50 protein-coding genes and 7 pseudogenes (1 of these 57 cut by a window edge) are annotated in these 57671 nt (G+C 60.2%); 22 read left to right on the top strand and 35 right to left on the bottom strand.

Annotated elements, in window-relative coordinates:
* From rhaS to G7066_RS10050, 4 genes and pseudogenes are all read right to left on the bottom strand, one after another.
* On the bottom strand, positions 1–909 hold the 5' portion of the coding sequence (rhaS, locus tag G7066_RS10035; RefSeq protein WP_205881422.1) for a rhamnose ABC transporter substrate-binding protein. 153 nt of this gene lie to the left of the window's left edge; 909 of the gene's 1062 nt are visible here — the first part of the coding sequence; its start codon is at positions 907–909; the stop codon falls past the left edge of the window.
* Positions 910–932: 23 nt separating this feature from the next.
* A complete protein-coding gene (locus G7066_RS10040; RefSeq protein ID WP_166330826.1) occupies positions 933–2024 on the bottom strand; it encodes an ABC transporter permease in 1092 nt (363 codons plus the stop codon).
* Positions 2021–3076 carry an ABC transporter permease gene (locus G7066_RS10045; RefSeq protein WP_166330828.1) on the bottom strand — a complete coding sequence of 352 codons (1056 nt, stop codon included), beginning with the start codon at positions 3074–3076 and terminating at the stop codon, positions 2021–2023. Before G7066_RS10045 ends, G7066_RS10040 begins: the two co-directional genes overlap by 4 nt.
* Positions 3073–4619 (bottom strand): annotated as a pseudogene (locus tag G7066_RS10050) (sugar ABC transporter ATP-binding protein). The gene G7066_RS10045 and the pseudogene G7066_RS10050 overlap by 4 nt, the downstream one beginning before the upstream one ends.
* Positions 4620–4803: 184 nt before the next feature.
* Between G7066_RS10050 and G7066_RS10055 the strand changes: the two are divergent.
* Entirely contained in the window at positions 4804–5811 is a 1008-nt protein-coding gene (locus tag G7066_RS10055) for a LacI family DNA-binding transcriptional regulator (RefSeq protein WP_166330830.1), read from the top strand.
* A gap of 178 nt (positions 5812–5989) precedes the next feature.
* On the opposite strand, the gene smpB is transcribed toward G7066_RS10055, so the two are convergent.
* From smpB to yczR, 5 genes are all read right to left on the bottom strand, one after another.
* Positions 5990–6469, bottom strand: a complete 480-nt coding sequence (gene smpB, locus G7066_RS10060) for an SsrA-binding protein SmpB (protein ID WP_166330832.1) — start codon at positions 6467–6469, stop codon at positions 5990–5992.
* Between the two features lie 159 nt (positions 6470–6628).
* Positions 6629–7543 carry a permease-like cell division protein FtsX gene (gene ftsX / locus G7066_RS10065; protein WP_166289287.1) on the bottom strand — a complete coding sequence of 305 codons (915 nt, stop codon included), beginning with the start codon at positions 7541–7543 and terminating at the stop codon, positions 6629–6631.
* Positions 7540–8613, bottom strand: coding sequence for a cell division ATP-binding protein FtsE (gene ftsE, locus G7066_RS10070; RefSeq protein ID WP_166330834.1), 1074 nt, complete (start codon positions 8611–8613; stop codon positions 7540–7542). Before ftsE ends, ftsX begins: the two co-directional genes overlap by 4 nt.
* A 69-nt stretch (positions 8614–8682) precedes the next feature.
* Complete coding sequence (gene prfB / locus G7066_RS10075; RefSeq protein ID WP_166330836.1) at positions 8683–9795, bottom strand: peptide chain release factor 2; 1113 nt, start codon at positions 9793–9795, stop codon at positions 8683–8685.
* Between the two features lie 58 nt (positions 9796–9853).
* Complete coding sequence (gene yczR, locus G7066_RS10080) at positions 9854–11290, bottom strand: MocR-like transcription factor YczR (RefSeq protein ID WP_166330838.1); 1437 nt, start codon at positions 11288–11290, stop codon at positions 9854–9856.
* Between the two features lie 125 nt (positions 11291–11415).
* On the opposite strand from yczR, the pseudogene yczE reads away from it, so the two are divergent.
* Positions 11416–12023, top strand: a pseudogene (gene yczE / locus G7066_RS18110) (membrane protein YczE).
* Here yczE and G7066_RS10090 read toward each other — a convergent pair.
* The 5 genes and pseudogenes from G7066_RS10090 to G7066_RS10110 all read right to left on the bottom strand — a co-directional run bounded on the left by G7066_RS10090 (position 11972) and on the right by G7066_RS10110 (position 17644).
* A complete protein-coding gene (locus tag G7066_RS10090) occupies positions 11972–13402 on the bottom strand; it encodes an APC family permease (RefSeq protein ID WP_166330840.1) in 1431 nt (476 codons plus the stop codon). The pseudogene yczE and the gene G7066_RS10090 sit on opposite strands and share 52 nt — an antisense overlap.
* A 182-nt stretch (positions 13403–13584) precedes the next feature.
* Positions 13585–14387: pseudogene (locus G7066_RS17915) on the bottom strand (ABC transporter permease).
* Positions 14384–15243: pseudogene (locus G7066_RS17920) on the bottom strand (ABC transporter permease). Before G7066_RS17920 ends, G7066_RS17915 begins: the two co-directional pseudogenes overlap by 4 nt.
* 9 nt (positions 15244–15252) lie before the next feature.
* The gene (locus G7066_RS10105) at positions 15253–16434 is read right to left on the bottom strand and encodes an ABC transporter ATP-binding protein (protein WP_166330842.1); all 1182 of its coding nucleotides are present in this window, start codon (positions 16432–16434) and stop codon (positions 15253–15255) included.
* A 4-nt stretch (positions 16435–16438) separates the two neighbouring features.
* Positions 16439–17644 (bottom strand): ABC transporter substrate-binding protein, encoded by a 1206-nt coding sequence (locus G7066_RS10110; protein ID WP_166330844.1) that lies wholly within the window; start codon positions 17642–17644, stop codon positions 16439–16441.
* 252 nt (positions 17645–17896) lie between these two features.
* Here G7066_RS10110 and G7066_RS10115 point away from each other — a divergent pair, with 252 nt between their 5' ends.
* The 3 genes and pseudogenes from G7066_RS10115 (at position 17897) to G7066_RS10125 (ending at position 20258) form a co-directional block, all read left to right on the top strand.
* Complete coding sequence (locus tag G7066_RS10115; RefSeq protein ID WP_244302908.1) at positions 17897–18364, top strand: Lrp/AsnC family transcriptional regulator; 468 nt, start codon at positions 17897–17899, stop codon at positions 18362–18364.
* Between the two features lie 2 nt (positions 18365–18366).
* A pseudogene (locus tag G7066_RS10120) lies at positions 18367–19760 on the top strand (aspartate aminotransferase family protein).
* A gap of 195 nt (positions 19761–19955) precedes the next feature.
* Positions 19956–20258: a hypothetical protein gene (locus G7066_RS10125; protein ID WP_166330848.1), complete on the top strand. Its 303-nt coding sequence runs from the start codon at positions 19956–19958 to the stop codon at positions 20256–20258.
* 116 nt (positions 20259–20374) lie between these two features.
* Here the strand turns inward: G7066_RS10125 and G7066_RS10130 are convergent, their stop codons facing one another.
* Positions 20375–20956 carry an endonuclease domain-containing protein gene (locus G7066_RS10130; RefSeq protein WP_166330850.1) on the bottom strand — a complete coding sequence of 194 codons (582 nt, stop codon included), beginning with the start codon at positions 20954–20956 and terminating at the stop codon, positions 20375–20377.
* Positions 20957–21504: 548 nt separating this feature from the next.
* On the bottom strand, positions 21505–21774 hold the full coding sequence (gene rpsO / locus G7066_RS10135) for a 30S ribosomal protein S15 (RefSeq protein ID WP_166289323.1): 270 nt from the start codon (positions 21772–21774) through the stop codon (positions 21505–21507).
* 233 nt (positions 21775–22007) lie between these two features.
* On the opposite strand from rpsO, the gene G7066_RS10140 reads away from it, so the two are divergent.
* On the top strand, positions 22008–23249 hold the full coding sequence (locus G7066_RS10140; RefSeq protein ID WP_166330852.1) for an ammonium transporter: 1242 nt from the start codon (positions 22008–22010) through the stop codon (positions 23247–23249).
* Positions 23250–23258: 9 nt separating this feature from the next.
* Positions 23259–24089, top strand: a complete 831-nt coding sequence (locus tag G7066_RS10145; RefSeq protein WP_166330854.1) for an inositol monophosphatase family protein — start codon at positions 23259–23261, stop codon at positions 24087–24089.
* Between the two features lie 36 nt (positions 24090–24125).
* Here the strand turns inward: G7066_RS10145 and G7066_RS10150 are convergent, their stop codons facing one another.
* From G7066_RS10150 to G7066_RS10160, 3 genes are read right to left on the bottom strand one after another with little or no spacing between them, the layout of a single operon-like run.
* On the bottom strand, positions 24126–24392 hold the full coding sequence (locus G7066_RS10150; protein ID WP_166330856.1) for a DUF6457 domain-containing protein: 267 nt from the start codon (positions 24390–24392) through the stop codon (positions 24126–24128).
* Complete coding sequence (gene mobA, locus G7066_RS10155; protein ID WP_166330858.1) at positions 24389–24976, bottom strand: molybdenum cofactor guanylyltransferase; 588 nt, start codon at positions 24974–24976, stop codon at positions 24389–24391. The genes G7066_RS10150 and mobA overlap by 4 nt, the downstream gene beginning before the upstream one ends.
* A 5-nt stretch (positions 24977–24981) precedes the next feature.
* Positions 24982–26253: a molybdopterin molybdotransferase MoeA gene (locus tag G7066_RS10160; RefSeq protein ID WP_166330860.1), complete on the bottom strand. Its 1272-nt coding sequence runs from the start codon at positions 26251–26253 to the stop codon at positions 24982–24984.
* 85 nt (positions 26254–26338) lie between these two features.
* Between G7066_RS10160 and fdhD the strand changes: the two genes are divergently transcribed.
* The 3 genes from fdhD (at position 26339) to G7066_RS10175 (ending at position 30919) form a co-directional block, all read left to right on the top strand.
* On the top strand, positions 26339–27226 hold the full coding sequence (fdhD, locus tag G7066_RS10165; protein ID WP_166330862.1) for a formate dehydrogenase accessory sulfurtransferase FdhD: 888 nt from the start codon (positions 26339–26341) through the stop codon (positions 27224–27226).
* A complete protein-coding gene (locus tag G7066_RS10170; protein WP_166330864.1) occupies positions 27223–29547 on the top strand; it encodes an FdhF/YdeP family oxidoreductase in 2325 nt (774 codons plus the stop codon). Before fdhD ends, G7066_RS10170 begins: the two co-directional genes overlap by 4 nt.
* Before the next feature lie 163 nt (positions 29548–29710).
* Positions 29711–30919: a globin domain-containing protein gene (locus tag G7066_RS10175; RefSeq protein WP_166330866.1), complete on the top strand. Its 1209-nt coding sequence runs from the start codon at positions 29711–29713 to the stop codon at positions 30917–30919.
* Between the two features lie 67 nt (positions 30920–30986).
* Here the strand turns inward: G7066_RS10175 and fmdA are convergent, their stop codons facing one another.
* Together fmdA and G7066_RS10185 are read right to left on the bottom strand one after the other, a co-directional pair.
* Positions 30987–32243, bottom strand: coding sequence for a formamidase (fmdA, locus tag G7066_RS10180; RefSeq protein WP_166330869.1), 1257 nt, complete (start codon positions 32241–32243; stop codon positions 30987–30989).
* A 35-nt stretch (positions 32244–32278) separates the two neighbouring features.
* Positions 32279–32566 carry an FmdB family zinc ribbon protein gene (locus G7066_RS10185; RefSeq protein WP_166330871.1) on the bottom strand — a complete coding sequence of 96 codons (288 nt, stop codon included), beginning with the start codon at positions 32564–32566 and terminating at the stop codon, positions 32279–32281.
* Positions 32567–32780: 214 nt separating this feature from the next.
* Here G7066_RS10185 and modA point away from each other — a divergent pair, with 214 nt between their 5' ends.
* The 5 genes from modA (at position 32781) to moaA (ending at position 36657) form a co-directional block, all read left to right on the top strand.
* Positions 32781–33584 (top strand): molybdate ABC transporter substrate-binding protein, encoded by an 804-nt coding sequence (gene modA, locus G7066_RS10190; RefSeq protein WP_166330874.1) that lies wholly within the window; start codon positions 32781–32783, stop codon positions 33582–33584.
* Positions 33581–34387 (top strand): ABC transporter permease, encoded by an 807-nt coding sequence (locus G7066_RS10195; RefSeq protein ID WP_166330876.1) that lies wholly within the window; start codon positions 33581–33583, stop codon positions 34385–34387. Before modA ends, G7066_RS10195 begins: the two co-directional genes overlap by 4 nt.
* The gene (locus tag G7066_RS10200) at positions 34384–34926 is read left to right on the top strand and encodes an ATP-binding cassette domain-containing protein (RefSeq protein WP_166330878.1); all 543 of its coding nucleotides are present in this window, start codon (positions 34384–34386) and stop codon (positions 34924–34926) included. Before G7066_RS10195 ends, G7066_RS10200 begins: the two co-directional genes overlap by 4 nt.
* Positions 34927–34958: 32 nt before the next feature.
* Complete coding sequence (locus G7066_RS10205) at positions 34959–35504, top strand: ATP-binding cassette domain-containing protein (protein WP_166330880.1); 546 nt, start codon at positions 34959–34961, stop codon at positions 35502–35504.
* A gap of 73 nt (positions 35505–35577) precedes the next feature.
* The gene (gene moaA, locus G7066_RS10210) at positions 35578–36657 is read left to right on the top strand and encodes a GTP 3',8-cyclase MoaA (RefSeq protein WP_280116155.1); all 1080 of its coding nucleotides are present in this window, start codon (positions 35578–35580) and stop codon (positions 36655–36657) included.
* Here moaA and G7066_RS10215 read toward each other — a convergent pair.
* The 3 genes and pseudogenes from G7066_RS10215 to G7066_RS10225 form a co-directional block, all read right to left on the bottom strand.
* Complete coding sequence (locus G7066_RS10215; RefSeq protein WP_166330884.1) at positions 36642–37334, bottom strand: helix-turn-helix transcriptional regulator; 693 nt, start codon at positions 37332–37334, stop codon at positions 36642–36644. The two genes, moaA and G7066_RS10215, sit on opposite strands and share 16 nt — an antisense overlap.
* A gap of 4 nt (positions 37335–37338) precedes the next feature.
* A pseudogene (locus G7066_RS10220) lies at positions 37339–37781 on the bottom strand (molybdenum cofactor biosynthesis protein MoaE).
* Positions 37778–38908, bottom strand: a complete 1131-nt coding sequence (locus G7066_RS10225) for a ThiF family adenylyltransferase (protein WP_166330886.1) — start codon at positions 38906–38908, stop codon at positions 37778–37780. Before G7066_RS10225 ends, G7066_RS10220 begins: the two are co-directional and overlap by 4 nt.
* 97 nt (positions 38909–39005) lie before the next feature.
* Between G7066_RS10225 and G7066_RS10230 the strand changes: the two genes are divergently transcribed.
* The 4 genes and pseudogenes from G7066_RS10230 to G7066_RS10245 all read left to right on the top strand — a co-directional run bounded on the left by G7066_RS10230 (position 39006) and on the right by G7066_RS10245 (position 41508).
* Positions 39006–39248 (top strand): MoaD/ThiS family protein, encoded by a 243-nt coding sequence (locus G7066_RS10230; protein WP_166330888.1) that lies wholly within the window; start codon positions 39006–39008, stop codon positions 39246–39248.
* Positions 39245–40543, top strand: coding sequence for a molybdopterin molybdotransferase MoeA (locus tag G7066_RS10235; RefSeq protein ID WP_166330890.1), 1299 nt, complete (start codon positions 39245–39247; stop codon positions 40541–40543). Before G7066_RS10230 ends, G7066_RS10235 begins: the two co-directional genes overlap by 4 nt.
* Positions 40536–41030, top strand: a complete 495-nt coding sequence (gene moaC, locus G7066_RS10240) for a cyclic pyranopterin monophosphate synthase MoaC (RefSeq protein WP_166330892.1) — start codon at positions 40536–40538, stop codon at positions 41028–41030. Before G7066_RS10235 ends, moaC begins: the two co-directional genes overlap by 8 nt.
* Positions 41027–41508: pseudogene (locus G7066_RS10245) on the top strand (MogA/MoaB family molybdenum cofactor biosynthesis protein). The gene moaC and the pseudogene G7066_RS10245 overlap by 4 nt, the downstream one beginning before the upstream one ends.
* A 12-nt stretch (positions 41509–41520) precedes the next feature.
* Here G7066_RS10245 and G7066_RS10250 read toward each other — a convergent pair.
* From G7066_RS10250 to G7066_RS10260, 3 genes are all read right to left on the bottom strand, one after another.
* Entirely contained in the window at positions 41521–41865 is a 345-nt protein-coding gene (locus tag G7066_RS10250; protein WP_166330894.1) for a hypothetical protein, read from the bottom strand.
* A 131-nt stretch (positions 41866–41996) separates the two neighbouring features.
* Positions 41997–43433 carry an NCS2 family permease gene (locus tag G7066_RS10255; RefSeq protein ID WP_166330896.1) on the bottom strand — a complete coding sequence of 479 codons (1437 nt, stop codon included), beginning with the start codon at positions 43431–43433 and terminating at the stop codon, positions 41997–41999.
* A gap of 137 nt (positions 43434–43570) precedes the next feature.
* The gene (locus tag G7066_RS10260) at positions 43571–43942 is read right to left on the bottom strand and encodes an FKBP-type peptidyl-prolyl cis-trans isomerase (RefSeq protein WP_166330898.1); all 372 of its coding nucleotides are present in this window, start codon (positions 43940–43942) and stop codon (positions 43571–43573) included.
* Positions 43943–44377: 435 nt separating this feature from the next.
* Between G7066_RS10260 and G7066_RS10265 the strand changes: the two genes are divergently transcribed.
* Together G7066_RS10265 and G7066_RS10270 are read left to right on the top strand one after the other, a co-directional pair.
* A complete protein-coding gene (locus G7066_RS10265) occupies positions 44378–45034 on the top strand; it encodes a fumarylacetoacetate hydrolase family protein (RefSeq protein WP_425280726.1) in 657 nt (218 codons plus the stop codon).
* A gap of 77 nt (positions 45035–45111) precedes the next feature.
* Positions 45112–47667: a helix-turn-helix transcriptional regulator gene (locus G7066_RS10270; RefSeq protein ID WP_166330900.1), complete on the top strand. Its 2556-nt coding sequence runs from the start codon at positions 45112–45114 to the stop codon at positions 47665–47667.
* Between the two features lie 160 nt (positions 47668–47827).
* Here the strand turns inward: G7066_RS10270 and G7066_RS10275 are convergent, their stop codons facing one another.
* The 8 genes from G7066_RS10275 to G7066_RS10310 form a co-directional block, all read right to left on the bottom strand.
* Positions 47828–49321, bottom strand: coding sequence for an aspartate ammonia-lyase (locus G7066_RS10275; protein WP_205881423.1), 1494 nt, complete (start codon positions 49319–49321; stop codon positions 47828–47830).
* Between the two features lie 90 nt (positions 49322–49411).
* The gene (locus G7066_RS10280) at positions 49412–50872 is read right to left on the bottom strand and encodes an MFS transporter (protein WP_166332023.1); all 1461 of its coding nucleotides are present in this window, start codon (positions 50870–50872) and stop codon (positions 49412–49414) included.
* 55 nt (positions 50873–50927) lie between these two features.
* Complete coding sequence (locus tag G7066_RS10285) at positions 50928–51797, bottom strand: M48 family metallopeptidase (RefSeq protein ID WP_166330902.1); 870 nt, start codon at positions 51795–51797, stop codon at positions 50928–50930.
* 11 nt (positions 51798–51808) lie between these two features.
* Positions 51809–52378 (bottom strand): LemA family protein, encoded by a 570-nt coding sequence (locus tag G7066_RS10290; RefSeq protein ID WP_166330904.1) that lies wholly within the window; start codon positions 52376–52378, stop codon positions 51809–51811.
* 49 nt (positions 52379–52427) lie between these two features.
* Positions 52428–53732, bottom strand: coding sequence for a D-arabinono-1,4-lactone oxidase (locus G7066_RS10295; RefSeq protein ID WP_166330906.1), 1305 nt, complete (start codon positions 53730–53732; stop codon positions 52428–52430).
* Complete coding sequence (locus G7066_RS10300) at positions 53729–54979, bottom strand: alanine racemase (RefSeq protein WP_166332024.1); 1251 nt, start codon at positions 54977–54979, stop codon at positions 53729–53731. The genes G7066_RS10295 and G7066_RS10300 overlap by 4 nt, the downstream gene beginning before the upstream one ends.
* 89 nt (positions 54980–55068) lie before the next feature.
* Positions 55069–55803, bottom strand: a complete 735-nt coding sequence (locus tag G7066_RS10305) for an ABC transporter permease (protein ID WP_166330908.1) — start codon at positions 55801–55803, stop codon at positions 55069–55071.
* On the bottom strand, positions 55800–56750 hold the full coding sequence (locus tag G7066_RS10310; RefSeq protein ID WP_166330910.1) for an ABC transporter ATP-binding protein: 951 nt from the start codon (positions 56748–56750) through the stop codon (positions 55800–55802). Before G7066_RS10310 ends, G7066_RS10305 begins: the two co-directional genes overlap by 4 nt.
* A 97-nt stretch (positions 56751–56847) precedes the next feature.
* Between G7066_RS10310 and G7066_RS10315 the strand changes: the two genes are divergently transcribed.
* On the top strand, positions 56848–57558 hold the full coding sequence (locus G7066_RS10315; protein WP_205881424.1) for a TetR/AcrR family transcriptional regulator: 711 nt from the start codon (positions 56848–56850) through the stop codon (positions 57556–57558).
* Positions 57559–57671: the final 113 nt, after the last annotated feature.

Genomic DNA, 57671 nt, shown 5'->3' on the forward strand with positions numbered 1-57671 from the left:
GCCCGCAAACGCTGCAACGTAGCCGAGCTGAGCCGGATCCCACAGAGCGAACTCAGTGACGGTGCCATCCTTGACGAACGGACGCATCTCGTTTGGCAGACCAAGACCAGTCAGCGCAACCTTGCCCTTGTACTCGGAGGTCGAGAGGTACCGAGCCGTGGCCGCGATACCAACCGTGGTCGGTGAGATAATCCCCTTCAGATTCGGGTACGCCTGCATCAGGCCCTGGGCCTCCTGGAACGACTTGGTGTCATCGTCATCGCCGTACACCTTGGTCACGAGCTTGATCTTGGAGTAGTCGGGATTCGACTTCAGCTCCTCCTCCATGTACGTGATCCACTCGTTCTGGTTCGTCGCGTTCGCGGTGGCCGAGAGGATCGCGATTTCGCCCTCACCACCAATCTGCTCCGAGATCAGCTTAAGCTGAATCAGCGCAACATCCTTGGCAACAACCTGGCTCACAAACACGTCGCGGCAGTCTTTATTGGTGTCGGAGTCGAACGCAACAATCTTCGCGCCACCGTCACGGGCTTCCTTCAGCGCGGGGCACACGGCATCGGGATCGTTCGCGGCGATCACAATCACGTTTGTTCCAGCCTGTGTTTCAGCGTTGATAAACGAAACCTGGCTTGATGCGCTCGCATCAAGCGGACCAACGACTTGGCTCGACTTGAAGCCGGCCGCTTGAGCGCCATCCTTACCGCCTCCCAACACCACATCGGTGTAGGGGTTATTCAGCTGTTTCGGAATGAAGGTGATGGTCTGATCCCCCTTACTGTCGTTATCTGAACCGCCCTTGTCTCCAGAGTCTGTCGAAGCACACCCGGTCAGGGCGATCGCTGTGACGGCAATCATTGATGCTGTGAGCGCGAGTCCACTTCGACCCCGCCGCGTCATTGAGAGTTTCATCCTGCGTTCCTTTCAAGTTGGCGTCAGACGCCGAGTGTTCCTGAACCGGAGGGCTCCGGAAGTTCTTTGTGTATTCGTCGATCATGCGACCTGCGTGTGAACGCCGCGCCAATGCTGGGCGTGACGACCGAGACAATCAGCAGCGTGCCGGTCACGATGATCAGGACCACATCTGAGACACGACCGAGTCGCAGCGCATAGTTGATCGTGCCGATCAGCATCACACCGGCAAAAACACCGGGGATCGACCCTTTACCGCCGAAGATTGAAACGCCGCCGAGCAACACCGCGGCGACCACGGTCAATTCAAGCCCCGAAGCATTGTCCGAGCGGGCACTCGAATAGCGCAGTGTCCAGTAGATGCCTGCGAGCGCCGACACACCACCGCTCGCGACGTAGAGCCAGAACTTCGACTTGACGATATCGATTCCGACAAAGCGGGCTGCCTCTTTCGAGTAACCCATCGCGTACAGGCCGCGCCCGAAGGGGGCGAAATGCAGCAGCAGACCGAAGATCACCACGATAATGAGCACCCCGATCATCACGGTCGGGATCCCGGTCGAACCGATCTTCGAGGTGAAGAACGCGGTGAACTCCGGCGGAAAGTTCGCCACGGCGTTGTCGCCGATCACGACGAGCGCGAGCCCTCGGAACAGCGCCAGCGTGCCGATGGTGACCGCCAGCGACGGCAACCCGACCACACTCACAAGGAAGCCGTTGAAAGCACCCGCCACGATCCCGATCCCAATCGAGATCGCAATTGCCGTGCCCATATCGAACCCCGCGGCCCACATGACACCGAGTGAGGCACTCGTGAGACCCGCGATTGAGGCCACCGACAGGTCGATCTCGCCGGTAATGATGATCAGCGTCATCGGCATCGCGATCAGCAGGACCGGGATCACATCGAGCAGCAGAAAGCCGACCGTCACGGGCGAGGCAAAGCGCGGGATTGTGAGCGAAAACAGCAAGATCGTTGCAAGCAGAATGCCGATCATGATCGCGTCGCGGCTCAGCAGCCAGCGAGCGATGCCGGTGCGTCCCTTTGGTTCACCGCTCAGCGTTTTTGAGGTGCTCGCGATCGTCAATGATGCCGAGGTCTCGGTGCTCGTCATTTTGTTTCCTCCTGCTTGGCACCCTCAGCTGAGTTGCTGACTTTCAGTTTTTGAGCGGTGCGGATCGAGGCAATCCGATCGATCAGGATCGCGGCGAGAATCAGCATGCCGACGATCGCCTGCTGCCAGAATTTGTCTACCCTCAAGGCCGTGAGGGCACCCGTGATTGTCGTGAGTAGAAGCGCACCGAGGCCCGCACCGATCACGGATCCGCTGCCACCAAAGATCGCGACACCACCGACCACGGCCGCGGCAACTACGTTGAGTTCCATGCCGGTTCCGGTGGTTGCTCCCACCGAGTTGAAGCGTGCCGCGTACAACACCCCCGCAAGACCCGCAAGCGCTCCATTGGCAAGAAAGGCCATCAGCACACGCTTCTGCACCTTGATGCCAAATAGAATCGCGGCTTCGGGATCCGACCCGATCGCGTAGAGGTCGCGCCCGGGCCGTGTGCCAATGAGGATCACGGCAATCACCGCGACCACAAGGATCGCGATCAGTGTGATGATCGGAAAGCCCAGGAAGCTGTCTACGGCAAGGTTGCCGAATGCATCGGGACGATCATCGGCAAAGTACTGTGTGCCGCCCGCCCACCAGTTGTTGATGCCACGGAACACGTAGAGTGTGCCCAGCGTAATAACAAGCGCGGGGACCTTGGCGACCGTAACCAGTAGACCGTTGACGAGCCCCAGCAGCGACCCGAACAGGATCCCAACCACAAATACGATCCAGATCGGAATGCCCTCTGCCATCACGAAGAGTGTGCCAGTGCCGTAGGCTACAAGCCCGAGCATTGATCCGACCGACAGGTCAATGTTTCGGGTGATGATCAGCAGGGTTTGGCCCGCGGCCAGAATGATCATGATGGTCGCATTGAGCAGCAGATCCTTTGCGCCCTGCGGTGACAGGAACAGCGGATTCGCCGCGTACGTCAGACCGATCAACGCGATCAACGCGATGGTAACGGGAAGCTCTCTGGCGCGCAGGATCGATCCCGCGCGGGAGCTGGCTTTTGCCGGCGTCTTCCCCGGCGTAATTTGTGCGGTACTCATTCGGGGGCTCCCTGCGTTGCATGGGCAAGGTTGTGGGTGGCGGCGTACATGACGTTTTCGGGAGTGGCATCAGCACGATCGATGGTGGCGGTGACTTGGCCCTCACACATCACAACGACACGATCGGCCATGCCGAGCACCTCGGGCAGTTCGCTCGAGATCATGATGATGGCGATGCCCTCGTTCGCGAGGTCGGAGAGCAGGCGGTGCACCTCAGACTTCGTGCCGACGTCGATGCCGCGTGTTGGTTCGTCGACGATCAGCAGGCGCGGGTGCATGGAGAGCCACTTGGCAAGCACCACCTTTTGCTGGTTACCTCCCGAGAGCGTCGAGGCCGTGTAGTCGATAGACCCCGTCTTCACTTGCAAGCGCTGGGTCCACTCCTCGGCAACCGCACGCTCGCGCGATCCGCTAATCAGCCCAAACCGAGCCAGGCGCTTGCGAAGCGCGAGCGTTGCATTGCGCCCCACGGAGAGATCCATGACCAGCCCCTGCTTGCGGCGATCCTCGGGCACAAAGCCAATGCCTGCGGTGATCGCGTGCTGCACCTTGCGCTTGGGCAGTTTCTCCCCAGCATCTGGACAGAACCGGAATCGTAACCGTCGACACCAAAGACCGCCCTGGCGACCTCGGAACGACCGGCGCCAACGAGCCCGGAAAGGCCGAGGATCTCGCCCGCGCGCACCTCAAAACTCACGTTGCTGAAGACCCCCGCGCTGGTGAGGTTCTCAACCTTGAGCACAACGTCGCCGATGGGCGCGTCTTCCTTCGGGAACAGCTGGTCGATGTCGCGGCCGACCATCTCTTTCACGATGCCCTCAATGGTCGCGTCGCGTGTCATGACGGTCGAGATGTACCGACCGTCGCGCATGACGGTGATACGGTCGGTGAGCGCAAACACCTCTTCGAAGCGGTGGGAGATAAACATGATCGCGGCACCGCGGTCGCGCAGCGCGCGAGCCACCGTAAAGAGCCGCTCGACCTCAACACCGCTCAGTGCGGCGGTTGGTTCGTCCATGATGAGCACACGCGCGTCGATGGAGATGGCCTTGGCGATCTCGATGATCTGCTGATCCGCGATCGAAAGGCCTTCTGCAACGCGGTCAGGATCGATGGGCACCCCTAACTGCGCGAATAGCTCCTCAGCCTTTGCGCGCATCGTGGCGCGGCTAATGAGACCGAGCGCCCCCTTGGGCTGGCGGCCGATAAAGATGTTTTCTGCGACGGTGAGATCGGGGAAGAGCGTTGGCTCTTGGTAGATAACCGAGATCCCCGCGTTTTTGCTATCGCCGACCGTTCGGAAGCTCTGCGGTTCACCTGCGATGCGAAATTCACCAGCATCGGGTGTGTAGAGCCCCGCCATGACCTTCACAAGCGTGGACTTGCCCGCGCCGTTCTCGCCAACGAGGGCGTGAATCTCACCCGCGTGCAGCTCGATCGTGCCGTCAGCGAGCGCAACCACCGGCCCAAATGTCTTGACGGCCCCTCGTAGCGAAAGTAGCGCCTCGCCCGGGTGTTCCGTCTGACTGGGTGCCAGATTCATGTGCGTCCTCTCCGTTGAGGAAAATGAAACGATTCATTTTCGACTGGGGCAAGACTATTATTTGACCGGTTTACTTGTCAAGTGGTTGCCTTCGACATACGCCAACCGTTATTGAAGCGTTTCAATGAGTGCCGGTAAGATACATAACTGTAAGCGATCCCACGACTGCAAGGAGGCAACCGCCATGAGCGTGAGTGTGCGAGATGTTGCCCGCGAGGCAGGCGTATCGGTCGGAACCGTCTCCAATGTATTGAATCGCCCCGACATTGTCTCCCCCGCCACCGTCGAGCGGGTCACCCTCGCCATCGAGCACCTCGGGTTTGTGCGCAACGACGCCGCCCGCCAGCTTCGCGCTGGGCGCAGCCACACGATCGGGCTCGTTGTGCTCGACACCCGCAACCCGTTTTTCACCGATCTCGCGCACGGGGCCCAAAACCGCGCGCTGACCGAGGGCTACACAGTGCTGCTCGGCGGCAGCGACGAGTCGAGCGACCGCGAATCAACGCTGCTCGATCTCTTCGAGGAGCAGCGCGTAGCGGGTGTGCTCATTTCTCCCGTGCGCACCGACCTCAGCCGCCTGTGGCGACTGCGCGAGTCAGGCACACAGGTGGTGCTGGTCGACCGCGGCAGCTCAGACCACTCGTTCTCTTCTGTGTCGGTCGACGACGTCAGAGGCGGCAGCGCAGCGGCTCAGCACCTCATCGACATCGGTCGTCGACGCATCGCCTTTATCGGCGGGCCGGTCGATATCGAGCAGGTCGGCCAGCGCCTAGAGGGTGCCCAGTCGGTTGTTGCGCGATACGCCGATGCAGCCCTCACCATCTACCCGACCGAGGCACTCACCGTGCTCGAGGGGCGGCGTATCGCCGAGCAGATCTCGGCACTGCCAGCCGCGAAACGACCCGACGCGATCTTCGCCGCCAACGACCTACTCGCGATGGGCGTCATTCAGGCACTGGTCATGTCAGGATCGCTCCGAGTGCCAGAAGACATCGCACTTGTCGGCTACGACGACATCGACTTTGCCAGCGCCGCGGTCGTGCCGATTACGTCGGTGCGGCAGCCATCATCCGAGATCGGGGCAACCGCCGTTGAGCTGCTGCTGCGCGAGACCGCGGGAGCCTCCGAGCGTGAACAGATCGTGTTCCAGCCCGAGCTTGTGGCTAGGGCTTCCACCCTCGGCTACCAGTGAGCTCCGTACCCATACCTCCCCAATTGCGTCGCCTCGCGACTGCGATCGCCCGTCACATGACACTTGGCGAGAGTGCAGTTTTACATGACTTCACAAAGCAAAAACATGCATCTTTGCACTCTCGACGGGTTTGAGACCAACAACTCGACGGCAAGGAGACCAACAACATGGAAGCAAGTTAGCTACTCCCCAGGTGCTTGCGCGCCGAGATGGCGCGCTCTGCCTCACGACGATCCTGGCGCTCGCGCAGCGTCTGGCGCTTGTCGTATTCCTTTTTACCGCGGGCGAGGGCGATCTCGACCTTTGCGCGGCCGTCTAGGAAGTACAACCGCAGTGGCACAATCGTCATGCCACCCTCGCGGGTCTTCTGGTACAGTTTGTCGATCTCTTGCCGGTGCAGCAGCAGTTTGCGTTTGCGGCGCGGTGCATGATTGGTCCACGATCCGTTGAGGTACTCGGGAATGTAGACAGCGTCAAGCCACGCTTCACCGCGCTCGATGAACACATACCCGTCAACGAGCGAGGCCCGCCCCATGCGCAGCGACTTCACCTCGCTGCCGGTGAGCACCATTCCCGCCTCGTAGGTATCGATGATGAGGTACTCGTGCCGAGCCTTCTTGTTCGAAGCAATCAGCTTCTCGCCGGTTTCCTTGGCCATACCTACATCCTTCCGTTCTCGCGCGGGCGCAATTCCTCAGACTATCGGATTTCAATCGCCGCCAACATGTCAGCCGACGCAGACGCGTCAGCCGGACAGAAACAACGGTTTCTATCCGGCTGATCCACCAGCACCGGATGGCGTGTAGAACCTCGGCAGTTACACCCGCAGGTATCGCGTGATCGCGATCTTCGCCGCAATCGACGACAATATCGCTCCAACCAGGATCAGGATCGGCGGCACTATCAGCGACTGATCCACCGTGATGTAGCTCGTAAACGGCACTTCCTTTGCCAGGAAATCCTGCACAAAGAACTTCACGATCGCCACCGAGGCACCACCCGCAAGCACCGCCCCGATAAGCGCGGCGATCACACCCTCCAAGATAAACGGCGTCTGAATGAAGCGGTTTGAGGCACCAACGAGGCGCATGATCCCGATCTCACGCCGCCGCGAGAACGCCGAGAGTCGAATCGTCGTTGAGATCAGCAGCATGGCCGCGACGAGCATCAGACCCGCAATCGCGATGGCCGTGTAGCTTGCGACCCCCAAGAACAGGAAGATGCGGTCGAGCAAACTTCGCTGATCCACGACGCTCTGCACACCCGGAATGCCGGAGAAGGCCTCCTGAATAATCTCGGACTTCGAAGGATCCTTGAGCTTGATCCAGAACGTCTGGTTCAGCTGCTCGGGCTTCGTGATGTCCACGATCGGGTTGCCCTTGAACTGCTTCGTGAACTCCTTGTACGCCTGATCGTGCGTCATGAAGAAAAAGTCATCGATAAAAGGTTTGAGCTCGTCAGACTTCAGCGCAGCTTCGACAGCGGCAATCTGTTCCTTGTCAGCATCCTTGCCAGAGCAAGTCTGGCTCTGCTCAGAGTTGGTGCAGAGATACACCGCCACCTGCGCGCGGTCGTACCAGAACGTCTTCATCTGCTGCACCTGCAGCTGCATGATGATCGCCGCGCCCACAAACGTGAGCGACACAAACGTCACCAGGATCACCGAGATGACCACCGACATGTTGCGACGCAGGCCACTCCAGACCTCGCCAAGTACCAGCCCAACCCTCATCGTACGGGCCCCACATCCGTCTGCTCGTCATCGTCTTTTCGGTCCAGTCCAAGGTGCTGTGCAAGATTGCCGGTCTCCGACATCTGCACGGGATCCATCGGCTGCCCCTGCTGCAAGAAGCTCGGGATCGCGGGCTCTTCGCCAGCGCGCCGCGTCACGTCGAGATCCTCGTCATCATCGCCCTCACCCTCAAACGGGCGAGGCTCTTCAAATGCCGATGCCTCGGGCGCAGCGGGTGGTTCCGGAGTTACCTCAGGCAATACAACGGGCGCAGGATCCGCCACAACTGGCGTTCCATCCGGTTGCAGCGCGGCCCGCACCACCGCCTCGCTGGTGCGCAGCACCTGAGCGCCGGCCTCCGAGAGATCAGCGATCGGTATCGACGCGGTCTCGCCGTAGCCGCCACCAACTTCGTCGCGTACGACGACGCCCTGCGACAGCTCCACCACACGCTGCTGCATGATGTCAACGAAGGTCGCCTCGTGCGTTGCCATGACCACGGTTGTGCCCGCCGCGTTAATCGCGCGCAGCAGTTGCATAATGCCGAGGCTGGTCGCTGGGTCGAGGTTACCCGTCGGCTCGTCGGCCAACAGGATCGCGGGCTTGTTCACAATCGCGCGCGCAATGGCGACACGTTGCTGCTCACCGCCCGAAAGCTCGTGGGGAAAACGCTTTGCCTTGTTAGCAAGCCCAACCATCTCCAGTGTGTCGGGCACGGCCTCCTGAATGAAGCCGCGCGACTTGCCAATCACCTGCAGAGTGAACGCAACGTTGTCGTACACCGTCTTATTGGTGAGCAGACGGAAGTCCTGGAACACCGTGCCGAGGCTGCGGCGAAAGTAGGGAACCTTGCGAGAGGAGATTTTGCTGAGGTCTTGCCCAAGCACGTGGATCTTGCCAAGGCTTGGCTGATCCTCACGCAAAATGAGGCGCAGGCAACTCGACTTACCGGACCCGGAAGCGCCGACAATAAACACGAACTCACCACGGTCGATCTTCAGATCGATGCCGTCGAGTGCGGGTTTGGCGGTGCCCCGGTACTTCTTGGTGACGTTTTCAAACAGAATCATGACGCCTCGACAATACGCCCGAACGCTGAATCACCTACTCAGGCGCGCGGGCGTTTTTTCCTAGCTCAGCTAATCCTGATGTTGTGAGAGCGAGCGCCAGCGAATGCCCGCGGCAATAAACCCGTCGAGATCGCCGTCAAAGACGTTCTGCGGATTGTTGACCTCAAACTCCGTGCGTAGATCCTTCACCATTTGGTAGGGCGCGAGCACGTAGCTGCGCATCTGGTCACCCCAGCTCGCGGTGATGTTTCCGGCGAGTTCCTTCTTTTTCGCGGCCTCTGCTTCGCGCTGCAGGATGAGCAGGCGCGACTGCAGCACACGCATGGCGGCTGCGCGGTTCTGGATCTGGCTCTTTTCGTTCTGCATCGAAACAACCGTGCCCGTCGGAAGGTGGGTGATCCTCACCGCCGAGTCGGTGGTGTTGACCGACTGACCGCCGGGACCGCTCGAGCGGTAGACATCGACGCGAATGTCACTCTCGGGAATGTCAACCGACTCCGCCTCGGGCATCAGCGGGATCACCTCAACCGCCGCGAAGCTGGTCTGGCGTTTGCCCGCAGAGTTGAACGGGCTCATGCGCACGAGGCGATGGGTACCGGCCTCGACCGAGAGCGAACCAAACGCGTACGGTGCGTCAAACTCGATCGTGGTCGATTTGATGCCGGCCTCTTCGGCGTAGCTCGTCTCCATGACTGTGACTCTGTGGTCGTGTTGTTCGCCCCAGCGTAGGTACATACGCTGCAGCATCTCGGCGAAGTCGGCGGCGTCGACGCCCCCCGCGCCCGCGCGGATCGTCATAACAGCGGGGTACTCGTCGTACTCCCCAGAGAGCATCGTCTGCACCTCGAGCTCCTGCACAAGCGCCTCAATCGCGGCGATCTCCTCGGTCGCCTCTGCGGCCGAGTCCTCGTCTTCTGCTTCGAGTGCCAACTCGACCAACACCTCAAGGTCATCGAGGCGCGCGGCGAGGCTACGCAGCCGCTTAACCCGAGCCTGGCGGTGGCTCAAGCCGCTCGTGACCTGCTGTGCCGCTGCAGGATCGTCCCAGAGATCGGGTGCTGCGGCTTGTTCTTCCAGCTCAGCGATCTCACGATCAAGCTTCGGCAGATCCATCACCGCAGCAATGTCGGCGTAGGTGGCGCGAAGCGCGCGGATGCGTGAGTTGAAGTCAAGTTCGAGCATGATGCTGTTTACTTTACCGCTCAATGCTTCGCGACAGGCCCCGCAACAGATCTGTGAACTAAATCACCGAGCCTTCAAGCACGAACGATCCGGCGGGTTCTCCACTGCGCTGCCACGCCTCGTGCAACAGGCTAACCCCTTCAAGCAGCCTGTCCTCCGGCTCCGTAAAGGGCAATCGCACGAAGCGCTCGAACGTACCCGGACTTCCAAAGCGGGGGCCCGGCACAAGCCGCAGCCCGAGGCGAGCACTGTGCCGACACAACCGCGAGCTCACCGGCTCACCGAGATCAACCCACACGCACGCCCCTCCCTCTGCCGCGGAGAGCGACCAGCTCGGTAGCAGAGCACCAATCTTCTCGGTGAGCATACGATGTCGGCTCGTCAGTTGGCGAGTGCGTTCCGCAAGAATCTCGTCATACCGCTCCATCGCCAGCAGAGCGACAACCTGCTCCCAGGTTCCGGTGCCAAGATCCCCCACTCGTCGCGCTGTCTCCAACTGGCCGATCAGGTCGGGGGCCGCACGGATCCACCCCACTCGCAGCCCGCCCCAGACAGTCTTGCCGAGCGAGCCCACGGTGATGATGGTGTCCTGTTGATGTGCCTGGTCAGCAAATGCCGCAAACGGGGTAATCGTTCGCGGTTCGCGCAGGGTGAGTTCAGCCGTTGTCTCGTCGGCGATAACGTAGGTTCCCTGTGCCGAAAGGGAGTCGATGAGCCTCGCCCGCAGTTCGGCTGGCATCGACAAGCCGGTTGGGTTGTGGTGATCCGGGATCAGGTACGCCAAGCGCGGTGCCGTGCGTGCCGCGGTATCAAGCACGGCATCAACGTCGTAGCCGTCGATACCAACGGGAAGCTCCGCGACAAGCGCCCCCGCGGCGGCGAGTGCCTCACGCGCGTGCGGATAGCTCGGTGACTCGATGAGGCTGCGATCACCCCGACGCAGCAGGGTGCGAGCGATCAAGAAGATGGCGTGTTGGGCACCGAGAGTCACCATGATCTGCTCGGGGGTCGTTGGCAGGCCACGAACCGTGTATCGATCCGCAATCGCGCTTCGAAGCAGTGGCAACCCAATGGTGTCGTAGCCACTGAGCTGAAACACTTCTGGGTGTTCTGCAAGCGCGCGGGCGCTGAGCTCTTCGATCCCCCGCCAAGGCTCGGGGCAGGCCCCCGAAAAGTCAAGGTTCTCGTTTGCCCCCGACGACCACAGCTCAGAGTTCTCGCGACGGGGCGCTCGAATGACGGTCCCCGAGCCTCGCCGCGAGACCGCCACTCCGGTTTCACGCAGACGTTGGTAGCTCGCACTCACCGTTGTGCGACTCACACCGAGCGCCTCAGATAGTGGCCTCTCTGCGGGCAGCGCAGATCCCGCGACAAGACGCCCGTCGCGCACCAGCATGCCGATTGTCTCGCTGAGTTCAAGGTAGCTGTGGCCGCCACCTCGCCACCTTCCGAGCAGTTCGGTGAGTTTGCGAGCTGAGATTCGCTGCACGATCATGAGGCCACTGTAAGCAGATTGGCCTCTTGCACGCAAGGCCAATTTGAAGTGGACTGGTTGACATGCCCAGAAAACTCCTGCAATTGATCCCCGGCCTGATCCTCTACGGCGTCGCGGATGCCTTTATGATCCGCGCGGCGATTGGCGTCGACTCTTGGACGGTGTTTGCCCAGGGACTGTCGGTCCACTCGGGGTTTGGCATCGGGATCGTCACAAATGTCACAGGCGTCATTGTGCTTCTACTATGGTGGCCACTGCGTCAGAAGCCGGGCCTCGGCACGATCCTGAACATTTTGCTTGTTGGTCCCGGCATTGAACTCGGGCTGTGGCTACTTCCCACCCCGAGGCCCTATGGCTGCGGATCGCGTACTTCATATTTGGCATGCTGCTCCTCGCACTCGCGAGCGGCATCTACATCGGTGCCCGCCTGGGTCCGGGTCCACGCGACGGCCTCATGACCGGCATCCACTTGCGCTTCGGCACGCCCATCTGGATCGGGCGCACCGGCGTCGAACTCAGCGTGTTACTTGTCGGATGGCTGCTCGGCGGCAACGTCGGCTTTGGCACTCTCGCTTTCGCTCTACTTATTGGCCCGCTGTGCGGCATCACACTGCCACTGTTTGACCGCCGCTGGCGGAATGACCCCAAGGGTCACTCCACCATGCAGCAGTCAGACGAGGGTCAGTCGCGGGATCCCGACTCAGCCACTACGTCTTCAGGGATCTTGTTGTAGCCAGTGACCGGCTGAATCTCGTCGAACCCAACAACCTTACGTTTGAATCCCTTGGTGAGGAAGATCAGGTATACAAGACCGATCACCGTCCAGATCACACCGCCGATGAGAGCGTCGAGGTGCAGGTTCGCCCACAGCAGCCCGGTGAGCAGCATACCGATTCCGGGCATCACGATGAAGCTGAAAATGTCTTTAAACGTGTGGCGACGGCCCTTACGAATCGCAAACCAGGCAATCACCGAGATGTTCACGAAGGTGAACGCGATCAGCGCACCGTAGTTGATGAACGCGGCGATCATTTCGAGCGTAAACGCCGCTGCCAGCAAGCAGATGGCACCGGTCAGCACGATGTTGAAGGTCGGGGTGTGGGTTCGCGGGTTAATGTAACCGAAGAACTTCTTCGGCAGCACATTGTTGCGGCCCATCACGAGCAGCATGCGCGATACCGAGGCGTGCGAGGCAAGACCCGAGGCGAGTGTCGCGCAGAAGCCAGCTGCGGTGAGCACAGCCTGCAGCACCGGCCCGCCCACAAAGTCACCTATGAGGGGCAGCGTGCTGTCTTCAACAAACTGCATGTCGCCGCCCGGGGCAAACACGATCCAGTCACCGAATCGCAACTGTGTGAAGTAGCCCGCGATGAGGAAGATGGCGCCACCAAGCAACACCGTCAGCAGGATCGCCCTGGGAACGATCTTGGGGCTCTTGGCCTCTTCCACGTACATCGTCACCGCGTCAAAGCCGATGAACGAGAAACACACGATGGTCGCGCCCATGAGTACCGCACCCATGGTGACCCCGTCATGGAAAAACGGCGTGATCGACGCGACAGTGCCAGCACCCTCGCCACCCTGCAGCTGAGCCCACACCATCACAACAAATACGATCATCACAATGATCGAGAACACCAGCAGAATCATGTTGACATTCGAGGTGCCACGCATGGTGAGGTAGATGATGCTGGTCACCATGATGCAGTAGAGCACGACCCAGATCCATCCAGGAATATCGGGGAACACCGCTTCGAGGTAGCTCCGAATAATAAGGCAGTTCACCATCGGCAACAGCATGTAGTCGATCAGCGAGGTCCAGCCCACCATAAAGCCGACATTCGGGTGAATCGATTCGCGCACATAGGTGTACGCCGATCCCGCGCTCGGAATCGCGCCCGACATCTTGCCGTAGCTCACTGCGGTGAACACCATCACGATAAGTGCCACGAGATAAGCCAGCGGAACAACATTGTTCGTGTCTCGGGCGACCATACCAAAGGTGTCAAACACCACCGTGGGGGTCATGTATCCGAGCCCGAGGCCGACGATGGCCCAGAGTCCCAGATTTCGCTTGAGCGTGCCACCCTTAGCCTTGGCGGGTGCAGTCATAGTTCTCTCCTCGATTTGGAGTTCACACACGAGGAGTTATCAGCGCCCCGTTGCAACTTGAAATCAATGGGCGCTGTTGCCCACCGCGTCCATCTTGCACCCAGGAGCCCGCTCACGCAAAACGGAGTGTGGTGCAAGATCCAAATACCGCAGATCCTGCGCCACACTCCGTAGTTTCTGCATTACACGCGTGAGAGACGTTTCTGCTTATTGATACGCACAACCTGCACAATGATCACCAGCAGCAGAGCCCCAACAAAGACGATCGACGCGAGCACATTGGCCTGCGCGGGAACGCCTTTCGCGGCCGCGGTGTAGATGAACTTCGGGAAGGTGCTCACCGCACCCGAGTTGAAGTTCGTAATGATGAAGTCATCGAACGACAGTGCGAAGCTCAACAGCGCCGCGCCGATGATGCCCGGCATGAGCGTCGGTAGCGTGATTCTGAAGAACACCTGACCCGGAGAAGCGTAGAGATCCCGCCCGCCTCTTCAATTGCCGGGTTCAAGCTTGCAACCCGCGCCTTCACCACCACAACAACGTAAGAGATGCAGAACATGATGTGAGCAAGGATGATTGTGCCAAGCCCTTTCTCCACTCCCATCGTCAGGAACTGGTACGCGAGCCCCGCCCCGAGAACAACCTCTGGAGTGGCCATCGGCGTAAACAGCAACAGCGAGATTGTGCTGCGGAAACGGAAGCGGTACCGCACGAGCGCAATCGCAATGAGGGTTCCCAGAACCGTCGCGACGACGGTAGAGACAGCGCCGACGATGATGCTGTTCCCGAACGCGGTACAGACCTCGGGTGCCCCGCAGATGTTTTGCCAGTTCTCGAGTGTAAATCCGTTCCACTTGATATTGTTGCGGCCCCGCTTCTCGTTGAAGGAGAAGATGATGACGTTGACAATAGGCAGCAGCAGGTAGATCAAAACGATAATGCTCGCGACCGGCACAAAGGCCCGACCCAGGCTCAACTTTTTCACAGGAGGTCCTCCGTCCCGCTGCGTCGCACATAGGCGATGATGAGGACCAGAATGACCACCATGAGCACAATCGAGAGTGATGCCGCCAGGGGTAATTCTGGGTTTGTAGAAAGTTCGACTCGATCACGTTGCCGACCATCGCCGTGTCAATACTGCCGAGAAACTGCCGCGAAGCATTGACGTAGTCACCCGACATCGGAATAAAGCTGAGCAGCGTGCCGGAGACCACACCGGGCATCGACAGCGGCAACGTCACCTTGCGAAAAATAGTGACGGGTGATGCGTACAGGTCGGCTCCCGCTTCAAGCAGTCGCATGTCGAGTGATTGGAGCGAGGCAAAAATCGGCAACACCATAAACGGGATGAAGTTGTAGACGAGCCCAAACACCACCGAGAAATCCGTGCCCATCCATTCAGTGGGCAAGATCTGCTTCCAAGACAACGTTCGCAGCAGGAAGCTGATGAAGAAGGGTGCGATCACAAGGATCAGCAGGATCCCCTGCAGCATCGGCTTCGAACGCACCCGCACTCCGATCAGATACGCGAGTGGGTAGCTGATGAGCAACCCCACGACAGTACCGATCAACGCATAGACAAAAGATCGGAGAATTTGTGGCCAATACTCCTGCACGGCCGCCCAGTAGTTCGAAAACTGCACCGCGGCAACATAGTCGCCGATCCCGCTCCCCTCCGCGGGAACCTGAAGCGAGGTGATGATGAGCTGAATGAACGGCGTCACAAAGAAAAGCAGCATGTACATGATGCCCGGAGCGAGCAAAACAAGCGCGACCCAACGCCCCTTCTTCGGAGCTTGCTCGACGACCTCAGTGTTGGCCGAGAACGCGGTAAATGCCATGAGCGTCTCCTACCCTGAGATCTTCGACTGCGCGGCAATCGTGCGGGTCGAAAGATCAGCGGTCAGTGCGCCGGTTTCTAAGCGGTCATCCGCGAGACCAAAGGTGTGAGATACCAGCCAGCTCAGCCACACCTCATCACCCAATTGAACTGACGGACCAACCTCAACGTTCTGCGCAAACACCTGCACCGCGCCGGCACCGGGCACCTCGACGGTGTACTGCGTGCTCACGCCTATGAACGAGACATCGGTGACCCGGCCTGGCCCCACCACGTTCACCGAGGCGTCCGCCGCGGGAGCCTGAGTGTGTATTCGCAGCTTCTCAGGTCGAACTCCCACCGTGATTGCGCCGCTGTCGCGAACACTTCGCGCTCTCGGCACCGTAATCTGTGCCCCGTTTTCGTGACTCGTTGTGATCGCCTGATCAGTCGATCCCGCAACCTTGACCGAAAACAGGTTTGACTGCCCCAGGAAGCTCGCTACGAACACCGTGCGTGGCAGGTCATACAATTCTTCTGGTGCGCCCTGCTGCTCGATCCTGCCCTTGTTCATCACGGCCACGGTGTCTGCCATAGTCATGGCTTCCTCCTGGTCGTGAGTGACGTGCAAGAAAGTCAACCCGACCTCCTGCTGAATCTGTTTGAGTTCCTGCTGCATCTGGCGGCGCAGTTTCAGGTCGAGTGCACCAAGCGGTTCATCAAGAAGCAATAGCGCTGGTCTGTTCACAATCGCGCGGGCAAGTGCCACGCGCTGTTGCTGACCACCCGAGAGCTGCACGGGTTTACGAGCGGCGAGGTTGTCGAGCTCAACCAGCTGCAGAGCAGCGTGGGCTTTGCCCAGAGGATCTGAGATCCCCCGCCGCCGCAAGCCAAAGGCCACGTTCTCAAGCACCGTCATGTGAGGGAAAAGCGCGTATGACTGGAACACGGTGTTGACCGGTCGTTTGTGCGGCCCGAGGGCGGTCACATCGCGACCACCAATCTTGATGCTTCCGGTCGTGGGTTCCTCAAGCCCGGCCACGAGCCGCAGCGTCGTGGTTTTACCACAGCCGGACGGCCCCAGCAGCGCAAAAAACGACCCGGCCGGGATGAGAAGATCCAGCCGCTCCACCGCGGTGAACCCTGGAAAGCGCTTCTGGATCCCGACTAGCTCAAGATCCGCGCCAGACTCAGCGAAAGACTGTACGGTCATGGTGTTACAGCCCCAATGCTTTCTGGAACGTCGTGGAGTAGCGGTTGTCTTCCTCGGGCGTCAGAATTCGGAAAGTGCGCAGCTTTTTCATGTCGGCCTCACTCGGAAAAATTGCCGGGTTATCTACCTGCGAGGGATCGACTTTCTCCATGGCCTCCTGTGCTCCCTTAACCGGGGTGACATAGGCGACGTAGGCAGCCACCTCAGCGGCAACTTCCGGCTGGTAGTAATAGTTGATCAGTTCCTCGACCTTCTTTTTGTTGCCAGCCGTCGTGCCGTTTGGCACGGTAAAGGAGTCGCGGGCGATGATGCCGCCAAATTCGGGTAGCTCGACGCCCCACTGCTTGTCGAGTTCAACGTTCATCATCACCACGTCTCCGGTCCACACGAACCCGGCGAGCATTGTGCCGGTCTCAAGGTCCTGCGTGTAGTCGTTGCCCTTCACATTGCTGATCTGCCCACTGTCGAGGGCATCTACGAGCCACTCCATGGCTTTGTCAAACTCGGCATCACCCCATTTGCCGGCAGGATCAACACCCTGTCCCGACAGGATCAGGCCAATGGTGTCCCGCATCTCGCTAAGCACCTGGACTTTGCCCTTGAGCTCAGGCTGGAGAAGGTCATCCAGTTCGTTCAGTCCCTTAGGGAGTGCCTTTTTGTTCCAAGCCCAACCCGTTGTCGGCAGCTGCCAGGGAATCGAGTGTTTGCGACCCGGATCCTCCGCCAGAGCATCCCATTCGGTGTCGAGCAGATTGCTCTTCACGTTTGGCAGGTTCGCGTAGTCAAACTCTTGCACCTGGTCGGCGAGGATAAGCCTGGCATCCATCCAGTCCGTCATCGTGATCACGTCGTAGCCCGTGAACTGATCGAGCTTCAGCGCGTCCTTGATTTTGCCGTAGAAGGTGTTGTTGTCGTCGATATCCTCGGCGTAGTTCACACTAATGCCGGACTCCTTCATGAAGGCTTCCAGTGTCGGGTTCGTGCTGCTCGACTCGTCAAAATCGAGGTAGTAGGTCCAGTTACCCCAGATGATTTCGCCCTTGCTGGATCCGCCCCCGCTGCCAGGGGCGCACGAGGCGAGAGCCGCCGTACCGAGGCCCGCGGCACCAATAGCTGCTCCCCTGAGTAGCTGACGACGGTTGAACTGAGCGCCGCGAAGCATACTCACGATGTTTCGTACAATCGGATCTTCGGGCAATTGCTGGGCCATGAGAGCTCTCCCTTGAGTTTCGGCGAATTCAACCGACATGGCGCACTTACGGCGACAGTGCCGGGTTGTGACTCGAATATGGCACAGACCCGGGGTCGTTGCAAAGGGCACACGCCAATTCAAGTTTTTCGTCACTCAACAGTTATGTTTCGAGCACCTTCCGCTTGGCAGAGTGCTGGAAATCTCTGTCTTTGCGGGCCAAAACTTCGGATTCCTTTGCCTTTTCAGGTTTTGAGTGCCAGAATCGCATGTGTGAGCAGCAAACGAAACACGTCGGCGCTCGACTCCACCTCGAAGGCGATCATCGAGCAACTCCAGCTCGATGGGCGTCGCTCGTACGCGGAAATCGGGAAGGCGGTTGGCCTCAGTGAGGCCGCCGTGCGTCAGCGTGTGCAGAAGCTCACGGAAGCCGGTGTCATGCAGATTGTTGCGGTGACCGATCCCATGCGGCTCGGTTTCAGCAGACAAGCCATGCTCGGCATTCGCGTTTCTGGTGACACCAGAGTCGTTGCAGACAGCCTTGCCGGGATGCCAGAGGTCAGTTATGTCGTGCTTAGCGCGGGGTCCTTTGACATCATGGTCGAGATTGTTTGTGAAGACGATGACGCCCTCATCGAAGTGTTGAACGAAAAGATCCGCACCCTCGTCGGTGTCGCCTCTACGGAGACCTTCGTCTACCTCCAACTCAAAAAACAAAAATACGACTGGGGAACAAGATAACCATGTCCTACGATCCCACTGCGGCAGTTGATACTGCTGCCCTTCAGGCCTCGGCTAAGCGCCACATGTGGCCACACTTCACGAACCGCAAGGTTCTGAATGACGGCATCCCCGTCATCACCCGTGCTGAGGGTCACCACATCTACGATGCGGCTGGCAAGCAGTACATCGACGGCCTCGCGGGCCTCTTCGTTGTGAACGCTGGCCACGGCCGTGATCGCATCGTGCAGGCTGCAGCGAAGCAGATGAAGCAGCTCGACTTCATGCCAATCTGGTCGTACGGCCACCCGGCAGCGATCGAGCTCTCCGAGCGTCTCTCCAGCTACGCTCCTGGCCAGATGAACAAGGTGTTCTTCACCACCGGCGGCGGCGAAGCCGTTGAGTCTGCGTTCAAGCTTGCCAAGCACTTCTGGAAGATCAAGGGCAAGCCGATGAAGCACAAGGTCATCTCGCGCTCGGTTGCCTACCACGGCACCCCGCAGGGTGCGCTTGCTATCACCGGCATCCCCGACATGAAGAAGTTCTACGAGCCTCTGACCCCGGGCGGCCACCGCGTGCCGAACACCAACTTCTACCGTGCAGAAGAGATGGGTGCACCGTCGAACGACCTCGAGGCGTTCGGTCAGTGGGCTGCAAACCGCATTGAAGAAGCGATCCTGTTCGAGGGCGAAGACACCGTTGCGGCCGTCTTCCTCGAGCCAGTACAGAACTCGGGTGGTTGCTTCCCGCCTCCCCCGGTTACTTCAAGCGTGTTCGCGAGATCTGCGACAAGTACGACGTGCTGCTCGTCTCTGACGAGGTCATCTGTGCGTACGGCCGCGTCGGTGACTTCTTCGCATCGAAGGCACTCGGCTACGAGCCCGACATCATCACCTCGGCGAAGGGCATCACCTCGGGCTACGTGCCCCTGGGAGCCATGATCGTCTCGGACAAGGTGTCGGAGCCGTTCAACTCGACCGAGAACACCTTCTACCACGGCTTCACTTTCGCTGGTCACCCGGCGGCAGCAGCAGCAGCCCTTGAGAACCTCGACATCTTCGAGGAAGAGGATCTCAACGGTCGCGTGCGCGAGAACAGCCCGCTGTTCCGTGCCGAGCTTGAGAAGCTGCTCGACATCGACATCGTCGGTGACGTGCGCGGTGAGGGCTACTTCTTCGGTATTGAGCTTGTCAAGGACAAGGCAACCAAGGAGACCTTCAACGAGGAGGAGTCGGATCGCCTGCTGCGCGACTACCTCTCCCCCGCACTGTGGGAGGCCGGCCTCTACTGCCGCGCCGACGACCGTGGAGACCCCGTTATCCAGCTCGCTCCGCCGCTGACCATTGGTCCGTCGGAGTTCGCCGAGATCGGCGGGATCCTGCGCAGCGTTCTGAAGGACGCTTCGTCGAAGATCTAGTTTGATCTGACTGGCTGACAGCGTCGGCCTCACTGTGGCCCACTCTGCTTCGGCAGGGCGGGCCACTCTTTATTGCAGGGACGGGTCATTTTCACGAGTAAGCTAGCTGATGTGAGTTCGACAGATCCGACAGATCAATCCTCACAGCAGCCTCAGAATTCTCACACTCTGCAAGACAACAGCCAGCCTCAGTGAGTGCCGCAACAGGCAACGATGCCGCAACACTACCAGCAGACAACCGTCCCGGGAGCTCTTCCCCAGTATGGCCAGCCCGTGTTCGCGCAGACACCGATCCCCCAGGCCAAGCTCAATGTGTTCGGCGTCACCTCGCTCGCGCTCCTCGCGTTCGCCGCTCTACTCAACGTCCTTACGCCAATCCTGTACCGCTTTGACGATCCGATGCTACTTTCGAGCATCAGCACGGCCTGCAACACCATTATTCACGTCGCAGCGGCAGTTCTCGCTCTCGTCGGTGTGCTTAAGAAGAACGCTCCTTGACTCAGGTGGACCGCCATCAGCTCGCTCGTCATGAGTGGATTCTGGTTGTTCTCATACGCCGGGTTCTGGGTCGTCTCGGTGATCCCGTACGGGCATTAATCCCTGCGGAATTCCTTTTACACGGCCAGATGAAGTCCCTGCGCGATCGCACGCATGATGAGATCTTGCACGTCTTCCCACTGAAACATCACCTGCTCGTACGTCACTCTGATTACGTGGTAGCCACTCAGCTTTAAAACAGCATCGTGGCGGTTGTCGAGACCTCGTTGTTCACCGACATGGGTTTTCCCATCGATCTGCAAGACAAGACGAGCTCCTAGCAGGAAATCAACGTGGTGTCCGAGTATCCACGTCTGCGCACGAACCTCCAATCTCAATCTGCGTGTACGACGTAGCACGAAACTCTCAAGACCCGAATCCGAAAACGGCGTGACAATCTGAGAAAGCTTTTTCGCGCGCCCAGTGAAAGGCAATCTACGGAGTTCCTCAAGTTCAACAAGGTTCTTATTGAGGGCCGACTCCCAAGTGGCGTATGCGTCTTCTTCAGCGAGACACAGCGCCGTCGTCGCAAGCACATTCCCGACCGGATCTATGAGGCTTCTTGGATCCCGCGGCACCACCGGAGCATTCCAGTGAAGCTTTGATTCCTGCCTAGTTTGGGCGGCTACCCCCGGCAGCTTTCTCGCGTTGGCTGGCATGCCTAGATGCAGGCATGGCTCATCCCGGGTCACCCACAACCCGAGCCGTTTCGCTTGAGTTACACAGGTCAAGACGCCCCCAGTTTCCGCGGCGCGAATCAAGGCGAACTCCGCCTCGGGCACTGCCAACCAACCTCGTCTCAATCGCCGTAGCCTACCTGCGCTACAAAGCTCTCGTAGCTGGCGATAACTGAACCCTTGTTCAACAAGGGCAAGTGAAGGCACAACACCGTCCCAGTACCTAATCTGCCGCCTCAGTTGAGCGTCTGTCTTTCGAGCCATACTCCCTAGTTTGCATCGGCCGAGTCTCGTCAATCGGTTATCCACAAAATGACAGCCTGTGAGCGAAGTTCCCTGAGAACCTGGGACTCCCGCGGCCCGCCATTCAGGAAGGAAAAGGCACCTAGCAAGGTGAATCCTCCTCAATTCCGCCCTATTTGAGTGCCATCTCCTTCCAGCGTGACACAACGCGGTCGAGCAAGAACACCAACCCCATAACGCAGAAGCGCCCCACCAAAAGGCGGGGGCGCTTCGCATTGGTCTGAAAGTTATCGACGCAGACCAAGGCGCTCGATGAGCGAGCGGTAACGCGTGATGTCGACGTCCTGGAGGTAGCCCAGGAGGCGACGACGCTGACCAACGAGCAGCAGCAGGCCACGGCGCGAGTGGTGATCGTGCTTGTGATCCTTGAGGTGCTCGGTCAGATCCTTGATGCGGCGGGTGAGCATTGCAACCTGAACCTCTGGGGAACCGGTGTCACCAGGCTTGGTTGCATACTCGTCGATGATTGCTTTCTTGACCTCTGCGGGCAATGCCATAGTAGGTCCCCTTTCAGTTGCTGCGCGGCGCTATCAGCAGGATGCTGGAGCTCTCTTTATCCGCGGCCGTTCTAACGGCAACCTGTACATACTAGCACCCGTAATCCCGACATCAACCCGAAACACAGTTGTGATGCCCGCTTCACGCCACGGTGACGGACTCGAAACAGCCGCGACAGAAACTGTTCGCAGGGACGATCCACTCGCCCGGGGAGACTAAAGGAGGCACCACCATGGAAGCCACAGATGTTTGGGCACTCGCGAGCACAGCGCTCGTACTCATCATGACACCGGGGCTCGCGCTCTTCTACGGCGGGCTCGTGCGGGTCCGCTCGGTCGTCAACATGATGCTCTTCAGCGTCAGCGCGATGGGCGTAGTTGGGGTCCTGTGGATCCTGATCGGCTACAGCATGAGTTACTTCGCCGACGGCGAGAGTGGCTTTGCTGGCAGCCCATTCAAGGACTTCGGGCTGGTGAACACGGATCCGGCATCCTTCATCGGGGTCGGCTTTGGCGCCGTCTTCGCGATGATCACGACGGCACTCATTTCGGGCGCCATCGCTGACCGTGTTGGCCTCGGCTCCTGGGTGCTTTTCTCGGGCGTCTGGGCGACGTTGGTCTACTTCCCGGTGGCAGCCTGGGTGTGGGGCGGCGGCTGGATCATGCAGCTCGGCACCTGGCTCGGCACCCCCGACGTGATTGACCTCGCGGGCGGCACGGCGATCCACATCAATGCTGGTGCGGCAGCGCTGGCCCTCGCGATCGTGGTTGGCAAGCGCCGCAATTTCGCGCCGGGATCGCACAAGCCCCACAGTATCCCACTCGTCACCATCGGCGCCGCGCTGCTGTGGTTCGGGTGGATCGGCTTCAACGCCGGACTCGCGACCGAGATTGGTGAGGCGGGCCTGATCCTGGTCAACACCCTCGCCGCTCCCGCTGCAGGCATCATCGGCTGGATCATCACCGACGTTGCCCGCGGTAAGAAGCCCGGTGTGGTCGGTGCCTCGTCGGGCGCCATCGCGGGCCTCGTCGCCATCACACCCGCCGCCGCGAACCTCTCACCACTGTGGGCGCTACTGCTCGGCCTGATCGCTGGTGCGGCCTGCGCCGTGGCCATCGACCTCAAGTACCGCCTGGGCTACGACGACTCACTCGACGTCGTTGGTCTCCACCTCGTCGCAGGTGTCATCGGAACGCTTTACCTCGGCTTCTTCGCCTTCGAAGACGGCCTGTTCACGGGTGGCAATGGCGGACTGCTGCTCGTACAAGCGATCTCGGTGGTCGGAGTCGCTACTTATTCCTTCGTGGTCTCCATGATCATCGCAAGGGTCGTCAAAGCACTCACTGGCCTGCGAGTGCCACGCGAGGTCGAAGAGGCCGGGATCGACACCTTCGCACACGGCGAGGAGGCCTACGACTACCTTCCCGACGCGAGCGCGGCACGGCAGCCCGTGCCTGTCGGAGGTGCCAGGTAGGGTCGAACCATGACGGCAACCACTCACGCAGACCCCACAGAACTCGCAGCAATCGCCAGCAGGATCGCGCGCACCGCAGGCAAACGAATCCTTGAACTGCGCGGCACCGGGGTCACGGTTGCCGCCACCAAATCAAGCATCGTCGACATGGTCACCGAGGCCGACCGCGAGTGCGAGCGACTGGTTGTCGCAGCGCTGCGGGAGGCCCGGCCAGACGACGGCATTGTTGGTGAAGAGGGGGCAGCAATCGAGGGATCGAGTGGGATCACCTGGGTGATTGACCCGATCGATGGCACCACCAACTACCTCTACGACCTGCCCGTCTACGCGGTGAGCATCGCGGCCACAGTGCCCGATGCCACCGCGTTTGCGGATGGCCGCCGCGCTGTCGCTGGAGCCGTCTACAACCCCTGCACCGATGAGCTGTTCGAGGCCACCGAGAACGGCGGCGCACGTCTTGACGGCGCGCCGATCCGCATCTCGGAAAAAGATGAACTTGCAACGGCGCTCATCGGCACGGGTTTTGGCTACACGGTCGAGCGGAAACACGAACAGCTCGAAATGCTCGGCAGAATCCTGCCCCGCATTCGCGATATTCGCCGTATCGGCTCGGCCGCCTACGACCTCTGTCTTGTCGCGGCCGGACGCCTCGACGCGTTCTTCGAAAAGGGCCTGCAGCCCTGGGACTACGCCGCGGCGGCCCTGATCGCGCGCGAGGCGGGAGCCACGATCCTTGGCCGCGACGACACCACTCCCCCTGGTGAACCGCTCATATTTGTGGCCGATCCGAGCCTGGTGAATGAATTGCGGACGGTTGTGTTGGATCACCCGCGAGAGTAACCAGTTCGCCCAGGCCTACCAAAAGGGACTCGGCGACTAACCTTCCCAGCCCGCGGCAAGCGCGGTCAGTGTCTGTGCGTGCTGCGCAAGCGCCGCCGCGGGATCCTCGGCGCGACCGACCGCGATCCCAAGCAGAAACGTCGTCAGCGGGGCTGCGGGCCGGGCAACGTCGTGGGCGACGTCACGGGCAACATCGAGCAGCGTGGCGATGTTGACGGCCTCGGGGTCAAGGCCGAGTTCCGCCGCCGCCGCGGCAAGCCAAGAGTCGAGTGCCTCAGGAGGCAGGTGTTGGGGGTTGCTCATGGTGTTCTCCTTTGTGCGTTCAGGGTTCGCGCCCGCTCAAGGTCGTCGGGGTTGTCAATGTCAACCGTCACCTCGGGTGGGGCATCGATCCAGAGTAGGTCGAGAGAACCGAGCAGTCTGCGCAGGGGGGCGTTGGCGACCTCGCCCCCAAGCTGGAGGGCCACGGAACGCAGTGCATCAACTCGGTACAGTCCTGCCAGCCACTGGGGGCAACCTTCGCTGTCACGAAGCGCAAGGCCGTCTGCGGAGACGTCAATGTGCTGCCCCACCAAGATCTCACAGACCTTGTCAGGCCGCACCAGGTCGCAGGAGAGCAATAGCCCCCATTCCGAGCGCAGCACCGGCAGGGCTGCCGCGAGCGCTGCCAGAGGTCCCGCGAACGGTGGATCTTCGCGCACAACTACCACCCCGTCGGCACCAGCGTGATCAGGGCCGACTACAACAACCCGGTCGGCTCCTGCGGCGCGCGCAGCACCCACTGCGCGATCAACCAGGCGCTCACCACCAAGCGTCAGCGTGGCCTTGTCAACACCTCCAAGCCGGCTGCCTCGCCCTCCGGCTAGCACAACCGCGTCAAAGCTCACGCAGTTCACGGTGCAACCAGGATCACGGGCACGGTATCGCCCGCAACAACGTCGCCACGATCGGCCTCAACCAGTGCGTACCCGTTCGCGGCACCGTGCCCACCCACCGCGTGCGAGACACCGCGGGGGTTAACTGCGGGGGCACAGCTCAGCATGGGCGCGCCGCCTGACTCAACTACCGGGCGCACAACAACAGGCAGCACCTGCAGCCGCCCCTCTGCCCCGCGCCAATCGGCCTCAGCAACGGCGGGTACGGGAATCCTATGCACTTCACTTCGCCCCTGCATCGCGAGCAGAGCTGGTCGTACAAACAGTTCGAAGCTTACTGCCGCGCTCACCGGGTTTCCCGGCAGGGCAAACACAAAGGCACCGCCGCTGAGTTTGCCCGCGCACTGCAGTTTTGCAGGACGCACCGCGACTCGCGCCGCGCGCACAGCGGGCTCGGCCTCCAGCGCGATTCTCACAACGTCGTGTGTGCCCGGCCCGATCCCACCCGTTGTCATAACGACGTCGAAGCTCCCGCCAAGTTCACGCAGCAGGTGTGCCAGCGAGGCAACCTTGTCATCACTGTGATGCACTTCAACAGCCTGAACTCCACACTCGCGCAGCAGACCGGCAATAAGCACAGAGTTGGACTCCGGGATCTGGCCGCGCTTGAGCGGCTCCTCCGAGCCTCGAAGCTCCGATCCGGTCACCACAACCGCCACACGAGGCACCTTGCGCACTAACACGCGCTCCACCCCCGCTGCGGCGAGCGCCGCGAGTCGAGCCGCCCCGAGCAGGTCACCCGCAGTCGCGAGCACACTCCCTTCTGAAATGTCTTCACCCCTGCGTCGCACATTCGCGCCGACCGCAACAGCGGCCTGCACAACAACGGAATCAGTTGCCCAGGATCCGTCGCCTTTGTCACCCCGAGTGAGTTCGACCGGAATCACGGTGTCTGCAGCGGTCGGCACTGGCGCACCGGTCATGATTCTGACGGCGTCTCCGCGGTCTAGGCTCGGATCCGAGGCGCCCCCGGCGAGCACCTCTCCCACGATTCGCAAAGTCATCGGGCTGTCAGGTGCCGCATCCGCAACATCTGCGGCGCGAACCGCGTAGCCATCCATCGCCGAGTTATCCCAGAGAGGCAGCGACAACGGGGATTTCACATCCGTAGCGAGAGTCAGCCCGTGTGCCTCGCGCACGGCTACCTCATCAATAGGCAAGGGCCCCACGCGCTTCAGCACCCAGTTCAGCTGCTCCTGCGCTGTGTTGACTCGCGCTGTGGACCGCACGGCACCACCTCTTTTCTCTGCATGACCACGGCAGATTTACGCGTGTGGTCTTGCTCTCAGTGAGTATCAATGCTATCCAAGGAGTGTGTCTCGCATAGCCGCACGTCGCAGAGTCACCCGCATGACCGTGGGTGGACCAGTTTCTCAGCGCGCCGATTTCCTCACCGTCGAAGAACCACTGGAGATTCGTGTGTTCGGTAAATCGCTGGCGGTGACCATGCGTACCCCCGGACACGACGTAGAACTTGCAGCGGGTTTTCTCGTCTCGGAGGGTGTGATTCACCACGCTGAGCACTACTCGACCGCCAGGTATTGCGCGGGAGCTAGTAGTGACGACGGCAACACCTACAACGTGCTTGACGTGACGCTGGCTCCCGGTGTCGCACCTCCCGACCCGAGCCTGGAACGCAATTTCTATACAACCAGCTCGTGTGGACTCTGCGGCAAAGCTAGCATTGACGCGGTTCACACGGCCTCCCACTACACGGTCGCCGAGGATCCGCTCTCAATTGATGCCGCGAAGCTCGCGACGTTTCCTGACCTACTTCGAGCCGAACAGGCGGTGTTCGACCGCACTGGTGGCCTGCACGCGGCCGCACTCTTCGACGCTTCAACCGGCGAGATGCTGGTGTTGCGCGAAGACGTTGGCCGCCATAATGCGGTCGACAAGGTTGTCGGTTGGGCGCTCATGCACGATCGACTTCCCGCCCGCAACTGCGTCCTCATGGTGTCTGGCCGCGCGAGCTTCGAGCTCACGCAGAAAGCCCTCATGGCGGGGATCCCGATGCTCGCCGCGGTCTCGGCTCCTTCATCACTCGCTGTTGACCTCGCAAACGATGCTGGCATGACGCTCGTTGGATTTTTGCGAGGCCCCTCGATGGTTGTGTACAGCCGCGCAGACCGCATTACCAGCAATACCGGCTCCGCCGATCCTGACCCAACCCCACCCCTTCAGAAAGCAGCGCAGCTATGACCCCCAAACCCCTCGAGAACGATTTTTCTGACGCTGACATCGAGATTTCGGAACCAAAAACTCACGCGGTGGGCATCGAGGGGGTCTATCACTCGATGGAACCCGCGATCAAGCAGATGGGTCTCGCGCGCACCGCGAAGCTCATGACAAAGATCAACCACAAGGACGGCTTCGATTGCATGAGCTGCGCGTGGCCAGACCCTGATCACCGAAAGGTTGCCGAGTTCTGCGAGAACGGTGCGAAGGCTGTGACGTGGGAGGCAACGCCGCTCAAGGTCGAGCGATCCTTCTGGCAGGAGCACTCGATCTCATCACTCGAAGACAAAACCGAGTATTGGCTCGGCATGCAGGGGCGGCTCATTGAACCCGTCTACAAGGCAAAAGGATCAGACCACTACGCACCCATCAGTTGGGACGACGCCTACACCGTCGTCGCGAAGCACCTGAACAAACTCGCGGACCCCAACGAGGCCGCGTTCTACACGAGCGGTCGCGCCTCGAACGAGGCCGCGTTTATCTATCAGCTCCTCGCGCGCGTGCTTGGCACCAACAACCTGCCCGACTGCTCGAACATGTGCCACGAATCGACCGGCACCGCCATGCTGCACACGGTTGGCATCGGCAAATCAACCGTTTCCTACAGCGACTTCGGCAAGGCCGACCTCATCATTGTGATGGGCCAAAACCCCGGCACTAACCATCCGCGTATGCTCACGGCGCTGCAAGAGGCGAAACAGCACGGCGCGCGAATCGTCGCGGTGAACCCGCTTCCCGAGGCCGGGCTGATCGGGTACAAGGATCCGCAACGCGTGCGAGGGTACCTCGGTAAGGCTACGCAGATGGCGGATCAGTTCTTGAAGATCCGCTCGGGCGGAGACATGGCGCTACTTCAGGCGATCTCGAAGCGGGTGCTTGAGGCCGAGGCGGAGTACCCCGGTGAGGTGCTGGATCACGATTTCATCGAGCGGCACTGCGACGGCTTTGAGGCATTTGCCGAGCACATGGCAAAGGTTGACGAGCGCGAGGTTGAGCGGGCAACGGGCCTCTCGACGGCCGAGATCGACGAGCTGGCCGACCACTATCTGAGTTCAGAGCGTGTCATTATTTGTTGGGCCATGGGGATCACGCAGCACCGCAAGGGTGTCGATACGATCCGCGAGATTATCAATCTGTTGCTGCTGCGCGGCAACATCGGAAAGCCAGGCGCGGGGGCATCCCCCATTCGCGGCCACAGCAACGTGCAGGGTGACCGCACGATGGGCGTGTGGGAGCAGATGCCCGACTCGTTCTTGGACGCGCTCGGCAAAGAGTTCAACTTTGATCCGCCGCGCGATCACGGTGTTGACGCCGTGCATGGTATCCGCGCCCTCGACGAGGGCAAGATCAAGGTGTGGATGAGCCTTGGCGGCAACCTGCTCGGCGCGATCTCTGACACCCACCTCGCCGAGTCGGCCATGCGCAAAACCGCACTGAGTGTGCAGTTGTCGACAAAACTCAATCGCTCGCACGTTGTGACCGGTGAGGAAGCGCTCATTCTGCCCGTGCTCGGCCGCACCGAGGTCGACGAGCAAGCCTCGGGTCCGCAGTACATCACGGTCGAAGACTCGGTGTGTGCCGTCCACGCGTCGCACGGCCAGGTCGCGCCTCTCTCTGATCAGCTGCGATCCGAGACCGCGATTGTGGCCGGCATCGCACACGCCACATTTGGGGATCGTCACGGCATCGACTGGCCCGCCATGATTCGCAACTACGATGTGATTCGCGATCACATCTCGCGGGTGGTGCCCGGCTGCGAGAGCTACAACGAAAAGACCCGCACCCGCGATGGTTTTGTGCTGCCAAACGGCCCGCGCGACTCACGCACCTTCCCAACGGAAACCGGCAAGGCGCGCATCACCGTGAACGAACTCGAACATGTCGAGTGCCCTCCTGGGCGGCTGATTCTGCAGACAGTGCGCTCACACGACCAGTTCAACACGACCATCTACAGCTTGAACGACCGCTATCGCGGCATCAAAAAGGGTCGCTACGTCATTTTTGTGCACCCCGACGACATCACGGCGCTTGGGTTAACCGACGGCCAGACGGTCGATATTTACAGCGAGTGGAAGGACCAGCCGGACCGGGTGCTGCGCGGCTTCCGAGTGGTCGCGTTTCCGACGGCACGCGGCTGTGCTGCAGCGTATTTTCCAGAGGCGAACGTGCTGATCCCACTCGACAACACCGCCCTCGAGAGCAACACCCCCGTGTCGAAGGCAGTTGTCGTCCGGCTCGAACCCTCAGCGACCCCCGCCGGAGTGGGGCGTCCCGTCACGGTGTAGGCATGCAGCGTTGTAGACGGGCAGGGTTGTAGAAAAGCAGCGGAGTAAACGCTCAAAAAATGCGCTCTGTCGATTATTTCCGGCGGATTCGCGAGCGCGGTTTTGTGGCCTGCGAGACGATGGCGATGGTTATGTTCAACTCGCCATCAGGAGGCATTTACTCATGGAACTGACACCACAATCAAGAGAAATCGTTGCCGCGACGGCGGGGGTCGTCGCAGAACACGCCAACGCAATCACCAAGGTCTTTTACCCAGACATGTTCGCGGCACACCCCGAGTTGCTCCGTGTGTTCAACGTTGCCAACCAGGCAATCGGTGAGCAGCCGCAGGCTCTCGCCGCCTCGGTCGTTGCCTTTGCCGTGCAGCTGATCGATCCGAACGCACCCGACTTCACACCGGTCATGCAGCGCATCGCTCACAAGCACGTGTCGCTCGGCATCAAGGCTCCCGAGTACACGATCGTCGGTCATCACCTGTTGAAGGCGGTAAAGACCGTTCTCGGTGACGCCATCACCCCCGAGGTTCACAACGCGTGGGACGAGGTCTACTGGCTCTTCGGCACCGCACTCATCGCAGAAGAGGCGAAGCTGTACGCACTCGGCGGCACCGACCCCGAACACCCCTGGCGGCAGTACCGCGTCGTCGAGCGCATTGAGGAGGCCGACGAGGTCTTTTCGCTGTTGCTCGCTCCCGTGTCTGGTGAGGTACCCGAGCATCGCACGGGCCAGTACGTCGCAATCGCGGTTGATCTGCCGGGCGGCGCACGCCAGCCGCGTCAGTACACGATCTCTTCGGGCCCGCGCGGTGATTCTCTGCGAGTGACCATCAAGCGTGTGCGCGGCGTCGACGGCAACCCCGATGGCCAGGTTTCGGGCTGGTTATTCGAAAACGCGAAGCCCGGCACGATCCTCGATGTGTCACAGCCCGCGGGTGACGTGGTGCTCGACGAATCAGATTCACCCCTCGTGTTTGTATCTGCGGGAATCGGCATCACCCCGGTCGCCGCGATCATGGAGGATCTCTCACGTCGCCAGCCCGACCGCAAGATCCGCATGTTCCACGCGGACAAGTCCCACAAGCAGCACGCACTCTATGACGGCCTCCGCCGTCAGGTGCTCGCGATGAAAGACGCGAAGGCGCAGAACTGGTACGAGGACGGTGCTGAGACCGCCCCAACCCTGCACCCGGCGCGCAGCGGCTTCATGGATCTTTCTGACGTCGAGGTTCCGGCCGAGGCCCACGCCTTCATGTGTGGTCCACTGCCGTTCATGCAGGTTGCACGCCACGAGTTGATCGCAAAGGGCATTCCGAGCGAGAACATTCACTACGAGGTATTTGGCCCCGATCTCTGGGCGCAGAATCCGGTGTAAGCCTTTACGGGTTTTGCCGCAGAGCGGCGGTCGATCCAATTTGGATCGACCGCCGCTTGAGCGTTCGCTACCTATTGGCGGCCGAGGGAGCGCCAATCCCCGGATCAATCTGAGTGGGACCGGCGGCTGACGGCCGCACGTCGAAGTCGAAGATCTCCGTGGGTAGGTACACCGTCGAGCATGAGTTCGGAATATCCACGACACCCGAGAGCCGCCCCTCTATCGGGGCAGCACCCAACAGCAGGTACGCCTGCTCGGGGCTATAGCCAAACTTGGTGAGGTAGTCGATCGCGTGCAGGCAGGCGCGCTGGTACGACAGGTGTGAATCGAGGTACTTCTGCTCACCGTCGAGCGTGACCGAGGTACCCGAGAACGCCAACCAGTGGCTGTAGTTTGGCTCAACATTGCCCGGCATGAAGATAGCGTTTTCGCTCACGCCATACGTCTCCATCCCGCCCTTGATGATGTCGACGCGCAGGTCAATGAACCCACCCATTTCGATGGCACCGCAGAAGGTGATCTCGCCGTCTCCCTGAGAAAAATGAAGGTCGCCGACCGACAGGTTGGCACCGTCTACGAACACCGGGTAAAAGACACGGGATCCCTTTGTAAAGTTTTTGATGTCTTGATTGCCACCGTTTTCGCGCGGGGGTGCGGTGCGAGCGGCTTCAGAACCGACTCGCGCCCACTGATCCCGAGCCAGCCCTCCTAAGACCGCGTGCTCGGCCTCGGGTGGTAACGCGAGCGGGGGAACACGATCGGGATCCGTGGCAATCAGAGCACCCTCGCGGTTATTCCAGGTGGCGAGCAGGCCTGCAGAGGGCGCGGTACCCATGAGACCGGGATGAATAATTCCCATGAATGAGACACTCGGAATGTGTCGCGAGGTAGCCGTCTGACCCGAGAAGTCCCAAATGGCCTTGTACGCATCGGGAAACTGGTCCGTGAGAAAGCTGCCGCCATTCCCCTTGGAAAAGATGCCAGTGTAGCCCCAACCCTGCCCGGCGAGAGGGCCCGAATCTTCCTGCGGGATCGGACCAACATCGAGAATGTCGACGATAAGCAGGTCGCCCGGTTTTGCGCCCTCAACCCGAAAGGGACCGCTCAGGGTGTGCACCGTGAGCAGGGGCGCTTCAAGAATGTCTTGCGCTGAATCGTCGTTGTGGATCGCGCCGTCAAACCACTCGCGGCAATCAACACGAAAACTCTCGCCCGGTTTCACCGTGGCCACTGGCGGAATTTCGGGGTGCCAGCGGTTATGCCCCAGCTTTTCCTGCTCCGTAAACTTTTTTGATGAGTCGAGCGGAAAAAGGTTCTTTGGCATCGTGGATACTCCTTTTGTTTGTGAGGGCTGGGCGCCTATGCCCTTGGTAGTTTCGCGTGAAGAGGGTTCTGGGTGACTCGCTGGGGTCGCGCCACTCCGCGCGATGGCAAGCGGTCGACCACTGCGGGTTCATGGGCGCTGCGCGCCGTGTGATCAAGGAGTTGGAAGGCGGCGCTACTCGTTGCAGAAAGATGCGGTGCCGTGATCACGCGCTTCGCGAGCCCGCCACAGTTGCGGCACTCCGCGGTTGCAGGCACCTCCGCCATCGAAAAGAGGGCGTCAAAGTAACAGCCTTCGGAACACCGGAACGTGTAAGTGGGCATTTATGTTCTTCCTCGCTCCATCGCGTGCAAAGGCTGAGGATGACAGCGGGGGCATCCCCTTCGTGCAGTGTTTGGTCGTGCAGTGCTTGACCATCTCACCGTTGAGCTGATCGAGCACTATCTGGGACGCTATCGAGCTTCATTTGAGAAGTCAATGACTTATTTCAGGCTTCTCGCTCCACGCTTGCGCAGGTAGAGCTCTATGCTGGCAGTCATGACGTATTTCAGGACCAGCGTGTTCTTGACGTCGGTTGCGCTTTTGGGAGCGGTCTCTCTTCTTCTCACCGGATGCGCTTCCCCAGCGAACACTGCGGAGGGCGACGAACTGCAGGGTGAGCTCTCCGTCTTTGCCGCAGCCTCGTTACAACCAGCGTTTGAGTCGCTGGGCGAATCCTTCACCACAAAGCACCCGGGGGTTACCTTTTCCTTCAGTTTTGACGGCTCCTCTGTGCTCGCCACTCAAATCTTGAGCGGTGCACCCGCCGACGTATTTGCGTCCGCCGACGAGGCAAACATGAAGAGAGTAGAGGAGCCCGGCCTCAACGTTGGCACACCAAGCCTTTTTGCAACGAGTGAACTCGTCATTGCGGTAGCACCCGGCAACCCGCTCGATATCAGGTCACTTGCGAGTCTCGCGAACCCCACTGCGAAAGGCACGGATCCAACCGTGGTCATCTGCGCAGCGGAGGTGCCGTGCGGAGCGGCCTCACGAAAGCTGCTTGACCGCGACGGGGTGATGCTCACACCGGCAAGCGAGGAACAGAACGTAACCGCGGTACTGACCCGGGTGCGAGAGGGAGAAGCTGATGCAGGCCTTGTCTACGCCTCTGACGTGCTGCGCTCAAAGGGTGAGGTCGAGGGCATCCCGATCAAAGACGCGGCAGACGCGGCCGGCAGTTACCTTGCGGTGCCGCTGCAAGACTCGAGGCTGCCAAAAGAAGCCACCGCATTCGTTGAATTCTTGAACACCGAAGAGGCACGCACACTGCTCACGAAACTCGGGTTCCGAACACCGTGAGACGATCAGACACACCAACTTCCCTGCCGGTTGCCATCTGGGCACCCGCGGGGTTGGCTGCTGCTGTGCTGTTACTGCCACTGGCTGCGCTCTGCATTCGGGTCGATTGGGTGCAGGTTCCCGCGACACTTGCCTCCCCGGCGGCGCTCAGTGCGCTTGGGCTCTCATTACTCACGGCTAGCATCGCCACGGTGCTCTGCGTGCTGCTGGGGCTCCCCCTCGCTCTTGTGATAGCGCGAGCACCAGGTCCGCTCGCGACCGCTCTTCGCGCGCTCACAACACTTCCACTTGTGCTCCCGCCGCTCGTCGGGGGTCTCGCGTTGCTTTCGCTGCTCGGACGAGGAGGTGTGCTCGGTGATTGGCTTGCAGAACTCGGGATCCGAATCCCCTTTACCACCGCGGCCGTTGTAATCGCACAAACATTCGTCGCACTGCCATTTCTGGTGATCTCGGTGGAGGGTGCGCTACGCAGCCTCGACAGTGGCTACGAGCACGTGGCCGAGAGCCTGGGCGCACGACCCTGGACGGTACTGCGCCGGGTCACTCTTCCACTACTCGCGCCAAGCCTCGGAGCGGGCGCGATCCTGTGCTTCACCCGAGCACTCGGGGAGTTTGGCGCAACCGCCCTCTTCGCGGGAAACTCCCCGGGCACAACCCGAACCATGCCCCTCGCAATCTACACCGCGTTTAATGGTGCCGGAGTCACGCAGGATACGGCACTTACGCTGTCACTATTGTTGGTGCTTGTGGCGATCGTTGCGCTAATGTTTACGCGCGTGCGCCCTGCCGGGTTGGCCTCATGAGCGGGTTAGAGTGCACGGTTCGGGTGCAACGCGGAGCCTTTGTGCTCAGCGCGGCTGTGCGGGCTGAGCCGGGCGAGGTGCTCGCCGTGATAGGCGCGAACGGCGCAGGTAAGTCAACGCTGCTCGGAGCGATCGCGGGCACTCACCCTATTTCTAGGGGGTCGGTGCGTCTGGGGTCGCGTGTTTTATGCTCGCGAGAAGACTCAGCCCCAGCGGTCTCGCTTCGCCGTGCAGCCCGTCGTGTTGGTTTCCTTGACCAGCGTGCACGTCTTTTTCCCCACCTCAACGCCCGCGCAAACGTTGCTTTCGGAGCTCGAGCTCAGGGTGTGAACCGGCGCGCCGCCGAGGCGGCAGCCGAAGAGTGGCTGGTGCGTCTTGGGCTCTCCGGTCGCGCTGATGCCAAAGCGAGCGAACTCTCTGGAGGCCAACAGCAGAGGGTCGCAATTGCCCGCACGCTCGCGGCCAGTCCAGAGCTTCTCCTACTCGACGAACCCTCGCGGCACTCGATGTCGCGAGCAGCACCGAACTGCGCGAACTGATCAAAACGGAGGCACTCCGCCAGCAGATCCCGGTGCTGCTTGTTACTCACGATCCAATCGACCTCATCACTCTCGCCGACCGTGTTGTGGTGTTTGAGTCCGGTGAGATTGCGCAGTCAGGAACCGTGGCAGAGGTGCTGGGGTCCCCCGCAACCCCTTTCGCTGCGGCGTTCACTGGGCGCGTGCTTGTTCGGGGCATCGTTGGAAGCAACGGAAGATTGAAGATTGCGGCCCCGCTTCGAGAGCTCCACGGAACCGGCGACCTTCCAGTTGCCGGTCAAGCGGCGGTCGCGAGCTTTGAAGCAGCAACTGTTCGAGTGGTTTCCGATCCTGAGCGAAGCGCCACCACTGAAAACTCATGGATCGGCACAATAGCTGTGGTTTCGGCTGGGGCGACCGGAGTGCGTCTCGAGTGTGCTGAATGGCCGGGGGTATACGCGGAACTGCCGGTTGCTCGAGCCTTTGAACCATGGATCACCGTGGGTGCCCGAGTTCGTTGGGAATTACCGATTGAGGCCGTGCGATTTGGGCACTCCGGTCATCTCGTGAGAGCTTACGATTTTCAGGACCAGCGCTGATGGTCATCAACCCCAGTGTTATGGTCGTGGGGCGGGCGCAAATGCGCGGCAAAATCCCAGGGAGGTGCTTTTGGTGTCGACGGTCCCCGTGAATCCCCCGCGGTCACGCCAGCTTCCATCCACTGGGCTGCTCGATGCCCGGCAGCGACCGCTACGAGACCTGCGTATCTCAGTGACTGACCGCTGCAACTTCCGCTGCGTCTACTGCATGCCAAAGGAATTGTTCGGGCGCGACTACCAGTTTCTCGAGCGCAATGAACTCCTGACCTTCGAAGAGATCGAGCGCGTCGCCCGAGTCTCAGTGAGCCTTGGCGTACGCAAGCTCCGCATCACAGGTGGCGAACCACTGCTGCGGCGCGGCATTGAGAACCTCATCGCCAAACTCGCTGCACTGCGCACCCCCGATGGCGAGCACGTCGACCTGGCCCTCACAACCAATGGCTCGGCACTGCCCGTCAAGGCCATGGCTCTGCGCGAGGCCGGTTTGCAACGGGTCACGGTCTCAGTCGATTCGCTCAAAGAGGACCGGTTTCAAGCGATCAACGACGTGAAATTTTCACTCTCCCGTGTACTCGACGGTATCGTCGCGGCAGAGCACGCGGGTCTCGGCCCGGTGAAGATCAACGCGGTTATTAAACGCGGTGTCAATGATGACGAGGTATTGGCGCTCGCCGAGCACTTTCGAGGAACCGGCCGCACCCTGCGCTTCATCGAGTACATGGATGTAGGGTCGTCGAACGGCTGGGAGATGGGCGACGTGGTTCCCTCCGCAGAGATCTTGCGCACCATCAACGAAGCGCACCCGCTCGAACCGCTCGAACCCAGTCACCCTGGCGAAACCGCGAAGCGGTGGCGCTACATCGATGGCTGTGGTGAGATCGGATTGATTTCAAGCGTGACCGGAGCGTTTTGTGGCACCTGCACCCGCGCTCGCATTTCCGTCGAGGGCAAACTCTTCACGTGCCTTTTCGCAACGAAGGGCACCGACCTCCGCTCACTACTCAGGGGTGGCGCAGACGACGAAGCGCTCGCCGCCGCGCTCACGGGGCTCTGGAACGAGCGTGACGATCGATACTCTGAGCTGCGCTCGAGGCTCTCCACGGAGAGTTCCCCCACCCGCCAACGCATCGAAATGTCTTACATTGGCGGTTGATCCACACAGGTCCTGTTAGGCTCGCAGTTCTGGAAACGGTAGCGAAACCGCGACCTGTGATCTCTCAACCTGCATAAGATGCAGTTTGCAGACCCCGGGGTCACAAAAGGGTGCAACTGATCCGCCCGCAGCGGCCCCTCGGTAATGGCAAGCATCATGTTAATCAAACCGAGGTGAACCGAGCACACCATGTCTTGATGCTCGGCGACCATTGACTTGAACGGGCACGAAAACAGATTCACTTCAAGGTTGGGGTGATCGGTTTCGGGGTCAAAACCGACCTGGTCAAGGTGATCTTCAAGAATCTCGAGTTGAGTTCTGATCGCTTCGTCGCTTGACTCGGCGAGCGAGTCCTCAATGTGTTGCCCCATCACAATCCGCTTAAACATGTCGGCCCGGTTCTGGGCTGATGCCAGCTTGCGTTCACCAATCTCATCGAGGTCTTCGTGACCGATCCGGGCCGAGTAGAACACTTTTGGGCGACCGCGGATTCTACGTTCCTCACTGTGCGCCAAAACAAACCCGTCTTCCACGAGTCGTTGCAGGTGCTCGTGAACCGTATTGTGGTGCAGGTTGACTTCCGCGGCGAGTTCCCCGGCGGTTTTCTCCCCCCGCTGCTGCAGAACAAAGAGCAACTGCACTCGACTCAGCGAAGACAGCGTTCGATAGGTACTCATGTGGTCAAGAGACACGGTCGTGTGTGCCTCTGCTGTCGATCCCCACCCACTCAGAGGTTCCGGCGGTGAAGTGCTGCCGCTTCCAGATCGGCACCTCGTGTTTGATTCTTTCGACCAGACGCTCGATAGCGGCAAACGCCTCCGCGCGATGGGCGGAAGATGCCGCGGCGACAAGCGCCGAGTCGCCTATTTCGAGCGAACCGATCCGGTGCACCGCCGCCAGTCGCAGGCCTGCGTCCGCCTGTTCCTCAGCAACCAGCTCCCGCAAGAACCGTTCGGCCTCCGGGTGTGCACTGTAGTCGAGTGCGTTGACGCCTTCGCCCCATCGTGGTTGCGAATCACCCCGTAGAAGACCACCGTTGCACCAAACTCAGGTGCATCAACCGCGTCACGCACCGCGGCTTCGTCAATCGGCTGGTCGGTTATCTTCGCATAAACCTCGGTCATCGTGCACTTCCTTCAAGTAGCTGTGGGGCGATCCTCGCGAGTTCTTGCACCCCTCCCCGTAGGAAGCGCACATCTCTGTTACCGCGTGCGATGAGAATTCTTGCGGCACGGATCGAACGCGGGTCACGCTCGCAATACACGATAGCGGGGGCTGTGACAGGTGCGGATCCGGCTTCCATTTCGTCCAGCGGAAGCGAGTCAGAATCGAGGATCCGTAGCCGTTCCCTCTCCTGAACCGTACGAACGTCGAGGAGCGCTGGTTTCCCTCCATCGTGCAATAACTCAAGGAATTCGGCGGCCGTCACGGAGGGCGGTTCGGGATCGGAGCCCGCACAGAACAGCTCATAGTCAATGAGCTCGGTCACCGGCTTCGCGGCGGGTTCTCGCTTGAACGCAAGTTCTCTGGTCTGTGCACGAAGTGAATCGTAGACCACCACTCTGCCGAGCAGCGGATCACCGATTCCAGCAATCAGTTTCAGCGTCTCTGTAGCAAGCAGCGAGCCGATCGTGCCGCACAGCCCGGGCAACACACCACCGGTGCCGCAGTCAACGACATCTTCGGGCGCAGGAGGGTTCGGAAACAGGTCGCGATACCCGGGGTGGTGGGGCCGCCACGACACCCCGACCTGGCCGTGGTACTGCAGGATCGACCCCCACACGAGCGGCAGACCAAGAAGCTCAGCGGCATCGGCAACGAGGTAGCGGGTCGGAAAATTGTCGCTGCCGTCGACGATCAGGTCGTAGCCGCCAAAGATATCGAGGGCGTTTTCTGCGGTGAGTCGTGTGTTGTGCTTCACAACGTGTATCGCGGGATCGAGAGCGCCCACAGCATCGGCGAGCGAGTCCACCTTTGATCTGCCGATATCTGCGGTGCCGTGCGCGATCTGCCGATGCAGGTTTGAGAGCTCAACACGATCATCATCGATTATTCCGATCGTGCCCACCCCCGCTCCGGCGAGGTAGGGCACACTCGCGCTACCCAGCCCGCCAGCCCCGACAACAAGCACACGTGCTGCACCAAGCCTGCGCTGCGCTTCTTCACCAAACCCGGGCAGCAGCATCTGACGCTGCGCACGCGAGCGCTGCTCCGCGGTCAGTTCCGGGCCTTCTTGCAGCAAGGGTTCCATAGTCGCCAGTCTAGATTGTGGTGCGAGCGAGCTTCACTGTTTTCGTTGAGGCCAGTTCTGCCGGTGGCACTCGAAGCACACCGGGTAGCATGTCGGTATGGCTCAGATCACCATTCGTTACTTTGCAGCCGCCGCAGAGGCCGCCGGTTGCGAAGAGGAGTATTGGGACCTCAACACAACAGACACCCTTGAGAAACTGCGCGTCTCACTCGGCGAGCGCTACGGCGAGCCCATGCGTAAGGTGTTGCGATCCGGCTCCTTCCTGGTTGACGGAGTCGTGCGGCGAGACGGTGCTATTGGCACCGTGGTTGACGTGCTACCCCCGTTTGCGGGCGGATGAGCACAGACAGGCGCCTTCTAGAGGCGCACCAAGAGGCCGTCCGTTCACTTCTCACACCGATGTTTGAGAGTCTCCGGGCAACCAACCCAGAGTGCGTTTCAGTTCACGCCTCCGAGTTGCTCGGCCGCGTCACGGCGAGAGAGATAACAACCGCGATTCCGCTGCCTCCGTTCGATAACTCGCAGATGGACGGGTACGCGGTCAGCTCGACAGACGTTGCTGGTGCGAGCCCCGAACACCCGGTCATTCTCGCGCTCGGCTACACAACGGCAGCCGGCGATATGCCCGGCGCTCACATGCCTCGAACAGCCTCCCCCATTATGACGGGCGCGATCATCCCGCACGGTGCCGATTCAGTGATCCCCGTTGAACAGACGCTTCCACCGAAATTTCCTCGGCTGAGCCGCAGGGGTGACCCGGTTCCAGTCGGCAGCGTAACTGTTGTGTCGGGGGCTCCCAGCGGCCAGTTCGTGCGCCGGTGCGGCGAAGACGCAGCGGTAGGCACTCCAATCTTGACCGCCGGCGTCAGGCTAACACCGGCGCGCATCGGTGCGCTTGCAGCAGCAGGTTGCACCACTGTTCAGGTTCTTCCACGGGTGCGGGTGCTGCTCTGCTCGACCGGAGATGAAATCCCGAGTGGTGCTGAGTCTCGTTCGTCGACCGCAACGGTTCAGCTTGAACTCGGCAAGATCCACGACGCGAATACACCGATGCTCGCCGCCGCCCTGCGCGAAGCGGGTGCCGAGGTGGACACCCTTCGCTGCGGAGATCAGGCGGCAGCGTTGCACGCCGCACTCACGGCCGCTTCGCCCGGCTACGACCTGATTGTCACGTCAGGTGGCATTAGCGCTGGAGCTTTTGAGGTCGTACGAGAAGCGCTTGCACCGCTCGGGGCTGAGTTCATGTCGGTTGCCATGCAGCCCGGCGGACCGCAGGGTCTTGGTGAAATTACACTTGCCGGGAGCACCATTCCCGTGGTCAGTTTTCCTGGCAACCCCGTGAGCGCTTTTATCTCGGCCGAGTGCTTTGTGCTTCCGCTGCTTCGAGAGCATGCCGGGCTGGCGTCCGAGCGCCCTCGTGAGCAGCGACAACTTGCCCACGACACAAAGTCGCCTCTCGACAAACTTCAGGTGCGGCGAGGCCGGATCGAAGCGGACGGCCGGGTCACGCTGAGCGGTCCCGGTTCCCACTTGCTGAGCGAACTAGCCGCCGCCGATGTGCTCGTCCAGTTGCCGCTCGGGCAAGACACCTTTCCTGAAAACACCCCCGTCGAAACCTGGAGGATCAATGATTGACTCGCCCCTTTCCGAGCCTCAACAACTCACTCATCTGCGCGGTGACGGTAGCGCCCACATGGTTGATGTCACAGAGAAGCCGGTGACTAAGCGCACAGCACGCGCTGAGGCCACCCTGGTCACTCGCGCTGATGTTGTAGAGCTGCTGGTCTCGGGCGAACTCCCCAAGGGCGAAGCCCTCGGCACCGCACGGATCGCGGGAATCATGGCGGCCAAGCGCACCTCAGAGCTGATTCCACTCTGTCACCCGCTGCCGCTCACAAAACTCGCCATCGATTTTGAGCCACTGGGTGACCGTGTGCGAGTCATCGCAACCGTCACCACCCGCGGGCTCACCGGAGTCGAGATGGAAGCGCTGACGGCCGCGAGCATTACTGCGCTGACCCTCTACGACATGATTAAGGCGGTCGACAAACACGCTACCGTTACAGACACGCGTGTGATCGCAAAATCGGGTGGCAAAAGCGGCGATTGGTCGGTGGAATGACGCGGCGCGCGGTCGTCATCGTTGCTTCTACCCGCGCCGCCGCTGGCCAGGCAGAGGATCGAACGGGTCCCCTCATTCGCGAGTGGCTCGCGGCCCGCGGATTCGAGGCCGCTGCGCCCCTTGTTGTCGCCGATGGTGCCCCAGTTGGTAACGCAGCGCGCAAGGCTTTGAGTTCCCGGCCAGCGGTCATCATTTCGACCGGGGCACTGGTATCTCGTCGAGCGACCAAACGCCTGAACAACTCACACCCCTACTCGATGTGCAGCTTACCGGCATCATCGAGGAGATCCGCCGCCAGGGCACTTCCGCGGTTCCCACCGCGATCCTCACTCGCGGTGTTGCTGGCTTCTCGGGAGATACCTTCATTGTGACGCTGCCAGGCTCCCCGGGTGGGGTTCGCGACGGCCTTGCGGTGCTTGATGGTGTGCTGGAGCATCTGCTCGGGCAGCGCCTAGGATCAGCGCGCGGAAACCACTAGCGCTCTTTCGTTTCAGGAAACACCTTTTTTCGAAATCGCACGCACGTCGTCTTCAAGATTATTCACTTGCTTCTCCAGGCGCCCGAACCGCCGATCAACCTCGTCAAAGCGTGAATCTACGACATCAAAACGCGCATCCATCACGTCGAAACGGGCGTCAATAAGATCAAACCTAGATTCCATCGCGTCGCATCTTGACCCCACCGATTTGAACTCAGAGGCGACGGCATCAAACTTTGCTGAGATCGTTCGGTTAAATGACTGTGTAACGAAGGTCAGGAGCCCGATCATGGTCGCACCGAACACCCCGATCAAGGTCCACACTTGAGGCTCATTCATTGTGATCATGCCTTTCATTCTGACTGATTTCAGTCAAGAATTCCAGAGCTAAACCACTGATCAAGCCACAAAAACTCAATCTGTGGATAAGCCGCGTGATTCTTCAAAAATGGGGGCTTGTTAGCGAAGTTCAACTCGCAAGAAGGCTGCTACACCCCGAGCATTGCCTCGATCGGCCCGCGGGCAAAAAACACCACAAAACCAACCGCTACAACCCACAGCAGCCAGTGAACCTGCTTCGCTCGACCACTCAGGGCATGCACGAGCACCCAGGCCACAAAACCGGCACCAATACCGTTCGCGATCGAGTAGGTCATTGGCATCACAGTGACCGTCAAGAACACAGGCAGCAGTACTCGGAAGTCCGTGAAGTCGATGTTTTTGATCTGCGCCATCATCAACGCCCCAACAATCACCAACGCTGCGGCTGCAACCTCGGTCGGCACGATCTGTGTGAGCGGCGTGAAGAACATCGCGAGTAAAAACATCGCGCCAGTCATGATGTTAGCGAAGCCCGTTCGCGCACCCTCACCAATGCCAGCACCCGACTCAATAAAGACCGTGTTCGATGACGACGATGTCAGGCCGCCCGCGATCGCACCAACACCCTCAACAACCAGCGCAGATTTCAGGCGAGGGAAGTTACCTTTCTCGTCAGCCAGCCCCGCCTCGCGCGAGAGTCCGGTAAAGGTGCCCATCGCGTCAAAGAAGTTTGTGAACAGTAGCGTAAACACCAGCATAACGACCGTCACGATCCCGACCCGCCCAAGGTCGAAACTGACGGCACCAACCAGGCTGAGGTCCGGAATGCTCAACGGTGCCCCAGTGAGACTCGGAACAGTAAGACCCCAGCCACCCGCGTGTTCCTGACTCGACCCAAGATGCCAGATCGACTCAACGATCACCGAGATCACGGTGCCCGAGACCAGACCAATAAGCAGACCACCCTTCACCTTTGCGGCGACGAGTACGCCCGTGAGAATCAGTGTGACCACAAAAATGAGAGTTGGGATCGTTACGACAGATCCGCCGATGCCGAGCCCGACTGGGGGCGAAGGGTTACCAGTGGCAGTCACGAAGCCAGCATTCACGAAGCCGATAAAGGCAATAAACAGCCCGATACCAACGGTGATCGCCAGTTTGAGTTCAACCGGTACAGCATCGAAGATCATGCGACGCAGACCCGTTGCAGCGAGCACCACGATCAGCACACCGTTGATCACTACAAGAGCCATGGCTTCCGGCCAGGTCACCTGCCCAACAACCGAGAACGCGAGGAAAGCGTTGATCCCGAGACCCGCTGCGAAGCTAAAAGGCAACCGAGAAACCAGACCAAACAGAATCGTCATCACGCCTGCGGTGAGAGCTGTAACCGCGCTCACGGCAGCGAAAGAGAGCTGGTTCCCCTCAACGTCGGAAGTGGTTGTGAGAATGATCGGATTGAGGATCACAATGTAGGCCATCGTCACGAAGGTCACCAGACCACCACGAATCTCGGTTCCGAAGCTCGACCCCCGCTCGGTGATCTGGAAGTAGCGGTCAACCGCTCCCCTCGCTACAGACTCCTGCTGATTCGCCTCTGCCACAGGCTTCTCCGATCCTCGATCCTGGGTGTTTCCTGAACAGGAAAACCCTAACATCCTGGGGAGCGGCGCATTGACGCGGCGGCGAACCCCAACACAAAAGGCCCCGGACAGAGTCCGGGGCCTTTTGTGTTGGGGTGTTAGCTCACACCCTGCAGATCAATAACAAAAATCAGGGTCTTACCCGAGAGCGGGTGCCCACCTGCAGTGCCATACGCCTGTGCAGGAGGCACAACAAGCTTGCGTCGACCGCCAACCTTCATTCCAGGAATGCCGGTCTGCCAGCCTTGAATCAGCGAGCGCAACGGGAAGTTGATCGATTCACCACGGCTCCAAGAAGAATCAAACTCTTCGCCGGAATCGAACTCGACTCCGAGGTAGTGCACATCAACGGTTGAACTCGCGAGCGCTTCCTCACCCGTTCCCTCGATGAGATCGATGATCTCAAGCTCAGTTGGTGCGGGGCCCTCAGGGGCGTCGATCTCTGGCTTAGTCTTCGCGCTTTCAGTCATAACTTCAATTCTCTCGGGTTCTGGGCCAGTTTCACCTCAGAGTTCGCTCAGAGGAAAGTCCTTCTTTTCCACCAACAACCTGTTTAGGCATCGCGACCCCGTTTCCACCCCAAGAATCTTCTTAGCAAAGCTACGGAAGAACAGGTACAACTTTAGAGAACACCACTAAGCGCTCGACTGTTCCGATACCCTGGGGAAGTGAGATTTGCGCACTTAATCAGCTCCCAGGTAATTCCCCCGAACTTGTTGTGGTTCGGGGGATCGATTCATCCCTGTCAGCAGCCTCGGTGTGATCGCAAGCTCGCTGCAGCAATTTATTGAGGCGGGTTCGGAGGCGCAGGATCGTGTGCGCACCGCCCTCGCGGAGCTTCCTAAAGACGCAGGGAAACCTCTCGACGGCACCAGCTTTGGCCCAGCTATTATCAATCCCCCATCGTGCTGGCAGTCGGCCTCAACTACGACGAACACGCGAGTGAGCTCAACCTCGATAACGACTCGGGGCCCGTACTGTTCTCTCTGTTTCCCAACTCTCTCAACGCACACAACGCCGAGGTACCGATCCCAACCCACCTCAGCGAAGAAGTGGACTACGAGGGCGAACTCGGCGTCGTCATCGGTAAGGCTGCAAAGAATGTCTCAGCCGAGGACGCTCTCGATTATGTGTTCGGATACACCGTGATCAACGACATCACGGCGCGCAACATCCAGTTCCAAGAGCCGCAGTGGTCACGCTGCAAATCGTTCGATGGCTTCACACCGGTCGGACCGGTGGTCGTGACCGCGGATCAGGTCCCAGATCCTCAGGACCTGCACCTCACGACAGATGTGGATGGGCTTCGCGTACAGGATTCCTCGACCGGGTTTATGATCCGCACCGTGGCTCAACTCATCGCCTCGATCTCGCAGTCACTCACACTGCTTCCCGGCACCGTTATCTCTACGGGTTCTCCGGGGGCGCTGGACGCTCACGTAAGCCCCCACTGTATCTTCGCCCTGGCACCGAGGTCACAGTCACGATCGAGAACATCGGCACGCTCACCTCGCACTGCGTACAGGCTTAGAAGACCATTTTCCCAAGGGAAGCTGCACTGACAATGTAGTAGCCTTCTTCTGCTTGGGGTGTTGTAGAGAGGTCCTGGCATTTCTCAAGCTCAAAAGTGGGAGTTTTTGTGGCGTACGTTGCGCGTTCTGAAGAACTGGCGGCTTGCAAGACCGCCGTTTTGCAAGGCCTCTCTATAGATATCGTGGGGCGCCTGGGCAGCGGGCGCTCCGAACTCATTAAGGCGCTCACCGCAGAACTACTTGATGCAGGTCGCAAGGTTGTCACAATCGCCGGCTATTCTGCGGCCACCAAGAAGCCGTTTAGAGCACTTGAGCTTGCTGGTTTTGGAACGGACAGCCAATCCCCAATAGCAGCGCTCCTCAAAGCGGTGGCTGATCACCCCAGCATCATCACGGTTGACGATGCCAACCTACTTGATGAAGACTCGTGGGCTGCCCTCGCGGCTGTGCACACGGAACTTGGAACCCCGTTTGTTATCTCGCGTGTGCAAGAGATGCCCTCGGAAGGTCACTCGGATCGCTCGGTCAGGTCGCTCGCATCGTCAACCATGATGCTTAGGCTGGAGCCGCTCACTTTCGAAGCGACCACAGAGCTGCTGCTTGAGCGGCTCGGTGGCCCCGCCGAGCTTGATGTCCTGTCGCGGGTGTACCGAAAGTCGGGTGGGCTTCCCGGCCTCGTAACCGCCATAGCCGACACCGCACTTCTCTCCGGTCGCCTGTCTCAAAAGGATCAAGTCTGGTCAATGACGGGTGAGTTTTGGGACGGCAATCTGACAGGCTCAGTCAAACATTTGCTTTCCGGCCTGACCCGCAGTCAAATGGATCTCATCGAGGCAATCGGACTTTTTGGCTCGCTGAGCTTGGACGTCGCTCTTGACATTGTCGGAGAAGAAGAGCTTGAATCACTTGAGGCATCAGAGGTCATAGCGATTGCTTCAACCGACGCGCGCACAAAACTTGCGCTTGATCCACCACTCATCGGCGAATGGGTGAGGCACGAACCTTCGTCATTACGACGCAGGCGAGTCACAGAGGCCCTCAAAGAGAAACTTCCCGCGTCAAAGCAGCTCACCCCTGCCGCCACACCGAGAGTCGACAGTGCATTGTCAACCGCAAACTCGGCTCTGGGCGTCACAGTGGCACATGAGCGCGCTAACCGACTAAGCATCGCTCGTGACGCATGGAAAGCCGACGGTGACTTCACAAATGGCCTTCGCCTCTTGCAGGAGCTTCACGCTTCGCCGTCGAGCCCCGAGGAAATCGAAGACGTCTACACAGCGTTAAGCGAGGAAGAGGGCGTCCCAGCAGACAGGGCCGAGTACCGTCAGCTGCGCATGCACTGGCTTGCCTACCGTTTGAACCGCCCCGAAGACGCCATCAAACTTGCGATAGATCTTCCGCCAGAGCTTCTCCCCTATTCCGAGTACTTGTGTGCTGTCGCACTGCGGGTTCAAATTGATGCCTTCGGCGTACCTGAAGATGTCGATGATCAACTCGCACAGATGCGACGCCCAGATCAGTTCGAATCGGGCTGGGTGGATATCTCAGAGGCATTCGTCCGTATTGTGCAGGGCAAGCCGCTCTCGGCGCTCGACGTTCTCAACAGAGTCACACCGCCGCCGCAGAGCGAGCTCGCCTCAATGCACGAGCTCATGTACCTTTGGGCACGAATGGGCAACGGAGACGTCACCTGGGGGTTCGAAGCCTCAATGAAGTTGCTCAACGCTGCGCTTGAGCGTTTCGATCTCACACTCACTCGCGCGTATGCGCTCCCCGCAGCGACGTGCCTTCACGCCGTCGGGCATTACGGAGCCGGTGAATCTCTGCTCGGAGCTGTGCTCACACTCGGACCACCGGCCGTTGGACAAGAACGCACACACGTCGCCTTACTGAGCTATGCAGCCGTCTTTAGCTGCCTCGGCGGACATCTCACCCTGGCAGACTCTCTCACTCGAGAAGCTGAACGACCAGCGGTTCCACCAAGCCCGTTTCCCTCGGCAACCGCGGGGCAGGCCCGTGCGTCGCTACAGAATCTCGCGGGTGACAGATCTGGTGCGGTACGCTCGCTCGTTGAGTCGTTCAAACAGCTGAATGACCGCGGATACTTACTCTCCGCGGTCGACGGTGGCCTCATCAGCGGCGCAATGATGGGAATTGGCGACTTGCTCCCCACTATCTACCCGTTGATTGACACCATGGAGGGAGAGTGGCGGTCGCGCTACCTCGACTACATCATGGCCGTCGCGAAGTCCGATGTGGTGGCGTTGGAATCCAGCACGGCGCACCTCGTTGACGCTGGTCGGTTAGCAGCTGCGCAGTTCGGTGCGACAGAACTGCGCCGATTGTACGTGGCAAGCCAAGACAAACCCGGCATCGAGCGCGCCGACAAACTCATCGAGCGTGTGGTGCGACTTCGAGACGACATCGACGTCTCTGCTGCAGCCTGGCTCTACGGTAAGCATTTTCGGATCATGGCCGACCTCAGCAGCCGAGAACAAGAGATAGCCCGTCTCGCTGCGAAGGGGCTCAGCAATCAGGCAATCGCGGATCACCTCATCTTGAGTCTCCGGACCGTCGAGACTCACCTCTCAGCTGCCTATCGCAAACTTGGCATTCGAAACCGCGCTGATCTTCTTGAGCTGAACTGGGATTGGGACGCATAATAGGTTGCCCATACGGAGACTGGCCCTGAACGCTTTCGTGTTCAAGGCCAGTCGGATTTCGCCATGGGTTAGCCACGACTCGTTGCAGTTCTGCAGCGGTGCGAGCGTTAGGGCGGTGGGGATCCAGGATTCCCACCGCCCTACTTTGCGTTCCGCAAGACTAATTCTTAACCGAATCAACCTTTGCTGGCGCTGGTTCAGTCTTCTCCGGGTTGCCCGGCACGATGTCAATCGCACCGGTCTCGGGAGCGAGACCCGCGAGTTTCAGGGGCTGCAGCAAGTCAGAGAGCTCTTCTTCGCCGAGCAGTCCACGAGACACAACAAGATCTGAGATCTTGGCGTTTGTCGCGAGTGCCTCCTTGGCAAGTTTCGCTGCCTCAGAGTAACCGATAACGGGCGCGAGCGCCGTGATGACGGTCACGGAACGCGACACCATGTCTTCGAGACGATCCTCGTTCGCTGTGATGCCATCGACGCAGTTGACGCGCAGGGTCTGGCAGGCGCGCTCTAGCCAAGTAATCGACTGGAAAATCGAGTGGGCAATAATGGGCTCAAACGCGTTGAGCTGCAGCTGACCAGCTTCGACGGCCATCGACACGGTGACGTCTGATCCCGCAACCGCGTACGCAACCTGAGATACGGCCTCCGGGATCACCGGGTTGACCTTGCCAGGCATAATCGAGGATCCGGCTTGGCGCGCAGGCAGGTTGATCTCGCCGAGGCCAGCCTGCGGTCCCGACGACAGAAGACGCAGGTCGTTCGAGATCTTGGAAAGCTTCAGCGCACTGCGCTTCAGGGCACCCGAGAATGTAATGAACACACCGGTGTCGCTCGTGGACTCCACGAGATCACCCGCGGTGACTAGCTCAAGATCCGTGATGTCGCGCAGGTGCTTGATCACAGCTTCTTTGTAGCCCTTGGGAGCGTTGATGCCGGTGCCGATAGCGGTGGCTCCCATGTTGACCTCGCGCAGCAGGGTCACTGCCTCTTGCAAACGCTCGATGTCCTCACGCAGTGTCACTGCAAACGCATTGAACTCCTGCCCGAGCGTCATCGGCACGGCATCCTGCAACTGCGTGCGCCCCACCTTGACTATGTGTGAGAACTCGCGCCCCTTGGCAGCAAAGGATTCAGAAAGCAGCTTCAGCTCTTCGAGTAGGCTGTCGAGCGAAAATGCGAGCGCAATCTTGATTGCGGTTGGGTAAGTGTCGTTGGTCGACTGACTGTGGTTCGTGTGATCGTTCGGGTTGATGAACGCGTAGTCACCCTTCGGGTGGCCCGCAAGCTCAAGCGCGCGGTTGGTGATGACCTCGTTGGCGTTCATGTTCGTTGAGGTGCCAGCACCACCCTGCACTACCCCAACAACAAACTGATCGTGCAGCATGCCAGTTTTGATCTCTTCGCACGCGCGGTCGATGAGAACCGCGCGCTGCTCGTCGAGCGCTCCGATCTCAAGATTGGCACGCGCCGCAGCTTGCTTTACACACGCAAACGCGCGGATGAAGTCGGGGTACACCGAGATTGGACGACGAGCAATCGGGAAGTTCTCGTGTGCTCGAGCCGTATGGACACCCCAGTATGCAGTTGCTGGGATCTCCAGGCTGCCAATCGAGTCCGTCTCCGTGCGAGTCTGAGCCGCCAGGTAGTCAGTCACCAGTTATCTTTGCTCCATAGTCAAAGGGTGCGGATGATGCCGCATGAACGTCCACAAGCCTATCCTCGAACGCTGTTCTCGGCCAATGCATCACGGGTTGCGATCAGCTTCGCGCGCGGGATCGTCACCTTCGTCCTCACTTGCGATGCCATCAATCAGGATCACGCCGGTCGTCGCATCGGCAACAGCCCCGTCTTGCGGAGCCGACTCCCCTGGCACCAGCAGTTCTTCGTCCCTTCGCAGCACAGAGATCGGCGCGGTGAGCGTTTCGGTCTGCTGAGCATGGTCATCGTCAACGCCGGGCCTCCCGACGTGCGTCACAGTGAACCGCAGGCCCTCATCACGATGGAAGCGCAATTGCCGCTCGACCAGCAGCCAGGTCATACCGATTCCAAACGCGAGGAAGGCGGCTACGGCGCTGATCACAAGCGTGGATCGTGCGCCCAGTGTATCTGCAGCGGCCCCTACAAGTGGCGCACCGATGGGAGTGCCACCCATCAGTACGGCAACGTACAGTGCCAGCACCCTCCCACGAACGGTCGGGTCGGTTGTGGTCTGTACAAAGCCGTTTGCGGTCGTGAGCAGCGTTGAAATGGCGAACCCAAGAAAGATGAGCGTGAGCGCAAAAGTCCAGAACGTGGGCATCACAGCGGCGAACACGCTGACGGCACCGATCCCACCCGCCGCAATAATCACAACGCGCATGCGAGCCGCGGGGCGTTTTGCCACCAGCAGTGCACCCGTAAGCGATCCGATGGCAAGAATCGAAGAGAGCAATCCGTAGTCGCCCGCGCCCCGCCCAAACTCAACGGCCATCGTTGAAGACATCACTGGGAAGTTCATGCTGAACGTACCAAGCAGAAACACCATCACAAACACAACGATCATGTCGTGTCGTGAACGTACGTATCGCAATCCAGCAGAAAGCTGCCGCAGCTGGGATTCACGCTGGTTTGCCTTGGGCGCTGACTTGGCCACCGTACGAATGAGCAGCAGCGCACCGAGCACACCGAGAAACGAGACCGCGTTGATCATAAATACCCAACCGGATCCAACGACAGCAATCAGCACACCCGCGACAGCGGGACCAACCAACCTGGCGGAGTTGAAGGATGCGGAGTTCAACGCAACCGCGTTGGAGAGGTTCGCGGGGCCCACGAGGTCAGATACAAACGCCTGTCGCGCGGTGGTGTCAAAGGCATTCACGATCCCAAGCCCCAGCGCAAACGCGTACAGGTGCCACAGCTCTGCCTGTCCGGTAACGAGCAGCACGCCGAGCCCCGCCGCAAACAGCATCAGCAGCGACTGAGTCACAAGCAACACGTGACGACGCTCGAAACGGTCCGCCACGGCCCCGCTAAAGGGCACAAGCAGCAGCTGCGGACCAAACTGCAGTGCCATCGTCACACCGACCGCCGAGGCGTTATGGGTGGTGAGCTCGGTCAACACGACCCCGTTTTGAGTGGTGGCCTGCATCCACGCGCCAATGTTCGACACGAGCGCCCCGAAGAACCAGATGCGGTAGTTGCGTACGGCGAGCGAGCGGAACATGTTTGACACTGGCGGGGCGACCTCCTCGGCTACCCCTCAACCTTACGCCGTGTCGTTAGAACTTACCGCCCATGTCGAGCAGGCGGCGGATCCGATCTGGAATCGGCGGGTGTGTCGCGAAGAGCTTCTGCATCACACCCGGCTTGAGCGGATCCGCAATCCACAGGTGGGCCATGCTCGAGCTCTGTTTTTGCATCGGCCGCCCGTACTCGGAGAGCTTGTGCAGTGCGCTCGCGAGCGCTTCTGGGTGCCGCGTGGTCAATGCTCCGGTGGCATCGGCGAGATACTCACGCTGCCGCGAAACAGCAAGTTGCACAATCGTCGCGATGATGGGTGCAACGATCATCGCTACAAGGCCGAAAATCAACACGACCGGGTTACCGTTGTTATTTCGCCCAAAGAACGCAACACGCACCATCACATCGGCGATCATGCCGATCGCAACAACGAGCCCATAGACAATCATCGAGACTCGGATGTCGTAGTTGCGCACGTGACCGAGTTCGTGGGCCATAACACCCTCAAGCTCGGAGTCCGTCATGATGTCGAGCAGCCCCGTTGTCGCAGCGACCATCGCGTGTTCAGGATCACGCCCCGTCGCAAACGCGTTTGGTGCCGGGTCGTTCACAATGTAGACCTCGGGCATCGGCGAACCTGTTGTGATCGCGAGGTTCTCGACAATACGGTATAGCCGCGGATTATCGGCCTCGGTGATGCGCTGGGCCCCGCTCATCGAGATCGCTTGCCGCCCGGCGGCAAAGTACTGAATCGCAGCGTACACAACCGAGATCACCACAACGGTGATTACGATGCCGGGCGATCGATAGATGTACGCGGCCAACCACCCGAGTCCACCGACAATCACGATGAACAGCAGGATGATAAAGAAACTATTGACCTTGTTGCGACGTATTGCGCTGTACACGGCCTACCCCGCTAGAACTGAATGCGCGGCGGCTCTGAGATCGCGGCAACGTCTTCAACCTCGAAGAACTCGCGCTCCCTGAAGCCCATGCCGCGCACGAAGATGGTGTTCGGAAAGACCTGGATCTTCGTGTTGAACTCACGCACCCCACCGTTGTAGAAACGACGCGACGCCTGAATCTTGTTTTCGGTGTCAACAAGTTCACTCTGCAACTGGAGGAAGTTGGTGCTGGCCTGCAGCTGAGGGTATGCCTCTGCTACTGCAAAGATGCTCTTCAGAGCCTGCTGCATGTGGTTCTCGGCTACTGATGCCTCAGCGGGCCCCTGAGCCGAAACGGTCTCGGCACGAGCCTGCGTGACAGCCTCGAAGACACCCTTCTCGTGCTCAGCATAACCCTTCACAGTTTGGACGAGACTCGGGATCAGATCAGCTCGACGCTTGAGCTGCACCGTAATGTCGCTCCACGCCTCGTCCACACGCACTCGAAGCGTGACAAGCGAGTTGTAGGTGATCCACACGTATGCGATCAGCAGGACAAGTACGCCAGCCACGATGAGCGTAGCAATTAATCCACCAGTCATGGTTTAATCCTAACGGAGTCTTCCCCTGAACTCGCTGGGGATCGGCCGCTCATTCACCTAACACTCGGGTCAAATATGGGTTAGCAAATACCCGGTCAGGATCAAGCTGATCCCGAACCGCCAAGAAGCGCTCGAAGCCGGGGTAGAGTTCTCGCAGTGAGCGAGCATTTTGGGTGTGCATCTTGCCCCAGTGCGGTCGGCCCTCGTGGTCAGCCAAAATAGCTTCGGCTTCCCGAAAATAGCTGCGATCACGCTCACGCCAGTAGAGGTGCACCGCGATGTAGCCGGTCTCGCGCCCATTTGCGGTCGACATCAACAGCTCGTCTGCTGCAGCCGAGCGCACCTCGATCGGAAATGAAACCCGATACCTGCGCTTGCCGATCATGCGACGCATTTCTCGCACAGCGTCAGGCACGGCTTCCAACGGCACTCCGTACTCCATCTCACGAAAGTGCACGCGCCGCTGCGTCACAAACACTCTGTGAGATTCGTCGCTGTAGCTGCGCTTACTCGACACCGAGCTCACAAGTCGATTGAGGCGTGGCACGGCTCGCGGAAACGCAGATCCGATCGCAGTAACAGCACCAAACGCGGCGTTGTTGGCGAGTTCCTCGTCGGCGAAACGCTGGAACCGTCCGAGCGGTTCAGCTTGGGCTTCCGGGGCAAGCCGCGTGTTGTTTTTGGTGCGCGCACCGCGGGTGTGCGGAAACCAGTAGAACTCGTAGTGGTCGGTCGTGCGCGATCGCTCCACGAACGTATCGAGCACCTCTTCAAGCGGCATCGGCATCTCTTCAGCGTGCAGCAAATACTTTGGCACGCACTGCAGCGTCACGGTAGCGAGCACCCCAAGTGCTCCGATCCCGAGCGCCACGGCTGGCAGCAACTCAGCGTTCTCGTCTTCGCTCACAGTGAGGATCTCGCCGGTTCCTGTGACGAGCGTCGCCGCAACGATAGCGGTTGCGAGCCCACCCAATTTCAGTCCTGTGCCGTGCGTTCCGGTCTGGGTGGATCCAGTGATGGTCTGGCGGTCAATGTCGCCCATGTTGTGCAGGGCAAGACCGAGTGGTGTCAGGATCGCCGGGAGCTCCCAGAGGTGCGTGCCTCCCCAGAGGGTGACCCGCGCACGATCCCGATCAGCAGAAACCAGCCCGCGCAGCCTACTCATGTCGAGCCGCACGCCGTCGGTCGCCCCAACTCCGGTGAAGCTATGGGACGCCCCAATCGCCTTCACCGCATGGCCAGTCTCCGCAGCCCGGTTGACTGCGAGCACAATCTGTTCGATGCTCCTTGGGGCAACCGCGAGCACTGGTTGGGATGACTCTGTTCTCGCCCAGTTCTGCCAGCGTATGGTCATAAGAAACAATGCCCCTCTCCCCGATAGCTCGGCATTGCGGGAAGCACAGAGCCATCCGCGGTCAACGGTACGATCTCGGTTGTGTGCTCAAGAGGTTCCCCAGACTTGGTGTGACGCAACCAGACTCGGTCCCCCGGTTCAAGCTGCCGCGCAGCCTCGCCCTGCAGCGGGGTTTGCACTTCGCCAGCTCCCTCACGAGGCTCGTATTTCAGGCCTTCCGGCCACACCGGCAAGGGCAGTCGATCGGGCGCCGCCGGCCCAGAAGCGATCCACCCACCACCGAGCAGCGTGGCGCGATCCCGCGTGGGTTTGCGCACCACATCGAGCGCAAACGCCATCGCCGGCGCGGGCGTAAACGTTGAGTAGTGGTCAAAAAGGTGCGGCCCAAAGAGACCGCTCCCAGCGGCGACTTCAGTCACGACGGACTCCGCGGCAGTGCGCTCGACTGATCCTGTGCCACCACCGTTCACAAACTCAAGCTCTGCAACCTCGCGCACTGCCGCGATGGCGGCCGCCCTACGCTCTGCAAGTTCTGCTCCGCTCGCCTTCTGGATTGTACGCAGCAGCGCTGCCTCGGCGGGCTTTCCTGCGGGCCGATCGCCCACTCCCGCGATCTGTGCTTCGTAGGCCATCACACCAACGAGTGTGAATCCCGCTCGCTGCTCGACCCGGGCAGCGAGGGCCTGCAGCTCGTGCGGTTGTCGAAGCGGCGAGCGTCTCACGCCAATGTGCCCGAACACCAGGTTGCGCCAGGAGGCATCGAGGTCGAGGCAGACCCGAATTGCGTCTCGTTGTGCAGGTGGGATCGCAGCATCGATGAGGTCGAGCTGATCCTCGCTGTCGATCATCACGGTGACCCGTTGGCATGCCAGGGCGCTCTCCCCCAACCGCTGGATAGCGGCTCGATCCGCCGTCGGGTACCCGACCACAACATCGTCGATACTCTCGGCAAGCCACAGTGCCTCGGCAAGGGTGTAGGCAAGCACCCCACGAAATCCAGGTAACGCGAGCACCGCGTCGAGCACACCTCTCACGCGAACTGACTTGCTGGCAACGCGAATCGGGATCCCACCAGCGCGGCGCAGCAGGTCGTGTGCGTTGTGGTGCAGCGCCTCGACACTCAACGCGACGACGGGCGCGGATCGGGACTGCGTGGCCGCAGTAAATGCACCCCAGTAGCTCTCCGGGTTGAGCCAGGGCTGCTGTGCAGCCCGCGTTCGAAGGTCTACCGCTGTGAGGTCGAGCACCGCTTCGGGGTCATAGTCGAAGTGTAGAGCGCAGCCGCCCACTATCGCTAGGGTTTCGTCGCCAGGGTGTTGTGCTCAGGCAGCGGCGACTACACTCTGCGGCGCAGCGCATAACTCGCGGCACCAACAGCGAGTGCGCACCACACAACAAGCACAAGCACACTTCGGCTCGTTACGCTGAAGTGCTGCGAGTCAAGTGTCGCTCGCATCAGGTCAGCCATTGGCTCAATCGGCAACCACTCATGCACCGCTTGCAACCACTCCGGCATGCGTGAAGCGGGGTAGCTAATCGGCGAAAATAGCAGCACCACAAACACCAGAGTTTGTGAGATGAGCTGGGCAACCGTGGGTTTGGCAACCACGGCAAGGCCGTAGCCAATTGCGGCAGACGTGAGCGACACGAGCAACGCAGCAGGAATCACCCACGGAGTCACCGACAGCGTGATCCCGAACTGCCAAGCCCCGATCACAACACCAAGCACCATTCCGGGCAACGCAATGAGGGTCCACATTGAGAGATCAGCGACAAGAAACAGAATTCTAGGCACCGGCAGCGTGCGCATCCAGTCAAAGGTTCCCTCAATTTTTGACTGCGCGACCTGCTGCGGTGTCATCACGAGCCCCACCATAATCAAGGTGACAGTCGGGGCTCCCGTGGCGAGAAACCGCCCCATCTCGGTCGTCACGTCGCCGATCAGCATTTTGTAACCAAGCACCGTGGTCATGGCAAGCAGGGCCTGCACCAATACCAGCAGAACCATCGAGTCTGAGTTGCGACGCAGTTGCCACTGCAGCAGCAGAGAGGTCTGACGAACGGGGTTCATGCTGTTGCTCCTTCTGCCTCGGTGTTTTCCGCACCAACCAGGCCGATGTAGATGTCTTCCAACGAGACGGGAGCGATCCCGTACCGCATCGCTTCGCCCGATTTGACGGTGGCCTCGGCCCAGCGAATAAGTTCATCGGCGGTCGAAGACGGGGCCGTGCCGACCCACCGCATCGCGTGATGGCGATGCGGTGTCACGACCCCCGGCCAATCTGGCTGGCGATCGATCATGTCAATCTCAAGTGTGAGGTGCCCTTCGAGGTCCGCCATCACTTCGCTTCGGGATCCCTCACGAATCACCTGCCCAGAGTCAAGAATGGCGACTCGGTCAACAACGTGCTCGGCCTCGCGCACGTTGTGCGTGACCAGCAACACCGCGGCGCCCTGATCGGCAAGCGCACGAATCTGCGTCCACAGAAGCTGACGACGCACGGGGTCTACATCATTGGTTGGTTCGTCGAGCACCACAAGTTTGCTCGGGGCAACCGCGGCCATAGCGAAGGCCGTCAGCCGCGCGACACCACCCGAGATCTTCTGCGCGGGCACGTTTGCCCACGCACTCAAGTCGAGTGCGTCGATGAGTCGAGCGGTATTAGCCTCTGCTGCGGCTCGAGAAAGTCCGCGAATTCTGCCCACCTGAGAGATGGCACGCGCTGGTGTGAGTCCGGTGATCGGCACATTTGCCTGAGCCTGCACGCAGCTGAGCGCTCGGGCCTTGCTCGGGTTTGCAATGGCATCAACTCCCGAGAGGGTGATGCTGCCGGAATCGGGCTTCACAAGACCCACAATTTGATTCACGAGCGAGGTCTTGCCTGCGCCGTTGTGCCCAAGCAAACCAACGACCTCTCCCGCGGAGACCTCTAGGTTGACCCCTGCACTCGCAATCGCACCACGTTTGCCGGGGTATCGCTTACAAAGCTCGCGTATTGACAGTATCGGATCGTGCATATTGAACCCCTTAGCCAGATATTCCGATCGGAATATACCTAACGGTATCACATGCCAACAGGTACGGAACTCCGTGTGGCAGCGTAGAATGCTCGATATGAGCACCCCTGGAGACGCACACTCCGAGTCAATCACGGCGGCGGCGAAGGCACTCGCAAAGGCCACCTCTCGCCTCGCAAAGGCAATGGGCTCACAGGCTTCTGAGCTTGTACCCGACATTCAGTCCGGGGTTTCTGAAAGTCTTCGCCAAGCCTCAGAAACGCTCAACCGCGCGGCCGAGCGTGCCGCGACACCAAAACCCGCGCAGTCTAAAGCCGCGCGCACACGTGAGGAGCTTCTTCTCGCCGCGGCCCAGGTGTTCGCCGAACAGGGGATCGAAAAGGCCTCTATGGGTGACATCGCATCGAAGGCGGGCTACACAAAAGGGGCGCTCTACGCGAACTTCTCTTCAAAACAAGACCTCATTCGTCACGTGGCACGCTCGACCGACCGGGTGACAGCCGTGGAACCCGAAGATGCGCAAGAATTAGACTGCGCAACCGACCTCCCGGGGTCTCCGACGGCACCGTCGACGAATCTGCTCTCGCAGACTGGCTGCAAGAAGCACAGAAGGACACCCACCTACTGCTTGCGCTCGAGCTTATGGCGTACGGGATTCGCCACCCCGAACTACGACAGGAGTTTGCAGATACGCTACTCACAAGCCATCACGCGCTCGTCACCCAGGTTTTCCGATTCCGGCAGGCTCGTTCCAGTTCAACACACGATTCCACCGCAGAGTCAGACACTCCTGATGAGCGAGACGTAGATACCGCGACGGCTATCCTCTCGATTGCCAACCACACCGCGCTCCTCAACCGACTCTCGCAGAGCGAGCCCTCGTCACCCGCGGCCACGGCTCGGATCATCGCACGGATCCTT

Source organism: Leucobacter coleopterorum, assembly GCF_011382985.1.
Lineage (GTDB): Bacteria > Actinomycetota > Actinomycetes > Actinomycetales > Microbacteriaceae > Leucobacter > Leucobacter coleopterorum.

Coding starts and splice junctions, on each gene's coding strand:
- G7066_RS10105 (WP_166330842.1), bottom strand. CDS start 16,434: ATGACCGTACAGTCTTTCGCTGAGTCTGGCGCGGATCTTGAGCTAGTC.
- G7066_RS10145 (WP_166330854.1), top strand. CDS start 23,259: ATGACGGCAACCACTCACGCAGACCCCACAGAACTCGCAGCAATCGCC.
- ftsE (WP_166330834.1), bottom strand. CDS start 8,613: ATGATTCTGTTTGAAAACGTCACCAAGAAGTACCGGGGCACCGCCAAA.
- G7066_RS10090 (WP_166330840.1), bottom strand. CDS start 13,402: ATGACTGCACCCGCCAAGGCTAAGGGTGGCACGCTCAAGCGAAATCTG.
- moaC (WP_166330892.1), top strand. CDS start 40,536: ATGATTGACTCGCCCCTTTCCGAGCCTCAACAACTCACTCATCTGCGC.
- modA (WP_166330874.1), top strand. CDS start 32,781: ATGACGTATTTCAGGACCAGCGTGTTCTTGACGTCGGTTGCGCTTTTG.
- G7066_RS10305 (WP_166330908.1), bottom strand. CDS start 55,803: ATGAACCCCGTTCGTCAGACCTCTCTGCTGCTGCAGTGGCAACTGCGT.
- G7066_RS10225 (WP_166330886.1), bottom strand. CDS start 38,908: ATGGAACCCTTGCTGCAAGAAGGCCCGGAACTGACCGCGGAGCAGCGC.
- G7066_RS10045 (WP_166330828.1), bottom strand. CDS start 3,076: ATGAGTACCGCACAAATTACGCCGGGGAAGACGCCGGCAAAAGCCAGC.
- G7066_RS10230 (WP_166330888.1), top strand. CDS start 39,006: ATGGCTCAGATCACCATTCGTTACTTTGCAGCCGCCGCAGAGGCCGCC.
- G7066_RS10290 (WP_166330904.1), bottom strand. CDS start 52,378: ATGACTGGTGGATTAATTGCTACGCTCATCGTGGCTGGCGTACTTGTC.
- ftsX (WP_166289287.1), bottom strand. CDS start 7,543: ATGAGGGTTGGGCTGGTACTTGGCGAGGTCTGGAGTGGCCTGCGTCGC.
- G7066_RS10040 (WP_166330826.1), bottom strand. CDS start 2,024: ATGACGAGCACCGAGACCTCGGCATCATTGACGATCGCGAGCACCTCA.
- G7066_RS10140 (WP_166330852.1), top strand. CDS start 22,008: ATGGAAGCCACAGATGTTTGGGCACTCGCGAGCACAGCGCTCGTACTC.
- G7066_RS10295 (WP_166330906.1), bottom strand. CDS start 53,732: ATGACCATACGCTGGCAGAACTGGGCGAGAACAGAGTCATCCCAACCA.
- G7066_RS10315 (WP_205881424.1), top strand. CDS start 56,848: ATGAGCACCCCTGGAGACGCACACTCCGAGTCAATCACGGCGGCGGCG.
- G7066_RS10215 (WP_166330884.1), bottom strand. CDS start 37,334: ATGAGTACCTATCGAACGCTGTCTTCGCTGAGTCGAGTGCAGTTGCTC.
- G7066_RS10110 (WP_166330844.1), bottom strand. CDS start 17,644: ATGGCCCAGCAATTGCCCGAAGATCCGATTGTACGAAACATCGTGAGT.
- G7066_RS10200 (WP_166330878.1), top strand. CDS start 34,384: ATGAGCGGGTTAGAGTGCACGGTTCGGGTGCAACGCGGAGCCTTTGTG.
- rpsO (WP_166289323.1), bottom strand. CDS start 21,774: ATGGCATTGCCCGCAGAGGTCAAGAAAGCAATCATCGACGAGTATGCA.
- G7066_RS10130 (WP_166330850.1), bottom strand. CDS start 20,956: ATGCCAGCCAACGCGAGAAAGCTGCCGGGGGTAGCCGCCCAAACTAGG.
- G7066_RS10280 (WP_166332023.1), bottom strand. CDS start 50,872: ATGTTCCGCTCGCTCGCCGTACGCAACTACCGCATCTGGTTCTTCGGG.
- prfB (WP_166330836.1), bottom strand. CDS start 9,795: ATGCTCGAACTTGACTTCAACTCACGCATCCGCGCGCTTCGCGCCACC.
- smpB (WP_166330832.1), bottom strand. CDS start 6,469: ATGGCCAAGGAAACCGGCGAGAAGCTGATTGCTTCGAACAAGAAGGCT.
- G7066_RS10235 (WP_166330890.1), top strand. CDS start 39,245: ATGAGCACAGACAGGCGCCTTCTAGAGGCGCACCAAGAGGCCGTCCGT.
- G7066_RS10260 (WP_166330898.1), bottom strand. CDS start 43,942: ATGACTGAAAGCGCGAAGACTAAGCCAGAGATCGACGCCCCTGAGGGC.
- G7066_RS10175 (WP_166330866.1), top strand. CDS start 29,711: ATGGAACTGACACCACAATCAAGAGAAATCGTTGCCGCGACGGCGGGG.
- G7066_RS10150 (WP_166330856.1), bottom strand. CDS start 24,392: ATGAGCAACCCCCAACACCTGCCTCCTGAGGCACTCGACTCTTGGCTT.
- G7066_RS10170 (WP_166330864.1), top strand. CDS start 27,223: ATGACCCCCAAACCCCTCGAGAACGATTTTTCTGACGCTGACATCGAG.
- G7066_RS10055 (WP_166330830.1), top strand. CDS start 4,804: ATGAGCGTGAGTGTGCGAGATGTTGCCCGCGAGGCAGGCGTATCGGTC.
- G7066_RS10310 (WP_166330910.1), bottom strand. CDS start 56,750: ATGCACGATCCGATACTGTCAATACGCGAGCTTTGTAAGCGATACCCC.
- yczR (WP_166330838.1), bottom strand. CDS start 11,290: ATGATCGTGCAGCGAATCTCAGCTCGCAAACTCACCGAACTGCTCGGA.
- G7066_RS10250 (WP_166330894.1), bottom strand. CDS start 41,865: ATGAAAGGCATGATCACAATGAATGAGCCTCAAGTGTGGACCTTGATC.
- fmdA (WP_166330869.1), bottom strand. CDS start 32,243: ATGCCAAAGAACCTTTTTCCGCTCGACTCATCAAAAAAGTTTACGGAG.
- G7066_RS10185 (WP_166330871.1), bottom strand. CDS start 32,566: ATGCCCACTTACACGTTCCGGTGTTCCGAAGGCTGTTACTTTGACGCC.